This window comes from Bacteroides sp. B1-V-101, assembly GCF_023656585.1.
Lineage (GTDB): Bacteria > Bacteroidota > Bacteroidia > Bacteroidales > Bacteroidaceae > Bacteroides > Bacteroides thetaiotaomicron.
Window position 1 is genome coordinate 1 of sequence record NZ_JAMOKH010000030.1, and the last position, 57,671, is coordinate 57,671.

31 protein-coding genes (1 of these 31 running past the window's edge) are annotated in these 57,671 nt (G+C 45.0%); 7 read left to right on the forward strand and 24 right to left on the reverse strand.

Features of this window, described 5'->3' with window-relative positions:
• Positions 1 to 672 precede the first annotated feature (672 nt).
• The 4 genes from NBH01_RS18975 (at position 673) to NBH01_RS18990 (ending at position 7,940) form a co-directional block, all read left to right on the forward strand.
• Positions 673 to 4,998 (forward strand): CusA/CzcA family heavy metal efflux RND transporter, encoded by a 4,326-nt coding sequence (locus NBH01_RS18975; protein WP_234141225.1) that lies wholly within the window; start codon positions 673 to 675, stop codon positions 4,996 to 4,998.
• Between the two features lie 82 nt (positions 4,999 to 5,080).
• A complete protein-coding gene (locus NBH01_RS18980; protein ID WP_070751102.1) occupies positions 5,081 to 6,010 on the forward strand; it encodes an efflux RND transporter periplasmic adaptor subunit in 930 nt (309 codons plus the stop codon).
• A 62-nt stretch (positions 6,011 to 6,072) separates the two neighbouring features.
• Positions 6,073 to 7,131 carry a sensor histidine kinase gene (locus NBH01_RS18985; protein ID WP_008760884.1) on the forward strand — a complete coding sequence of 353 codons (1,059 nt, stop codon included), beginning with the start codon at positions 6,073 to 6,075 and terminating at the stop codon, positions 7,129 to 7,131.
• A gap of 17 nt (positions 7,132 to 7,148) precedes the next feature.
• Positions 7,149 to 7,940 (forward strand): LytR/AlgR family response regulator transcription factor, encoded by a 792-nt coding sequence (locus NBH01_RS18990; RefSeq protein WP_032840577.1) that lies wholly within the window; start codon positions 7,149 to 7,151, stop codon positions 7,938 to 7,940.
• 126 nt (positions 7,941 to 8,066) lie between these two features.
• Here NBH01_RS18990 and NBH01_RS18995 read toward each other — a convergent pair whose 3' ends face one another.
• The 23 genes from NBH01_RS18995 to NBH01_RS19105 form a co-directional block, all read right to left on the reverse strand.
• Entirely contained in the window at positions 8,067 to 10,406 is a 2,340-nt protein-coding gene (locus NBH01_RS18995; protein ID WP_032840490.1) for a GH92 family glycosyl hydrolase, read from the reverse strand.
• Between the two features lie 13 nt (positions 10,407 to 10,419).
• Positions 10,420 to 11,214 carry a basic secretory family protein gene (locus NBH01_RS19000; protein ID WP_008764203.1) on the reverse strand — a complete coding sequence of 265 codons (795 nt, stop codon included), beginning with the start codon at positions 11,212 to 11,214 and terminating at the stop codon, positions 10,420 to 10,422.
• A gap of 29 nt (positions 11,215 to 11,243) precedes the next feature.
• The gene (locus NBH01_RS19005) at positions 11,244 to 13,583 is read right to left on the reverse strand and encodes a GH92 family glycosyl hydrolase (RefSeq protein ID WP_250700224.1); all 2,340 of its coding nucleotides are present in this window, start codon (positions 13,581 to 13,583) and stop codon (positions 11,244 to 11,246) included.
• Positions 13,584 to 13,589: 6 nt separating this feature from the next.
• Positions 13,590 to 15,875, reverse strand: coding sequence for a GH92 family glycosyl hydrolase (locus NBH01_RS19010; protein ID WP_008760881.1), 2,286 nt, complete (start codon positions 15,873 to 15,875; stop codon positions 13,590 to 13,592).
• A gap of 281 nt (positions 15,876 to 16,156) precedes the next feature.
• On the reverse strand, positions 16,157 to 17,392 hold the full coding sequence (locus NBH01_RS19015) for a DUF4302 domain-containing protein (RefSeq protein ID WP_008760880.1): 1,236 nt from the start codon (positions 17,390 to 17,392) through the stop codon (positions 16,157 to 16,159).
• A gap of 25 nt (positions 17,393 to 17,417) precedes the next feature.
• Positions 17,418 to 18,944: a C2 family cysteine protease gene (locus NBH01_RS19020; RefSeq protein ID WP_118307005.1), complete on the reverse strand. Its 1,527-nt coding sequence runs from the start codon at positions 18,942 to 18,944 to the stop codon at positions 17,418 to 17,420.
• Positions 18,945 to 19,001: 57 nt separating this feature from the next.
• Positions 19,002 to 20,966 carry a RagB/SusD family nutrient uptake outer membrane protein gene (locus NBH01_RS19025; protein WP_225679607.1) on the reverse strand — a complete coding sequence of 655 codons (1,965 nt, stop codon included), beginning with the start codon at positions 20,964 to 20,966 and terminating at the stop codon, positions 19,002 to 19,004.
• Between the two features lie 24 nt (positions 20,967 to 20,990).
• Entirely contained in the window at positions 20,991 to 24,143 is a 3,153-nt protein-coding gene (locus NBH01_RS19030; protein WP_008764197.1) for a SusC/RagA family TonB-linked outer membrane protein, read from the reverse strand.
• Between the two features lie 632 nt (positions 24,144 to 24,775).
• A complete protein-coding gene (locus NBH01_RS19035) occupies positions 24,776 to 28,723 on the reverse strand; it encodes a helix-turn-helix domain-containing protein (protein ID WP_234141216.1) in 3,948 nt (1,315 codons plus the stop codon).
• Positions 28,724 to 29,027: 304 nt separating this feature from the next.
• The gene (locus NBH01_RS19040; RefSeq protein WP_234141214.1) at positions 29,028 to 30,419 is read right to left on the reverse strand and encodes an alpha-L-fucosidase; all 1,392 of its coding nucleotides are present in this window, start codon (positions 30,417 to 30,419) and stop codon (positions 29,028 to 29,030) included.
• A gap of 74 nt (positions 30,420 to 30,493) precedes the next feature.
• Positions 30,494 to 31,849 (reverse strand): hypothetical protein, encoded by a 1,356-nt coding sequence (locus tag NBH01_RS19045; protein WP_225720733.1) that lies wholly within the window; start codon positions 31,847 to 31,849, stop codon positions 30,494 to 30,496.
• A 24-nt stretch (positions 31,850 to 31,873) separates the two neighbouring features.
• Positions 31,874 to 33,229, reverse strand: a complete 1,356-nt coding sequence (locus tag NBH01_RS19050) for a basic secretory protein-like protein (RefSeq protein ID WP_234141205.1) — start codon at positions 33,227 to 33,229, stop codon at positions 31,874 to 31,876.
• A gap of 37 nt (positions 33,230 to 33,266) precedes the next feature.
• Positions 33,267 to 35,201: a RagB/SusD family nutrient uptake outer membrane protein gene (locus NBH01_RS19055; protein ID WP_070102931.1), complete on the reverse strand. Its 1,935-nt coding sequence runs from the start codon at positions 35,199 to 35,201 to the stop codon at positions 33,267 to 33,269.
• Positions 35,202 to 35,222: 21 nt separating this feature from the next.
• On the reverse strand, positions 35,223 to 38,366 hold the full coding sequence (locus NBH01_RS19060; protein WP_250700225.1) for a SusC/RagA family TonB-linked outer membrane protein: 3,144 nt from the start codon (positions 38,364 to 38,366) through the stop codon (positions 35,223 to 35,225).
• A 300-nt stretch (positions 38,367 to 38,666) separates the two neighbouring features.
• Positions 38,667 to 42,641, reverse strand: coding sequence for a two-component regulator propeller domain-containing protein (locus NBH01_RS19065; protein WP_215709570.1), 3,975 nt, complete (start codon positions 42,639 to 42,641; stop codon positions 38,667 to 38,669).
• Positions 42,642 to 42,836: 195 nt separating this feature from the next.
• The gene (gene glmM / locus NBH01_RS19070; protein WP_008760870.1) at positions 42,837 to 44,225 is read right to left on the reverse strand and encodes a phosphoglucosamine mutase; all 1,389 of its coding nucleotides are present in this window, start codon (positions 44,223 to 44,225) and stop codon (positions 42,837 to 42,839) included.
• A 29-nt stretch (positions 44,226 to 44,254) separates the two neighbouring features.
• Positions 44,255 to 44,899: a BamK family beta-barrel-assembly machinery protein gene (bamK, locus tag NBH01_RS19075; RefSeq protein ID WP_011109033.1), complete on the reverse strand. Its 645-nt coding sequence runs from the start codon at positions 44,897 to 44,899 to the stop codon at positions 44,255 to 44,257.
• 118 nt (positions 44,900 to 45,017) lie between these two features.
• A complete protein-coding gene (locus tag NBH01_RS19080) occupies positions 45,018 to 46,055 on the reverse strand; it encodes a DHH family phosphoesterase (protein WP_008760868.1) in 1,038 nt (345 codons plus the stop codon).
• Between the two features lie 45 nt (positions 46,056 to 46,100).
• On the reverse strand, positions 46,101 to 48,203 hold the full coding sequence (locus NBH01_RS19085) for a ComEC/Rec2 family competence protein (protein ID WP_016269467.1): 2,103 nt from the start codon (positions 48,201 to 48,203) through the stop codon (positions 46,101 to 46,103).
• A gap of 8 nt (positions 48,204 to 48,211) precedes the next feature.
• Positions 48,212 to 48,862, reverse strand: coding sequence for a ribulose-phosphate 3-epimerase (gene rpe / locus NBH01_RS19090; RefSeq protein ID WP_011109031.1), 651 nt, complete (start codon positions 48,860 to 48,862; stop codon positions 48,212 to 48,214).
• A 52-nt stretch (positions 48,863 to 48,914) separates the two neighbouring features.
• Positions 48,915 to 49,883, reverse strand: coding sequence for a methionyl-tRNA formyltransferase (gene fmt, locus NBH01_RS19095; protein ID WP_151209172.1), 969 nt, complete (start codon positions 49,881 to 49,883; stop codon positions 48,915 to 48,917).
• Positions 49,884 to 49,945: 62 nt separating this feature from the next.
• Positions 49,946 to 51,742, reverse strand: a complete 1,797-nt coding sequence (locus NBH01_RS19100) for a chloride channel protein (protein WP_055216419.1) — start codon at positions 51,740 to 51,742, stop codon at positions 49,946 to 49,948.
• Positions 51,743 to 52,306, reverse strand: a complete 564-nt coding sequence (locus NBH01_RS19105) for an L-threonylcarbamoyladenylate synthase (RefSeq protein ID WP_055216416.1) — start codon at positions 52,304 to 52,306, stop codon at positions 51,743 to 51,745.
• A 78-nt stretch (positions 52,307 to 52,384) separates the two neighbouring features.
• Here NBH01_RS19105 and NBH01_RS19110 point away from each other — a divergent pair, with 78 nt between their 5' ends.
• Complete coding sequence (locus NBH01_RS19110) at positions 52,385 to 52,822, forward strand: acyl-CoA thioesterase (protein ID WP_008760862.1); 438 nt, start codon at positions 52,385 to 52,387, stop codon at positions 52,820 to 52,822.
• A 188-nt stretch (positions 52,823 to 53,010) separates the two neighbouring features.
• Here the strand turns inward: NBH01_RS19110 and NBH01_RS19115 are convergent, their stop codons facing one another.
• The gene (locus NBH01_RS19115; RefSeq protein WP_225679591.1) at positions 53,011 to 53,865 is read right to left on the reverse strand and encodes a phosphodiester glycosidase family protein; all 855 of its coding nucleotides are present in this window, start codon (positions 53,863 to 53,865) and stop codon (positions 53,011 to 53,013) included.
• Between the two features lie 537 nt (positions 53,866 to 54,402).
• On the opposite strand from NBH01_RS19115, the gene recJ reads away from it, so the two are divergent.
• Entirely contained in the window at positions 54,403 to 56,121 is a 1,719-nt protein-coding gene (gene recJ / locus NBH01_RS19120; protein ID WP_074856072.1) for a single-stranded-DNA-specific exonuclease RecJ, read from the forward strand.
• A protein-coding gene (locus tag NBH01_RS19125; RefSeq protein WP_211462131.1) for a RecQ family ATP-dependent DNA helicase crosses the window boundary here: on the forward strand, positions 56,114 to 57,671 show its 5' portion. Its footprint extends 347 nt past the window's final position; only the first 1,558 of its 1,905 coding nucleotides appear in the window; the start codon lies at positions 56,114 to 56,116; the stop codon falls past the right edge of the window. Before recJ ends, NBH01_RS19125 begins: the two co-directional genes overlap by 8 nt.

The following is a 57,671-nucleotide window of genomic DNA, read 5'->3' on the forward strand; positions in this document are numbered from 1 at the left end:
TCGAACGATAGAAATCGCCAAGAAGTTCAAGCTGATAAGGACTAAAGGTCATGTCACTCTTTTTCATCTTTTATTCATTTTAGTTGATACTTATAGTAGTCAACCAAATCCAGGGTAAGACACCACATAGAGTTCTATCGATAATGTTATAGAGTTTATGTTCATGTCCAAACATGTTTTGAGTCAAATGATAGTCAATAGTATCTTAAATCTCCTCCTTCGGGAAGGAGGAGAATAGAGATAGAATCGACTTTTTAGTCTCCCCCCCAATGGAGATACTGCTGTTTGATTCATTTTTCATTCGATTTAGTAATGCTCAATGTTTCGTCTCACCTGACGTAGCGCCCGGCTTCAACTCTTTGCGGTGACAATAAAAAACTAAGTTCCGCCTATTATCACCCTATTGTCACCTCTTATTATCACCCTTACCATTCTAATTTGCAACGTATTAAGTCGTAAAAGTGACAAGTGACAATAAAAACGCTGCATAAAACGTTGTGACGAATAGCCAAAGGACGTTCAAACTCCTTGATTCGACAGACAGCAGCCCTTCACGTTCAGACCTTGATTTCGTCATTTCACCCGTCAATCTTTCCGCTTCATCTTTTCCCGATAATCACGGATAAGGATAGTCCGTAACTTTGTAACATGAAACAATAACACTGTAAAATCATGTTTAAAGCTATCGTACGTTTTTCGATCAGGAAAAAACTATTCGTAGGGTTAACCACCCTCTTCCTGTTTATCGGGGGAATCTATGCCATGCTGACGCTCCCCATTGACGCCGTGCCAGACATAACCAACAATCAGGTGCAGATTGTAACCGTATCTCCTACGCTTGCGCCGCAGGAAGTGGAGCAGCTCATCACCATGCCCATCGAAATAGCGATGAGCAACATCATGAATGTAGAAGATATCCGTTCCGTCAGTCGCTTCGGGCTATCAGTGGTAACGGTCGTCTTCAAGGAAGACGTGCCCACACTCGATGCCCGCCAGCTGATCAACGAGCAGATACAAACCGTATCCGGCGAAATCTCCACCGAACTGGGAACACCGGAAATGATGCCGATCACCACCGGACTGGGCGAAATCTACCAATACATATTGAAAGTAGCTCCGGGATACGAAGAGAAATATGACGCTATGGAACTCCGTACCATTCAGGACTGGATGGTGAAACGCCAGTTATCGGGCATACCGGGCATCGTGGAAATAAATAGTTTCGGAGGTTATCTGAAACAATACGAAGTGGCGGTAGACCCCGACGCCCTGTTTTCACTGAACATCACCATCGGCGAAGTGTTCGAAGCACTGAGCAGCAACAACCAGAACACGGGCGGAAGCTACATCGAGAAAGCAAAGAATGCCTATTACATCCGTTCGGAAGGGATGATCACCCGCATCAAAGACATCGAGCAGATCGTGGTAGCCAACCGGAACGGGATTCCCGTACACATCAGTGACGTAGGCGCTGTCCGCTTCGGCGCCCCCAAACGTTTCGGTGCGATGACGATGGACGGAAAGGGCGAATGCGTAGGCGGAATTGCCATGATGCTGAAAGGCGCCAACGCCAATGTAGTGACGCAGGAACTGGAAAAGCGGGTGGAAAAGATACAGCACTTATTGCCCGAAGGCATCAGTATCGAACCGTATCTGAACCGTTCGGAACTGGTCAACCGGAACATCTCCACCGTCGTCAACAACCTTATTGAAGGAGCCATCATCGTCTTCCTCGTACTTATTATCTTTCTGGGCAACGTCCGTGCCGGGCTGATTGTAGCTTCGGTCATCCCGCTGGCTATGCTTTTCGCATTCATCATGATGCGTCTTTTCAACGTGACCGCCAATCTGATGAGCCTCGGCGCCATCGACTTCGGTATTGTGGTAGATGGTTCCATTGTCATACTGGAAGGTATCCTGGCACATATCTACAGCAAGCAGTTCCGCGGACGGACACTAACCCGCAAAGAGATGGACGAAGAAGTGGAAAAAGGCGCTTCCGGTGTAGTCCGCTCGGCTACATTCGCCGTACTGATTATTCTCATCGTGTTCTTCCCGATACTGACTCTGAACGGAATCGAAGGAAAATACTTCACTCCAATGGCCAAAACCCTGGTGTTCTGCATCATCGGTGCCTTGATCCTGTCACTGACATACGTCCCTATGATGGCGTCGCTCTTCCTGAAACATACCATCGTAGTGAAGCCGACACTTGCCGACCGATTCTTCGAACAGCTGAACAAACTCTACCAGCGTTGCCTGCATGCCTGCCTGCATCACAAAGCACGCACCGTAGTCATTGCTTTTGCCGCACTGATCGGGTCCCTCTTCCTCTTCACCCGTCTGGGTGCCGAGTTCATCCCGACACTGGACGAAGGCGACTTCGCCATGCAGATGACCTTACCCGCCGGAAGTTCACTTTCGGAAAGTATCAAACTCTCCGAAGAAGCGGAAAAGACATTGATGGATCAGTTTCCCGAAATCAAGCACGTAGTGGCGAAGATCGGTACGGCAGAAGTCCCCACCGACCCGATGGCAGTGGAAGACGCCGACGTGATGATCATCATGAAACCTTTCAAGGAATGGACCAGTGCAACGAGCCGTGCGGAAATGGTAGAGAAGATGAAAGAAGCGCTCGAACCCCTCTCGGAACGTGCCGAGTTTAACTTCTCGCAGCCGATACAGCTCCGGTTCAACGAACTGATGACAGGTGCGAAAGCCGATATTGCAGTCAAGTTATACGGCGAAGACACGCACGAACTTTATCAGAGGGCAAAGGAAGCCGCCACGTATGTAGAGAAAGTGCCGGGGGCAGCAGACGTCATCGTAGAGCAGACGATGGGATTGCCTCAGCTGGTTGTCAAATACAACCGCGGCAAGATAGCCCGTTACGGCATAAATATCGAAGAACTCAACACGATTATCCGGACAGCCTATGCCGGAGAAGCCAGCGGTGTGGTTTTCGAAAACGAACGGAAGTTCGACCTTGTCGTACGTCTGGATCAGGAGAAAGTGGCAGACTTAAATCTGGACAAGCTCTTTGTGCGTACTTCCGAAGGCATTCAGATTCCGGTCGGCGAGGTGGCAAGCATCGAACTTGTCAGCGGTCCGTTGCAGATCAACCGCGACGCTACCAAACGCCGCATCGTGATTGGTGTGAACGTACGCGACGCGGACATTCAGCAAGTAGTGGCCAACATCCAGAAGACACTGGACAAGAACATCAAACTGCAACCGGGCTACTACTTCGAATACGGCGGTCAGTTTGAGAACCTGCAAAACGCCATCAATACGCTGATGATCGTCATTCCGGTAGCACTGATGCTGATTCTGCTGATCTTGTTTTTCGCTTTCAAGAACATTACTTATACATTGATGGTATTCTCCACCGTCCCGCTGTCACTTATCGGAGGTATCGTAGCCCTCTGGCTGCGCGGACTCCCGTTCAGCATCTCGGCAGGAGTCGGTTTCATCGCCTTGTTCGGTGTGGCTGTACTGAACGGTATCCTGATGGTGAACCATTTCAACGAACTTCGTAAACGAAATAAATATGCTATGACTACCAACCGAATCCTCACTCTGGGCACCCCGCATCTGCTGCGTCCCGTATTCCTCACCGGACTGGTCGCCTCGCTGGGATTTGTCCCGATGGCAATCGCCACTTCCGCCGGTTCCGAGGTACAACGCCCGCTGGCTACGGTCGTCATCGGCGGACTGATTATCTCTACCGTGCTGACTTTGCTTATCATTCCGGTATTCTACAAGATTGTCAACTCATTTGCTGTATGGAGACGTCCCGGAAGCAAGTTTTATCTGCCGTTCTTCGTCATCCTGCCGTTGTTGCTGCTGATTCCTTCTTTCGCCTCAGCGCAGCAACCGGAAGCGGTCAGTCTGGAACAGGCCATCGAGATAGCCAAACAAAATCATCCGAGACTGAAAATAGCCGCCAACGCCATCCGTCAGGCAAAAGCCACTCGCGGAGAGATTGTCGAGGCAGCTCCCACCTCATTCAGTTACTCATGGGGACAACTCAACGGAGAAAACAAGCAAGACAAGGAACTTGCCTTCGAACAGAGCCTCGGTTCGCTGCTGACTCCGTTTTACAAGAATGCACTGGTCAGCCGACAGGTAAAGACAAGTACTTATTATCGCCGGATGGTGGAAAAAGAAGTGATAGCGGAAGTAAAACGGGCATGGGCTTACTATCAATATGCCGCTAACCTCTGCTCCATGTACCGTGATCAGGACAAGATGGCGGAAGAGTTGAAACGTATCGGCGAAATACGTTATCAACAAGGAGAAATCACCCTGCTCGAAAAGAACATGATGACGACTACCGCCGCCGACCTGCACAACCGCTGGTATCAGGCACAAGAAGAGGAAAAGACGGCACTGGCACGTTTCCAGTGGTGCTGTTATGCCGACAGCCCGATCGTGCCGGCAGATTCGACCTTATCTCTCTTTTATACCACCCTTTCGGACGGTAATCTGTCCGAAGCGCATACCGGATACTTCCGGAGTCAGGCGGAAGAAGCGAAAGCAATGCTTCATGTAGAACGCAGCCACTTCTTTCCGGAGATCAGCATAGGATATACCCGTCAGGACATTCTTCCCTTGAAGAATCTGAATGCATGGATGGTGGGAGTCTCCTTCCCCGTTTACTTCCTGCCCCAGAAAAGCAAGGTGAAGCAAGCCAGACTGGCTGCTGCTTCGGCACAGATTCAGGCGGATGCCAACATCCGCGAACTTCGCAACAAGGTGATGGAGCTGGAAGCCTCTCTCCGGAGATACAACGAGAGCCTGCGCTATTATACTACTTCAGCTCTCAAAGAAGCGGAAGAACTAACCAAAGCCGCCAACCTGCAACTGCAACAGAGCGAAACGGGCATTGCCGAATACATACAGTCCGTGACGACGGCACGGGACATCCGGCGAGGGTATATCGAAACCGTTTATCAGTATAACATTGCCGCTCTGGAACATGAATTGTTTGAATAAGTGGAGAGTGGAGAGTTTTAATGAACAGTTTTCCTGTTAATATAGAAGATTATTTTGCAAGAGTACTTAATATAAAAAAGTTATGAGAAAGATATTTTACCCCATCCTTCTGCTCGCCTTAGTAGCTTGCAAGGGACAACAACAAACGGCGGAATCAGAGTCTGTGGCGGACCCTGCAACAGAAAGCGTGAATCCGGAAATGGGAAAAAACAATGGTCAAAGCGACGCCGATGCCACTGCACAGCCCGAAGTGGATGCAATCACTTCCGCTACTTCCCGCCCCAATCAGGTTTCGTTCAACGGCCGGATCGTCCTTCCGCCCCAACGGCAGGCAACCGTCGCACTGACTATCGGCGGAGTGATCAAAAACACTTCCTTACTCCCCGGACAACACGTTACCAAGAACTCTGTAATCGCCACTTTGGAGAATCCGGAGTTTATCACCCTCCAACAGACTTATCTGGACAGCCACGCACAAACAGAATATCTGCGTATGGAATACGAACGGCAAAAGAATCTCTCTGCCGAACAAGCGGCTTCGCAGAAGAAGTTCCAGCAAAGCAAAGCAGACTATCTTTCGATGAAAAGCCGTCAGGATGCCGCCGCCGCACAACTTTCGCTTTTGGGTGTGAATCCGGAAACATTGCTTCGGGATGGCATCCAGCCGCTTCTGGAAGTAAAAGCTCCTATCAGCGGATATGTGGTCAATGTAGCTATGAACATGGGAAAGTACATCAATCCGGGAGAAGCTCTCTGCGAAGTGATTGATAAAAGCGCACCGATGCTCTGCCTGACTACTTACGAGAAAGACCTTGCAGATATGCAAACAGGCAGTCCCGTACAATTCCGTGTCAACGGCATGGGCACACAGACGTTCAACGGCACGGTCATCTCCATCGGACAAAAAGTGGACGAAGTGAACCGCTCACTCGAAGTATACGCTTCCATCAAGGAGACGAATCCGCAGTTCCGACCGGGGATGTACGTCACGGCACATATCCAAAAACAATAATCTGCCGTGCACCGACAGCCATTCATCATGCATAATTCGTAATTAACCATTATCTTTGCAACATGGTACTGAAAGCTATCAATAAAGATAAGTATTTCCTGTCCACGGTCATCATCTCGCTGATGGTGGCTGTGCTCATTCATTTTCCGGAATCGGTCTCTCTCTTCGACCGTTTCGAAAGCCATTCGCTTTTCCCGGGAATGAAGTTTATGGATGTGGCAAATGAGATTCTGTTTACCTTCGTTTCGTTACTCATACTTTTCGCCATCAATACGCGCTTGTTCCATTTCAACCAGGCGTCCATTAAAATAACGGCTGCAAAGATTCTGCTTTCCTTCATCCTGACATGGATACTCAGCAATCTGCTGGGACAAGTGTTCGTCTTCCTGCACCGGACATTCGACATTCCCGCCATCGATGCGATGGTGCACCACTATCTCCATCCGTTGCGCGACTTCATCATGGCTTGCCTCGTCACCAGCAGTTGCTGCATCATCTACCTTGTCCGCCGCCAGCAACTGGTATTGATTGAGAACGAACAGTTACAGGCGGAAAACATCCGCAACCAGTATGAAGTATTGAAGAATCAGCTCAATCCGCACATGTTGTTCAACTCACTGAATACGCTGCGTTCACTGGTACGGGAGAATCAGGATAAGGCACAGGATTATATTCAGGAACTCTCGCGGGTACTGAGGTATACGCTACAAAGCAACGAATCGCAAAGCGTCAGCCTCCGGGAAGAGATGGAGTTCGCTTCTGCTTACATCTTCCTGCTGAAGATGCGTTTTGAGAACAACTTGCAGTTTGATATACAGATAGCCAAGTCTTTCGAAGACTACCGCCTCCCTCCGATGGCGGTACAGGTGTTGATAGAGAATGCCGTGAAGCACAATGAAATCAGCGACCGCAAACCGCTGACTATCCATATCGTCACCAACAACGAAGGATATCTGTCCGTAAGCAACGACATTCAGCCCAAACGGACCGCTGCCTCCGGCACCGGCATCGGTCTTGTCAATCTCGCCAAACGCTACCGGCTATTATTCAAACAGGACATACAAATCACAGAGGACAAAGAGTTTTCCGTTTGCATTCCTCTTATTGATGAAGTACAATGAACGACAAGCCAAGTGTTATGAAAACAGTTATTATTGAAGATGAAAAAGCTGCTGTACGCAATCTGACTTCCCTGCTCAACGAAGTGAAACCGGAAGCTGAAATTATTGCCATACTGGACAGCATCAATTCCACCATCGAATGGTTCGGCATCCACCCGATGCCGGAACTCGTTTTTATGGATATTCACCTGGCGGATGGTTCTGCTTTCGAAATATTCGATCATATCAGCATCACCTGCCCCATTATCTTCACCACGGCTTACGACGAATATGCCCTGCGTGCCTTCAAAGTGAACAGTATCGACTACCTGCTGAAACCTATCGGCAAAGAGGACATCGAACATGCGTTTGAAAAATTGGACAACTTGCAGGATACCATCCCCGAAAACGGAAGCAGACGGGAAAATAAGGAAGAGGAACTACTTCACCTCATTCACTCGCTGAAAAAACAGGAGAATTACAAGACGCATTTCCTCATACCGATAAAAGGCGATAAGCTACTTCCTGTCTCGATCGACATGATTCAACTGTTCTATATCAAAGATTGTCAGGTAAAAGCTGTCTTAACGGACGGGATGGAATACAATTTTTCTCTTACGCTGGATGAGTTGGTCGATTGTTTGAATCCTAGTCTCTTCTTCAGAGTCAACCGACAGTTTCTGATTTCAAGGGAGGCGATCAAGGATATCGATTTGTGGTTCAACAGCCGGTTGTCCATTAATCTGCGTCACTCCAGAATGACAGAGAAGATATTGGTAAGCAAAGCACGGGTAGCGGAATTTAAGGAATGGTTTTCGAGCAAAAAGTAAAACAAGCGGGACTATATTGAAATCCCACTATATGCATTCGTTCTTTATAAGTATCGGATATCAGTTCTAAAAAAAGGATGAAGCCCAGCCTCATCCTTTCCATTTTTATCTTAATACCTAACCTTATTAAAACCCAATTGATGATTTATACTTCATCGTCTTCTCCGGTAAAGAAATCGAAGGAGGTACAGCCTCATCGGACACCGCCCGTTTGTAATTCGGCTTACCACTCATCACAAAACGGAGTTTCACTCCATCACGGATATCATCATACGTCAGGTAGGACTTATCGTACTTTTTACCGTTGACATAAAGCTCCTTCACATACAGGTTCTTTGGCGACCAGTTGTCCGCTGTCATTTCGATGTTTTTTCCATTACTCATCCGGACCGTAATAGCCTCTGCGCATGGCGAACCGATATTATAAATATTGCTGGACGGAGCCACCGGATAGAAACCGATGCAGTTGAACATATACCACGCAGACATCTGTCCGCAATCGTCGTTACCACTCAATGCATCCGGTGTATTTCCGTAGAAACGATCGACAATGGTACGTATCCACTTCTGACATTTCCACGGTTCTTTCAGGTAGTTGTAGAGGTAAGCGACATGATGGCAAGGTTCATTTCCATGCCAATAGGCTCCGATACGTCCCTGTATATCATGTGCTCCGGGGATATCATCCGGCAGTTCTACCGTAAAAAGCTCATCCAGGCGTTTGCGGAACAGTTCCTTACCGGCCTCGTTGATATATCCCTGCACATCTTGCGGCACATACCAGGTATATTGCATCGTGAATCCTTCCGTGATATCACCCCAGCCATGTACCGATCCCGGACCCTGATAGGCAACCGGAGTAAACGGAGTGCGCCAGTCACCTTTGCTGTCGCGTCCGCGCATATATTTCGTTTCGGGATCAATCAAGGTCTGATAAGACAAAGCACGGTTGAGGAAATAATGATAATCGTCTTCTTTGCCTAATTTCTTGGCTGCCTGTGCGATGCAATAATCATCATAAGCATATTCCAGTGTCTTTGACACTGACTCCGCTTCCTTATCGAATGGTACATAGCCCATTTCACGATATTCCGGAAGGCAATCGTAGTTCGGATTCATCGCTGTGGTTTTCATCGCTTCGTATGCACGCTCGTAATCAAAGCCTTTCACTTCTTTCACGATCATATCCGCCAATACGGATACGGCGTGATAACCAATCATACACCAGGTTTCGTTGCCGTAGAAGGACCAGATAGGAAGCATCTTCTCCACACTCTTGTCGTAATGAGCCAACATAGAATTTGCAATGTCCGCATTCACCTCCTGCTGAACCAAGTTAAACCAGGGATGCAAAGCCCGATAGGTATCCCAAAGAGAGAACACCGTATAGTTCGTGAATCCTTCCGCTTTTTCTATGTTCTTGTCTAGTCCGCGGAACTGCCCGTCCGAATCCTGAAAGATAAACGGATGCAGAGCGGCATGATAGGCGGAAGTATAAAACGTTTCCTTTGTCTTTCGGTCAGCAGTCAACGTATATTTTCCAAGTTCCTTTTCCCAAAGGGCTTCCCCTTTCGCCCTTAACTCGTTGAAAGTTAATCCGTCGAGTTCCTTCATATTATTCCGGGCACCGTCTGTGCTGACTGCGGAGATGGCTGTTTTCACCGTCACTTCCTCCCCTGCTTTTGTATCAAAGGAGATACAAGCCATCAGATTCTTTCCCCAGGCTTCGTAAGAGCTGCGGAATCGGGAAGTGTTATAAATAACCGGCTTTTTGTCTTGTACAAAGCGCAGTCCGGTCAACTTCTTTGAGAAAGTAGCCGTGAAGTACACATGACGTTCCGGCCCCCAACCTTTCACCAGTTTGTATCCGGTGATAGTCGAATCGTTTATCATTCGCAGATTCGACCATTCACAGGATTGCCAGAGCGTATGGTTCATATCAATCATGATGAACGCATTGTCCGACTCCGGATAAGTAAAACGGAACATACCGCTACGCACACCGGAAGTCATTTCGGCTTTGACTCCATAGTCTGCCAGTTCCACAGCATAATAATTGGGGGACGCCCACTCCTTATCATGTGAGTAACGCGAACGATAGCCTTGATCGGGATCTTCATGAGTACCGGGTTCCAGTTTCATTTCTCCCGTTCCGGGGATAAACAGAAAGTCGCCCAAGTCCGGAATACCTGTTCCGCTCAAGTGCGTCAAACTGAATCCCATCAATGTCAGATGATTGTATTTGTATCCGGAAGCTGCATCATAGAAGCGGCTGTCCGTATCGGGGCTTATCTGGATTCCCCCGAAAGGAATCTGTGCACCGGGATAAACATTTCCATAACCATCCGTACCGACAAACGGGTTCACGTAGTCCGTCAGCTTTTCAGTTTGAGCCATGCCCGGCAAGATACTCACCAGACACGACCAAACCAAAAACAACCTTTTTCTACCAACTTTATTAACCATATCCAATCGTATATTACACCTGTATATCACCTACGGCAACCTGATATTCATGCCATAGTTCATCTATGCTATATTCCGTTCCCAAGATATGCTTGATAGCTCCGTCAAACGACCAGGGAATCACCTCCAGTGTGCTGCGGTTAAACTTACGCAGGAATTCAGGATCTTTATTGTCGCGCAACCAGACGAAGAAATAACCTGCCGTCCGATAACCGTCCATGTAGTTTCCTCCTTTCGGACGGGCATTCGGTCCGTCGAATCCGCCGTTGGCTACACGTACGGCATCTGCCATTCCTTCAATAAATGCCCAGAATACACGATTGGTTCCGTAAGAGCCGATGCCTTGCGGTTCCAGCTGATAGGCGTGTGTCAGTTCGTGCAACAGTACCCCACGCGTTTCGAAGAACAGCTTTGCCGTATCGTTTTCCGCAAATGATTTCTCGATATGCCGTGTGCTGTAGAAGATAGTAACGTCTCCATTACCACCGCCTTTGGCAGAAATTCCTTCGATGTCTTCCAGTGTATAATGTATCTTGTTCACCGGAGTTATGCTGTCTTCCGGTGAGTTATAAAGAGTAGCCAATACAGTGCGTGCCTGCTCTTTGATATAAGACTCCGCATCCGGAATGATCCGGTGATAAATGTCCGAACCTTTTGTTTCCGAAGCTTTATCTTCGAACAAGACAGTTCCTACATTGTAGCTTTTCCATACGTCCGGTTTTGCTTCGGCTTGCTTCTTCGCACTTGCCGCACAAGCTCCCATGCCCACAATCAGGGCAATTGCATATACCAAATGTCTCTTTTTCATATTCTTTTCTTGATTATTTATTGATGCTGTTAATTGATTCCATTAGTTAATGAATAAGGTTTGTCCTGCACCGATACTCCACGACGTTTGTTGGGCGATGCCGACATTTTAAATTCCAATACGCCTCCTTTCAGGATATCCTCGTGTGTGATGTACATTTTATCATAAGACTCACCGTTCAGTTTCAGTGACTGTACATAACGCTTCTTGTCGCTGACGCCCGGCGCTTTGATTTCCAGTGTCTTTCCGTTGGGAAGTGTCAGCTTCAGATAGGGCAGATAGGGAGCACCAAGGACATACTGGTCTGTACCCGGACAAACCGGATAGAAGCCCATCACAGAGAAAAGATACCATGCCGACATCTGTCCGCAATCATCATTTCCACCCAGTCCGTTGATGTCATTCTTATACATCTTGTTCAGGATTTCACGCAGCCAGTACTGTGTTTTCCACGGTTGGGAGGTCCATGCGTACAAATAAGGTACATGATGGCTCGGTTCATTGCCATGTATGTATCCACCTACCAGGCATTCTTCCGTAATATCCTCATTATGTTCATAGTACTTCTCCGGCAGATGCATGGAGAAGAGTTCGTCCAGTTTCTGTACGAATGTCTTTTCTCCTCCCATCAGGTCGATCATACCAAACACATCATGCGGTACATGAAAGGAGAAGTTCCATGAATTACCTTCGATAAAGCCTTCGCCGTAAGTTTGCAACACATCGAACTCTTTTTTGAATGTGCCGTCACTGTAGCGGGGACGGGCAAAACCGATGCTTGTATCATAGATGTTACGATAGTTGAGAGCACGTTTGCGGTAAGTATCCGCTATCTCTTTATTACCGGCTTTCAAGGCTGTCTGATAAATAGTCCAGTCGTCGTATGCATATTCCAACGTAGAGGAAGCTGCCGTACCACTCTTGTCCAGCGGGATATATCCCAGCTTCATATAATCGGCTACACCTTCATAGTAAGGTACCGTAGATGTGCTAACCATCGCCGATAATGCCTCATCCACATTTGAAAAAACTCCTTTGGTTATTGCATCCGCCAGCACAGACACAGCATGATAACCGCTCATACACCAGTTCTCATTTCCCATCAGGCTCCATATCGGCAACATGCCATGCACGCTCTGCTGTTCATGTTTGATCATTGATTCCACCATATCCGCATTGCGTTCCGGTTTCACCAGGTTAAGGAACGGATGTTCCGCGCGATATGTATCCCAAAGTGAGAATATAGTATAGTTAGTGAATCCTTTCGCCTGATGTATGTTATGATCCAGACCGCGATAGGAACCGTCTACGTCCATATACACGGACGGATTAATCATGGTATGATAAAGCGAAGTGTAGAACATCGCCTTCTGATCCGGTGTACCTTCTATTTCGAAATGATCCAGTTCATTGTTCCAGTCTGTCCGTGCAGCTTCCGCCAACTGTTCGAAGCTCTTTCCGGAAGCCTCGGCACGCAGGTTCTTTACAGCGCCTTCCGTGCTGACTGCCGACAAGGCTACCTTTACAACCAGTTCGGGATCTTTGGCCGTTTCGAAGTTAAAGTAAGCCACGATCTTTCGACCAGTGATTTCCGGGAAATTCTTCTCCAGCTTGAAACGACGCCAAAAGCCATTGTACAATACCTTTTCCTTATCCTTATATCCGTAATCCTTGATCGGCTGTGACAAGGAAATGGCAAAATAGGTATAATTCATACGTGCCCATCCGTTGGTGATGCGGTATCCTGTCAGCAATGTATCGTTTTCCACCCGCAGGTTTGCCCACAATACTTTGCCGTCATAATTATAGATACCATGCACCAGGTCCAGGATCAGATGACCGTCTTTTCCTTTCGGGAAGGTATATTTATGTACACCCGTCCGTTGAGTAGCTGTCAGTTGCGCTTTAATGCCATAGTCGTCCAGCATCACTTCGTAGTATCCGGGTGTCGCTTTCTCTGTGGCATGATCGAAGCGCGAACGGTAACCCTCTTCCGGATGGTCCGCCCGTCCGGGATTCAATTTTACATCGCCGACAGCAGGCATCAGCAATATATCTCCCAGGTCGGAATGTCCCGTGCCGCTGAGGTGGGTGTGACTGAAACCTACGATGGTTTTATCCCGATACTGGTAACCGGCACAATATTCATACGCATTCTTCTGATAAGCTCCATTCACATTATGTGGAATTGTGTCTGTGTCCGGACTCAGCTGTACCCATCCGAAAGGGGTGCAAGCACCGGGAAAAGTATGCCCCATACCATTGGTTCCGATAATCGGATTAACGTAATCTACCGGTTGCTGAGCTACGGCGGACAAGGTTACCGCCGCCATAGTCATCATCAATACTTTCTTTTTCATCTTATTCATACCTGCTTACTTGTTATCACGAGAGAAGGAATAGGGGAAGTCGGATTCGTTAATACCTCTTCCTTTATTCGGTTTATTATCCATATCAAATACCAGACGTCCGCCTTTCAGCAAGTCGAAATGATTCAGATAATTCTTTGTATAGTTCTTACCGTTATAGTTCAGCGAACGGATGTAACGATTGGCATCACTATTTTTAGGAGCGGAGATTTCCAGTTTCTTGCCGTTCTCCAGTGTGATCGTCGCTTTCTTGAAATAAGGAGCACCCATCACATATTCATTGCTGCCCGGACATACCGGATAGAAGCCTAAAGCGGTAAACACATACCAGGCAGAAGTCTGTCCGTTATCCTCATCACCACAATAACCGTCGGGAGTGGCAAAGTAGAGGCGGTTCATCACTTCACGCAGCCAGTACTGTGCTTTCCAGGGCTCGCCTGCATAGTTATACAAGTAAATCATGTGCTGGATAGGCTGGTTGCCGTGCGCATAGTTACCCATATTGGCAATTTCCATTTCACGGATTTCATGAATCACACCTCCGTAGTAGCTATCATCAAATATCGGTGGAAGGTTGAACACAGAATCGAGCATACTGACAAACATCTTTCTGCCGCCCATCAAATCGGCCAGTCCCTGTACATCATGAAATACAGACCACGTATAGTGCCAGCTGTTTCCTTCGGTAAAGGCATCCCCCCACTTGAACGGATTAAAAGGAGTCTGGAAGGTGCCATCGGCGTTCTTGCCACGCATCAGTTTTGTTTCAGGGTCGAACAGGTTGCGGTAGTTCTGGCTTCTGCTCTTATAGAGTTCCAGTTCTTCTGCCGGACGCCCTAGCTTTTCACCCATTCGGTAGATGCACCAGTCATCGTATGCATACTCTAATGTACGCGCCGCATTCTCGTTAATCTTTACATCGTAAGGCACATAACCCAGTTTATTATAATATTCGTATCCACGGCGCCCTGTTGTAGAAACTCTCGGATGTACACTGTTGGCTCCTTTGAGCAAACCTTCATACATTTTCTCCGCATCCGCTTTGGTCACATTCTTCATAAAAGCATCTGCCACTACGGAAGCCGAATTGTTTCCGACCATACAGCCACGATGTCCCGGACTCGCCCATTCGGGGAAGAATCCGCTTTCAAGATATGTATTCAACAGTCCTTCCTGCATCTTCTCTCCCATTGAAGGATATATCAAATTGACAAACGGGAACAGGCAACGGAACGTATCCCAGAAACCGGTATCGGTAAACATATATCCCGGACGGATTTCACCGTTATAAGGGCTGTAATGTACCGTTTCACCCTTCGCATTCACTTCGTGGAACATACGGGGGAATAATACCGAACGATACAGACAAGAATAGAAGGTACGCATCCGGTTCTCATCATCGTCTTCGACTTTGATACGTCCCAGTACGTCATTCCAAGCTTTACGTCCGGCTTCCTTGGTCTGTTCGAATGTCTTGTTTCCGATTTCTTTCAGATTCAGTTCCGCCTGTTCGGGGCTGATGAATGAGGAAGCCACTTTGGCATGCACCTGTTCTCCTTTCTTTGTCGAAAAACCGATGGCAGCACCTACGTGATTGGATTGCAGTTCAAGATGCGTCTCTACCAGATGGTAGTCCGCCCATACTTTATTAAATGTAAAAGGCTTGTCGAACTCTATCACAAAGTAGTTCCTGAAATTCTGCGGAACACCGCCACTGTTACGTGTCGTATAACCTACAATCTTATTTTCTTCGGGAATCACCTTCACATACGAACCACGGTCGAAAGCATCTACTACCACATAAGCATCGGACGCTTCGGGGAAAGTAAAACGGAAATACGCACAACGCTCCGTCGGGGCAATCTCCGTTGTCATGTTATACTCTGACAGATAAACACTGTAATAATAAGGAGTTGCTTTCTCTGCCTTATGCGAAAACCAGGAAGCACGGCTATCCTGATCAATCTTCAGCTGTTTGGTCATCGGCATAATGGAGAACTGTCCGTAGTCATTGATCCAGGGACTGGGCTGGTGGGTCTGCTTGAAACCTCTGATTTTGTCAGAAGCATACGTGTAAGCCCAACCGTCCCCCATCTTTCCGGTCTGCGGCATCCAAAAGTTCATCCCCCAAGGCAGTGCAATGGCAGGATAGGTGTTTCCGTTGGAGAGCGAAATCTTGGAGTCGGTTCCCATCAGGGGATTCACGTAATCCACCGGCTGCTTTTGCGCAAAGATAGAGGAGACTCCCAACAATAGAGTCATTGTGATAGACAGTAGTTTCTGTTTATTCATGATATAAGAGTTAAACTATTAATATTAGATTAGCGAGTGTTATTATTCACGTTACAAATTAACGCAATAGAAAATTAATAACTATACTCTAACGTGACAAAAAGCACGTCCGGACGAGAATGTCAGAGTAGAGAACTAGGAGTCAAACAGAGCACAAATTAAATTACTAATAATCAAATAATTGCCCATAAGAAAATACAAATAGAGTACAAACAAAAACAAAAGCAAGAAAGTAATCGAGATTATGTTCTGTTTACTTTCTTGCTTTTTTCAAAGACTGGTTACTTCTTCATTCTAAACCAACGCTCGCCTGTAGCACTTAACACATACACCATACTGTCATTGTCATCATAACTCCAATAGAAGCCGTCTTCCGAAACACAGAAAGAGAGGAATTTACTGTAATCCTGCTGTACACGGTTATAATCAGCCGGATTATTATTCCATCCGAATAAATCATATGGTTCGCCCAAGCTGATGAATATACGACCAGTAGCATTATCTGCTGTCATAGTAACCGCAAAGCCAATATAAGATCCCATACCACTCCACGGACAAGCAATCAAATTTCTCGGATTACGATCATCAAACTCCACACCAGAGTGGAAGATTCCCTTAAAGTCTGCATGAATCTCATCCTGATCTACTATATGGGTCTTCCAACCATCTGCATACCATGCTGCAATATCAGAGGCCTTCCGAGTATCACATACAACATTAGCATTGTCAGTTTCAATTTCACCATTCAAATAGTTGTAATAGAGTTTATTTAAACTTATTCCATCTACCGTCACATTGCTACCCAAAGTCAACACTGCATTTTCATCATTCGTTGTATCAATTATCATCGGATACTCTGTGTGTTTTACCACACCGTTATCTATTGCAGAAATCTTCACTTTCCAATTATTGCTCTCGTCGCAAATAATCAAATAGTGTGCAAGGAAAGAAGAGGATGACCTACGAAATACACCATTATTCAACTCTCCCTTAAGCAAATCCATGGCCTGTGCTTTATTATAAGCAATAATGGCCAATCGTTTTCTCTCCTTAGCTTGTTGCAAAGCTGCAGTTGAGACCGGAGTCAAGATCATTTCTTTGCCATGCGTCTGTCCTACAGCTGTAATTTGTGAATCAGAATACCCCGTAATGACAAATGTCGTCTCCGAGTTTTCGTTCAAATATTGTAGCATTCCTCCATTCAGCAAGGTAAGCAACACCGCTTTTTCCCCCTGGAAATCCAGAGAATAATCTGTTCCAACCTCATTCTTCAACAACGTTTCGTCTGAATCCGATGCTACATTTCCTTCTTCATCAAACTGAAAGTAGAACGTTACTCCTTGATAAATCATTTTCCATCCGTCTGCCGCACACAGTAGTTCTTTTACCTCTGAAGGACGCAAGCGGTCTGCACTCATGTCACCTTCATGTTCCCAGTCTTTCCAAGGTTCCGTCATGCCACAACTATAAAAAACCAGGCAACACAACGACAACATTATATAAATAAGTTTCTTCATGATGTTTTTCTTTTAAGATTTGAAATTAGAAATTAGGTATATATCCTCCCAAGTCCGGTCCCACTCCATAATTCTTGGCTGCTCCCGGCGCACAAATACGTAAGTCAATCATCGGCGGAATCCGTCCGTCATCCTTCACTTTCATCACACCGTCGGTAGTACCTCCCCAAGGATTCCTCATCTTGAAAAGATGAGTATTATCATCCGGCAAGATAAACGTAAACGCATGCCCACTGGTCGTCTGCCAATTTTGATCTACCTGTTCACCGCTTCTTGTAAAACCACCGATCACCAGTCTACCCTGTTTGAGCGACACTTCCACCGCGCGTTGCAAGTCTTCGGCAATCAATGCATTTGCACCGAAACCTACACTTTCCCCGTCGCCGGTAAAGATAGCAGAAACATATTCAGTACCAATACCACCGACATTAGAACTACCTTGATAGATCTGATTCCACTTAATCATAGCCTTTTCGAGAATCGTAGCCCAAGTGACTTCTTTATTTCTGCCGCCTAAGGCACCTAAATCGCCACTATTACCGATAAAATAGTCGCCACCTACACCAACTGATATTTGTTTTCCTTTCGGGTCATACATAGTAACTGTGTATGTTTTGTCCATATTATCCTTGATAATGTGTTTTACGAAACGGGGATAGAGGTATGCCATCGAAGCAATCACCGCACAAGCACAGCAGTCACCTACCCAACGCTGATTTACATCAGACATCACAGGATTTCCATTTGGATAAATGGATACAACATTGAATGTATTCCAAGCCATCTTCGTCCCACCATCTCCAAATGGTTCAGGTTCTTCAGCAGGATCGGCAAGCCATTTCAAGTCTGCTGCCGTAGCTTCTCTGTCATTCTCATGCTGTCTGCCCATCGGAGTTATCGCACTAAACGTACTGGAACCTTTACTAGCAATCAAGTCGTTGATATTCTCCGTATATGAACGCATGGCCACCAGTTTCCATTCAGCTATCTGCGTGGCAGCACCACCATTGTTCGCTTCAACAGAAAGTCTGTAGTAACGATAGGAAGTTGCATTATCCACTTCATAGCTTTTCTCTTCTTTTCTCGCTGCAAAAAGTTGGTTTGTCTGCGCATCCAGTTCTGTCCACGTAGTATTATCATTAGAACCATAGAGTGTCCAATCTTTCGGATCCATTTCGGGAGTATCGGCAGCCGAGGTCAACGAATAGGCAGTGACAGCCTTACTACTATTTCCATTCCAAGTGATGTTGAAACTACTATGATAAGTAACATACTTCGTGTCAGCATTATCGTCTACCAAACGTCTGATTTCCGAATCGACAGGAGCATCAGCATATTGCGCTATAATTGTACCACTGGAGGGCATATTCGTGTTACCCGAACCAAGTACATAAGAAACCGGAGCATCTTCGTTCGGACCTTCTCCTCCATTATCTCCTTCATCATCGTCGGACGAACATCCTGCCAGACAAAAGGGAATTAGCAGCACCAAAAGAAAAATGATTCTCTTCACTGCATTCACATCGCTACATCTTATTTGAGGTATCTTCATTGTTTTTCTTTTCATTAATTTCTTTCATTCATTCGCAAATCGGACATCCGGAGTATATTACTCCGTTGTCCATCCCAGATTTTGTACCATCTTCGGATTACGACGTACATCTTCGTCAGGAATCGGGAAGAGGTAATGTTTAGGCAAAAATGTACGTGTTTCTACTACTACCTTCTCAAAAAATGCAGGAGCATCCGAACGGAAAGCCATACCATGAATAGGTCCGCCTTCTCCACCTCTATGATATTTAGGATAAATCCAATCATCGCCTACAGCCATATCGGCTACTTTCCAACGACGTACATCAAAGAAATGATTCCATTCGAACATCAGCTCAACCAAACGTTCACGATGAATACGTTTGTCCACTCCGTCACGTGTATCTTCATAAGGAATGCATGCAAATCCATTATCGTCCTTAGTACCTACCGCACCATATCCAGGAATACCGGCACGGGCGCGTATCTTATTTACATACTTAATCGCTTCATTACGTTGGTCACAAGCGCTCAACGTTTCAGCATACCCCAAGTACATGTCTGCCAAACGAAGCAAAGTTGCACAATGCCTGTTAGCCCCGCTACGTCCTTCTTTTGAAGCCATTTTACGCATACCATAACCCGTGTAAGGGGCATCCCAATTGGCATTAGCATAACCGGAATTACCGTTATAAGTCAGTTCTGTGGTTATTTCTCCACGCGGAGTATCTGTCTTCAACCAAGTAGAACCATGGAATGTAATGTTCGTATAAAAACGCGGTTCGCGATTAGCCCATTGTTTCAATGTTTGATTCGAATTGCTCTTGAAATAGGTTCTGGAAGGAACTACTTCGTCAGTATAGTCACTCGACCATCCCAAATATTCATTAGAAGGTACCCCCTCATATTCCTTATAGTTCGTATCGTCAACAATCCGGCGACCGTCTTTCATAAAGTACAAGTCCACCATCTCCTGAGGTACACCAAATCCCAGACCACCTCTCAAAGCACCATTATTATCATCGTACCCCTTGTGATAAGGCGTGGTTTCGTAAGCCCGGTAATCATGGTCTGCCAAGCGAATGAAAATCTGTTCTTTATTCTCTGTACCGTACAAAACTCCCGATGTCACTTTTCTATAAGATTCATAGAAATCAATCTTTCCATCAGCTGTCTTCTCCGTATATAAAGAGAAAGTATTACCGTATTCATCAAAGAATTCTTTGTAAGCATCACGTGCAGCCTCCCATTTCGCTTTTTCCTGCGATTTATCTTGCGGGAAGAGTTGCTTGCCACTTTCCGGATTAACGATGGCGGCATAATCGGGATTACAATTGAATAGCGGACTTGCCGCATACAACAACATTTTCGCTTTGAAAGCTTTACATGCAGCTCTGTCTATACGTCCCAAGTTGGATCCGTCATATCTATCAGGAAGCTCATTTGCCGCATCATCAAATTCCTTCGCCATAAAATCCACACATTCATCTACCGTATTACGTTCTTTCAGCAGTTCAGCAGTAGAAATATCCAATGGAATTGGTTCTTCCCCCAAAATCACAAATGGGCCGTAGGAACGGAAAATCATGAAGTAATAGAAAGCACGTAAAGCTCTGGCTTGCGCTTTCCACTGTTTGCGTTGTGCGGCCGAAGCTTCCAAACAACGGTCTACATTCATGATAAATGTACTGGCACGAGAAATTCCTTTATAGTACTCGATGTACCAGAAGTTTATCCATGAGGAACCTGCATAGGTGGCTCCGGAAGCCCATTCGCTACCATTATTTCCGTCCCATGAAAGCTTGCATTCCAACGAACCGGTTGTCCAGATCCCCGACATCGTATTCCTTGCAGAACGTTCTAATGTTTCATCGGGCACATAATTATACACATTATTCAAAAACTGTTCTGTCTTCGAGCGATTAGTAAACGTATCCTCCAAGTCATATTGTTCACCGGGGATTGCATCGAAGAAATCATTGCACGAACTAAGTCCGACCGCCAAACACAGCGCCAAAGTTCCTATTTTAAATATATTTTTCATATCCTTCTTGCTAACTGATTATTATTAAAAACTTACATTCACACCTACTGAATAAGTACGTACATTAGGATAAGCAGTACCATTATTGGTATTCAACTCCGGATCCCATAATTTGAACTTAGAGAATGTCAATAAGTTGGTGCCCATCACATAAATACGCGCACTCTTCAGGAATGTTTGATTAATCAACTTCTTCGGGAGTTGGTAAGCAATAGTCAACTGTTTCAGACGCAGGAAACTGACATCTTTCTGCCACCATGTGCTGGTTTTCATATTATTTTGATTCGCATTGTTTCCATGATGCAAACGAGGATAGAATACATCCTGATTAGTCGGATTGTCAGCAGACCATCTGTCAGTAATGTTTGCAAACAAGTTCGTAATACCTGAACCATCATTAAAAGGATACATGGCATTTCCTCCCAAACAACGGTCTGCCTTGGCATTTCCGGCAAAGAGCGCACCGACAGAGAAATCACCTAATTGTAAATCTGCACCGAAACCATAATAAATCTTAGGTACGTCACCCTGACCTATCAGACATTTATCATAATCGTCAATTACTCCGTCACCATTTAAATCCTTATATTTGATATCACCCACTTTCGAAATCTGTCCCGGATGCCCTTCACCAAACTGCTTGGCATGGTCCATGATCTCTTCTTCACTAGTGAATAACCCTTCGGCGATCCATCCCCAACGTCCGTTCACGTTCGTTCCTCTTTTTTCCATCCACGGATACTGTACCCGGGGATCATCGTTCTCTATAATTTTATCTTCATTCCATGAGAAGTTACCACGGACAGTCAGGAAACATTTCTTACCGAGTTGCTGTGTATATTCCAATGTAGCTTCAAAACCCTTATTGTCTACCACTCCCAAATTAGCATAAGGCATTTCTACGAACCCGGAATAATCAGGAATAACGCGTCGGGTAATAAAGATGTCTTTACGATGTTCTTTAAAGATATCTAATGTCAGCGAAAGATTGTCTTTGAAAAATTTTAAGTCAACACCTAAGTCTTGCTTGCGGGAAGTAGACCAACCGACATTGGCTCCGTACTTGCTGAACCCCCAACCACCAACACCGTTATTCTGGTCGCCAAAACGATAACCATCTACGCTCGCCATCTGGTCTAGGTACATAAAACGCCGTCCTGTTACAGCATCCGTACCAACTAAGCCATCTGTATAACGCACTTTAAAGTAAGAAACAGTTTCTTGCAAAGATTCCCACCAAGCCTCATTAGAGATAGCCCAGCCAAGACCAAATGCAGGGAAGAAACCGAAACGTTTTTCTGGACTGAAGTTCTCGGAACCATTATACCCAAGGTTTGCCTCGAAAAAATAACGGTCGTTCCATGAGTAAGTAGCACGGGCGGCCAAGCCTTGTTGCTTATAGGGCAAAGAACCGATCAGATTATCAGAACTCGAACGGTAAATCTTTTGGTTATAAAGCAAAAGACCACCTATCCGATGCAAACCGAACGAACGGTCGTAATTTAAAGAAGCTTCAAAGTAAGTACTTCTAGAGTCGGAAGCGCCCTGGTCAAATGCAAGATCTTTATGTCCTGTATAGGTCAGTGCATACCGATAATTGCCATCTGCATCAAATACATCATCATTCCACAATCCGTTTTCGTCTTTAGTTCCGGCAAAATTGTAAGTATCTTCACGCTTGTTATACTTCAGGTCACGACTGTTATGCACGTCGAAAGCCAACATGGCAGAGGCGGTAAGCCCTTTACTCCACTTCCAGAAACCAAGGTCTTGCGTCAAACGAATGTTGGAGTTCAACTGATTTCTTGCTTCATTTTTGTAACCACGACGAGTCAAATCGGCATACGGGTTACGGAGGTCACCATTGGTAGAGATACCTGGTACAGAACCATCAGGCATCATTAACGGCAAATAGACCGGATTAATCTCCATAGCTGACGCAAACAAGTCACTGGTAGATTGCTGCGGATAGTTACCCATAGAAAGGAAACCATTGAAGCCCAAATCAATAGTAGTCGTTTCTGTTGGCTTCAAGTTCAAATTAGCGGTATAATTGTAGCGGTCGTAACGGATGTTAGCATCATAGTTCTCCATTTCAGCGGTACGTGTCAGACCTTTTTCATTATAATAACTCAATGAAACGTAGTAAGTGGCATTAGGTACACCACCACGCACACTTACATTTACACGACGATTATGTCCCCAGTCATTGAATAATTCGTTCATCCAATCAACGTTCGGATACAAATAAGGGTTGAACATCAGTGGATTATCATTCGGTAGTAATCCATGGGCTTTCTTCGTAGCCTCAATATATTGAGGAGAATATAACATACTGCCTCTAGTATCCATATACGCTTCATTGGCAGCATCCATATACGTAAAGGCATCCGCCATTTCAGGTTTCTTTGTCAATGTCACAAAACCTTCATAGTAGTCTACTGAGAATTGCGGCTTGCCCACCTTACCCGGTTTGGTTTTAATCAGAATTACACCATTAGCACCGCGTACTCCATATACAGCTGTGGCAGAAGCATCTTTCAGCACCGTAAACGACTCAATGTCTTCAGGGTCGATATTATTGAAACTACGTTCCACACCATCCACCAATACCAGTGGTTTAGAGTTCTGACCCGCCAGTGTAGAAATACCACGGATCCAAAGATCGGAATCATCATGCCCCGGTTCTCCTGAACGTTGCACAGCTACTACACCCGGCAAACGTCCAGCAATAGCAGAAGATAAATTAGCCGTCGGCATCTTTATATCTTCTATTTTCATAGATGACTGCGCACCTACTACCGATACTTTACGTTGATGTCCGTAAGCCACAACTACCACTTCGTCCAGTGACGATACATCTTCTGCAAGAATTACGTCCAGCACTTTCTGTTTGCCTACTTTTACCTCTTGTGATTTATATCCTATATAGGATACGATAAGAATGGGATTGTTACTCGTCAGTTTCAGATTATACTGACCATTGGTGTCTGTTATGGTACCATTCGTAGTACCTTTTTCCTGAACGCTCACTCCAATGAGCAATTCGCCTTTTTCATCAGACACACGCCCTGTTACAGGAGTACCTTGTGCCCACACTACTGTACTAAATGTTAGCAGTAATGCCAATAGCCACAATGTCTTTGTGTGATGTTTTTCCATTTCAAACAAATTCATGTTACTTTGTTTTTTTTTAATTAATACTAAGGTTATCAATCGCCTATATAATTCTTATAAGCGGAGGCAAATTAAAAACTTTTAATATTAAGAATATTCCGCAGAAGTGACAAAATTATGTCAAAATAAAAATGCTCATTAATAGAACAGAAAGGAGAAATAAAGCACATTATAAACATCTATATATCAACACATAGCATTCATTTGCGCACAAACAGAGCACAAGTTTGCGCACATTGTATCAAGTTATAATAGCCGCCTTTTCATCACTTTTATTAAAAAGTTTATTCGTAAGTAGTAATAAATAAAATCTATACAGACATGAATTCAAATATATCTGTCACCCCAAACGACCAAAGAACAGAAGGAATGAAGGAATCCCGAATCATTAACCGAAAGACTTTGAAAAACTAATTTCTTATCAGTCCAAATTCATTCGTTCTACTGTAGTTTCCCTTTCGTTCCACTATAGTTGGACGCAAGAAGCACTATAGTTCCTCTTGCGCCCAACTATAGTGAAACGAATAAATAAGGGCCTCGAAAGAGTTAATTATCCGGAACTACTGATCTAAGGATTCGGGTAATACATCCAAAAACTCAATTAGTAAAGAATAAGATAGTGGGGGATGGCATTATCGGAGTTGCTCCCGATAATCTTTCGGCGTCATTCCGAATCGGCGGGTAAACTCTTTATAAAAATAGGAACGGCTGGAAATACCAACTTCAGCGATAACATCCTGAATAGAAAGTTCTTCATTCTGCAACAATCGTGCAGCCTTCTCCATCCGATAACTCTTTATCAGGTCACTGGGAGCCGCATTGGATATTTCTTTAAACTTGCGATAGAATTGACGCGGACTCATCGCCATGCGGTCGGCAATTAAGGTTGATCCCAATTCTTCCTGATCAAGATTTTGTTCTATCACTTGCAACAGTTTCCGGATAAAGTCCGCCTGTTCTTCTGTAGTACAAACAATGCGTCCGGCCCAGTCACCAAGCTCTTCCATATAAATCTGCTTTGCCTCTCGAGTACCGTAAATAGCTTTATTGACGGCTTCTTTCAAAAATATAATATCATAAGGAAGTACAATATATGAATCAGCCCACATAATCAATTCACGCTGAATGGACGAACTTACTTTCCAACTTAACATTGGAATAAATGCCGTTTTCGAAAGTTGAGTACGATTCTTATTCACATATTCCAGGAAGTCACTCTCTGCTTTTGCATACATCAACATATCAACTAGTAACAAAGCAGGAGCTGATCTACGTATTTCTTCAAATGCAAGTTGTACACTTTTCACCGGACAAACAACAAATTCATCTGCTAAGAGATCACTTATCAGCCATACCATTTCATCCCTATCCTCCAGCAGAAGAACCGTTTTCTTCCCATGCTCTTCAGTCTCCTTGATGATAGCCGGTTCAAAGGCTAACGTCAATAAATGATCCTTTTCTCTGTCGGCATAGTGAAGCGTAACATTTAGCTGTCTCAAAGCCGCTTGCACAGAAAACAGTAATTGGCGGGTAGTTATCGCCTCTTCTGTTTCCTTACTATCTCTTCTTCCCTCTTCTTCCGAACCGGAAAGTTGCTTATATAATCCCTTCAGAGTATCATCTACAGCAGAGAACTGCAGTAACATCCGTCCTTCCTCTTCCTTTACATCCACTACAATATCCGACTTATGTTTTACTCCGCCAATATAAAGGTAACACCAATAGAGCATACAGCGTAAAGCATTCTTATAAACAGGATAAACAAAGTGTTCTGGTATAGCAAGTTTTACAGAAGATATATCAACGCCCTGTCCTTCCAACACATGCAAGACTTCTATAGAGAGCTCTTTCATGCACATACAACCAGTAATCGCATATTCCGTAGGGAAAAATGACTTAAGTTCCTCTACAGCCAAAGTTCCCGGACGGAAAAGAGTTGCAATAACCGTCTCGTGTACCTGCTCCATAATTCTGAGACGCTGTTCATAAGGGAGATTTTCCGCACGCAACTGATCACAAGAGCGATAAATGGACGTAAAACGATTCAGTAACTCACGATTAAGACTGGCGGACTCCGGTAGAGCTTCATTGCTTTCTGCTGTCAACAGCCGTTGCATCATACGCTTCTGGAGAAAATATTTTCTTAATAAATGAATCAGATAACCGGCTATTAATATGAAAAACAGCAAGTAAATGACATAGGCTACCGTAGAAAGATACCAAGGTGGAAGAATGTACAAAGGGATAGAAAATACCTTATATTCCGTATTAAATACATCTTTCTTATAACGGACCTTTAAAACATAGCTACCCGAAGGTATTTCTAGATACGATGCTTCATTTATACTACTAAACGAGGTCCAGTCTTTATCAAATCCGTCCAGCATATAGGAGTACTCCACATCCCCTCCAGTAAGAAAGTCTGGAACAACAAAAGAAAGGGAAAAAGAAGCCTTCGCTCCTTTAAAACTTAACGCTTTGCCACCATCGGTATAATAATCCCCCAGATTAACCTCTTTACGTCCAATCATTAGCTTACGCAATAATATGTTCGGATAGAATTCCGGAGCTGTCGCCACTTCCTTATCCAGATAAAGCAAACCGTCAATGCCTCCAAAGAAAAGACGTCCGGTATAAGAACATTGATAATAGGCATCATCACTAAACTCGCCCACCTGCACACCGGCGGCATAATAATAAGCATGCGAAGAAGTGTTTTTGGGATTATATTTAATAAGTCCACGATTAGTGCCAAGCCATAAAAAACCATTTGCATCCTCCAATATGCCATGAATCATATCATTAAGCAACCCTTGTTCTCTACCGATATAGGAGGCACTGATTTGTTCCTTATTAAAGGTCAAACACACTAGTCCCGATGTTGTTCCTACATACATCCTACCATCTTTAGCACGATGCAGGCTAAGTACATCATCAACAGATTTATGCAATATTTCTTTCAAAGAAATGACTTTATATTCTTCTGTCTGTTTATCAAATCGAATTAACCCTTTTTCCCGGCTTCCCAACCAAAGAATGGAATCTCCTTCAGCTAACATAGGATAAAACATGGTTATCTCTTTTTGTTCATAAAAGAAATGATAACGCTTTTGCGATTTGAGGTGAATTTCCCCTTGTTTCCTCTCCAATATCAATTTACGAAATCCGACCCCAGCCGTAACCGCATAGAGTACGCTGTCATTCTCTTCATAGATATCATGTATTTCGATAACAGGATCTGCAGACTTATCCTCAACACAATGCAGGGCTTTATCTGCAAAAGAATAGTAAAACAGTCCGGGATTACCCGATCCTACCCAAAAGCCATCCATATAACGGCTTTGTTTTAATGAGTATGCTTGAAACTCTCTATTCCAACGGGTATAAGATGAGGCATCCTGCCTGCCTACTGGAGAGTAAACTGTAGTAGCAGAAGCATCCATACCACCTTCATAGTCATGTACATGCAAAAGTCCATCTCCTTTCGTGCCAAACCATAATCCGCCATATTTATCTGTCATGACAGAACGTACCTGCCGACTTAGATTGGATGATAGTTTGCTAAGCATCAGATTAGTGGCTATCGAGTACTTCTTAGCGTACATGACAGCTCCCTGCCCATCAGAAGCTACCCAAAGAATATTCTGATGAGGATCGCGGAAAATATCATATATACGTACATTACGGTCCACCACTTCTTCTTCATATTTTTTCGAGGTGCGCAAACGTACTAAACCATTGGTTTGAAAAGCAATTATAATGTCTTCATAAAAAGGAACAATTCCCACAACTTTCCCATATCGTTGCACCAACGAAGAAAGGTTACGAATATAGATTTTAGACCTTCTGGAAATATCATATACATAAAGATCCCGCTCTGCATCCACAAAACAGAGAATGCCATTCTGATAAAATACATTATCGATAGGTTTTGCATGAAAATCAGAAGATGAAACAGTAGGATGGACAGACAATGTATCCCGGTCAAAGCCATCTAATGAACATTGAATCAGACTACCTGTATTCCGTGGAAAAGTCCATAAGACACCATCATCCGTGACAAAAGCACGCTGATCCATATTCTCGACAGGAGTCTCTATATTTTTGAGATGGACAAACTTTTTATGATAAGTATTATAATAAAAGATTCCTTCATCGCTTACTACCCAAGTATCTCCTTTCGGATTGGAATGCAGATAATAATCACCTGTAAAATCATAATATCCCACTACCTGACGCGAATCTTGCGAAAAACGATTAACTCCCAAATGTGTAGTAATCCACAAACAACTACTATCTGCCTGCTGAATAGAATGAATGACATTGTTACTCAACGTCTTTTTCATTGAGAAATCAGAACGAAAGACCTCGATACCTTTCCCATCATAACAATTCACGCCATCATAAGTGCCAAACCACATCAGCCCTGCTTTATCCTGATAGAGGCAAAGCACAGCACTATTAGAAAGCCCTTGTTGATAATCGACTTTCCGAAAAAGATAAGCATCTTTACCCGCATCAGCCCAACAGACCAACGAACCAATAAATGTAAAAAGGCATAATATCAGACATCTTCTCATTATATTAATAGCAAGTGTTATTGTTCATGTCTTATTAGATAAAGCGGGAACAAATATACTAAATATAATATAAATGAGACATTAATAAGTAAGAAAAGTAACAAAAGCCATCGGATAGACCATTAGAAAGCTGATACAAATGTTTGGCCTAAATCCAAATATTATTCTACACGCAATTCCCACAAAAAGGGAAGTACGGACGTACGATAAAGAGTTGGATGAAATAGAATCACCATCAAAAAACACGACTTTACCTGATGGTGATTCTATATAAAATCAATGATTTAACTCTAAGATAAATTCATCATCTTCTCTCACAATATACCCCGAACTCTGCAATGGAGGTAGTACCATTAGAGTTTAAGGCAGTCATTCGTACCGCATCTCCCCAAACCGTATCGAAACGGTGGATTTTCACACGCAGACCGGTAGGAGCCTTACCTTCGTAAAGGGGTTTCCATGTACCACCCGCACGGTATTCCAGACGGTATTCCTGCAAACGGTCATTGTTACGATCCGTAATAACCACCATATTGAAAGATTTCTCGCGCTCAAAAGTAACCGAATACCAGGGCACTTTCACTTCAGGATTAGAATTCCAGCAGGTCCCGAAATCATCGTCATTGGCAAAGTCCATGATAGCATAGTCACTGCTCCATGTACCTTCGGCAGGCTGATATTTGGCAATGTTGGAAGATATAATAGGAGCATCCGCTTCGGGAACCGTTGCTACACGACCGTCGTTCTTCCACAGTTTACCTATTTCCTTCAGAGCTTTCAAGGCGTTGGCATCCATCAAGCCGTCTCTGTTGGGAGCTACGTTCAGGATAAAGTTACAGTAGGATTTGCCCATCGGGATGATATTATCATTGACCATTTGTGCCGGAGACTTCACAGGGGTAGTCGGGAAACTTTCTTTCCAGAACCAGTTCTGCTGTAACGGCAGGCAAGACAAGGCAGGCAGACGGTTGGTATCTTTCGAGATATGCTGTCCGGCTCCTTGTTCGTAAGACTTGATGTCCGTGTAAAACAAAGCCTCGGCAGGATATTTCGCTGCATTCAAATCCATCACCAGACAGTTGGGCTGGATTGATTTGACCAGACGATAAATATCTTCAAAAGGTACGTCATCGTAAGAGATACGTGACCACGGGGCATCCCAACCGTCAATGATCAAAGCTGTTATTTCACCATAGTTGGTCAACAGTTCGCGAAGTTGCTCCTTGATCATTTCGATATGCTGCGGAGTTATACACTTGGGACGCAGCCGGGCATGCGTATCGAGGATCGAATAATAGAGCATCACTTTCATCCCTTCGGCACGGAATGCGTCGGCATATTCTTTTACCACGTCACGTTTGAACGGGCTGCTCATTACACTATAATCGGTCGTTTTAGTATCCCATATACAGAAACCGCTATGATGTTTCGTTGTCAGACATCCGTAGGTCATGTTGGCTGATTTTGCCGCTTTTGCCCATTGTTTGCAGTCCATCCTGACAGGGTTGAAAAGCTCGGGAGCAGCATCCGGGTCCGGCCAGTCCTCATTAAAGAAGGTCGGCATGTTGAAATGAATGAACATACCACAGCGTAAATCAACGAATTCCTGTTGCAGCTGGTGCAACGACTTGGTTTGAGCATTCAGGCATAACACCGAAGTTATACCCAGGATCATCTGTAAAAACAGTCTTTTCATCATCTATTTATTTATTAATTATTAATTAAGTACATTAGTATCATTAGCTTATACTATCTTATTCACATTCATTCTCAGTCTCTCTGATACTTCATCCACATTCCACCTTTCGAAGTAGCTTCCGTATCGGGACACAAAAGATAGATGTAGAATTTATCTCCTGCACTCTGACGGTCGTGACGAACAACAAAAAGCCCTTTCTCATTGAACCAAGTATCTATCAGGTCTTTACAGTAGGCATTTATCTCGGCCACTTCCGTCGCATTAAGAGTACCGCCGCCACAGGTCTGTCCGCTGCCGGATATGTTCTTAAATAGGACACGGTCTTTATCGGAATTATTCATCAGGATGCTTACTCCTTCTTCACTGCTCGGGAAAGCGAGGTTTGCAAACCACCATGTCCAGATAACGAGCGGTCTTTGTTTTGGACTTCCACTCCATCCGTAGTCATAACTCATGGCATTTATATCGGCAATTGTTCCGCCGGAGCTTGTAGCCTGTCCGCCTGTTCCCGCCCATATTTCATCGCAAGCGGCACCGTGATCCTGCGCTTTTCCGAGTGTGAATTTTCCTCCGGAAGTCACATAGTCGAAGTCATTGACCGCTCCCTTGTTGGAGGTCAGGGTTACATTTGACATACCGTCTACCGCCACCGCATCACCGGTGCAATCAATGGCTTTGAAGGCATAAGTGGCTCCGTTCACCGATTTAATCTGTTCTACCGGCGTGTCCAGTTTGAAGATTTGCCCTTCTTTCGTCAGTTTAGATTCATAATATTGCGTATGACCGTTCGCATCGCTTCCATCCTTGTTTTCAATCGTTATTATCTTGACAGAAAGATCATTGACACCATTTAGTACCAAGCCATAATAACCGATAAAATTGCCGGAAGCGTCACAGATGGACTGATTATCCAATAAATTTTTCTCAAAGAGTTCGGTAAAGTCCGCTTTTGAAGCAACTTTACCATCGATGTATGCCTGTGTAGTCGGCTGCAGTTCAATGGTATTGCCGGTAGATTCACCGTATAAGTTCAGCTGCGGCGCCTCTCCTTCTGCCGGAATCTCTGATACGACAAACTTGGTATCTGCAAATTCACTTCCCAGATTTTGCAGATGCACATCGCAATTCTCAATATCCAGTGCCACTTCCTTGCCTTTGGCAGAGAATGATGTTTTTCCTTCTACAGCCATCTCCAGAAAGTCCGAATCCAATGTCACTGTTCCATCTTCATGAAACTGGAAGTAAAACTCGTGCCCCTGATAGTCAGCTTTCCAACAGCCATCGGCTGTGCCATACAATATTTCTTTAACGGAGGAAGCCTTCAGACGGTCACCATCTCCGTAGCCCACGTCATTCAAGTCTAAGGTATTGCAACTCCAGAAGCTCGTGCACAGCACAGCTAATGCAAATAATACTTTCTTCATCATAGTTGTTTTTTAAAGGTTGCTCTATTAGTTATTTTGCAGGAACACTTCCACCTCTGTCTTGTATTCGTTCCAGAGTTCTTCCATCGTAAGGTCCGGGTAGCTCTCCTTCAGGATATACTTCACCGCATCCTCCAGGCTCCACTGGTTGGTCAGTTCGTCCATCAGCACCGTCCATGGCAACATACGTACGAAGTCGCCATTATAGAGACGCAGCCAGCTCATAAAAGCACCGGAAGTATTATAGTCAACCTGCCAGACAAAGTATTTATCACTCTGCGGATTCCGGTAAGACTTGGCGATAGCGGCCTGATACTCTTCTTTTTGCGTAGCCAGAATATATCCTTTGCTCGCTACTTTCACAGCGTCCGGCCATCCTTCCTGATACCCCTGTCGGTCACAATCCTGCACACCGTCCATGATATATTTTCCTTGTTTGGGCATCCACTGCACGCAGTGTCCCATCTCGTGCATAAACACATGCTGCATGTCCGGCAATTTCCACCACGCATCGTTCGGATTGCTTTCCGAAGCCGGATAAACAATGCCTCTTCCTTCGTTATGGGTGGGGTAATCTATCGCATACGCTCCTCCGGTCTGGTCTTTCTTGATAAAGACACGCAGTTTGCTGTAAGGGTCAAAAGCCAGATTATAGGGATCGAATGACATAGCCGCACAATCCATATAATACCATTTCCGGAACTCTTCCTGAGTAGCAGCCTCATCTCCGTTACCTATCAGATTATACAATGCAGAAACGGGACGTATCTCCGAATCACTCTCAAAGGAAATCTGAACTTGTGTCGCCTGGCTGGTTTTAAAATACTGCCAGACAGCATAGTTCATATCCACTTGAAGTTCATACTTATCCGCCTGATCGCTCAGATTCGTCCAGTCACTTGTCTGCCGGGCACCGTCGGCATCTTTGTAGATAGAACGGAAACGAAGTTCCTCTACACCGTAACGGTCTGTAACCACTACTGTACGATATTTACTCAGACGCAGAGTGGTCGGCTCGTTGCCATAATCCCGCCTTTTCACAGTCAGGTTGCCAAAATCACCGACATTCGGTATCATGACGCGCTTTATCTTTTTGCCTGAGAGCAGGGAGTTGAATTCTACTTCCACTCCCACATATTCGTCTCTCTTTTCCCAGCCGGAGTTACTGCCGTCCCACGTGAGGTAAAGTTCATTCAGCACCTCATCATATTTCGCCTCTTTGAGAGGGGCAGTCGCATATCCGGCTACGGTATTCCCGTCTTTCAGTACAGGCTGATAATCTTTATAGATGTCAGGAGTTGCAAAGCTGTCTTCCTCACCGTAGCAGGCAGCCAGCGTCAGCGAGACAAACAACCCGAAAGCTATATCTTTCCAATGTTTCATAATCTTCTTGTTTAAGCGTTATTGTTCGAATATTGTATTACCATCCTAAGTTTTGTACCAGCGACGGGATACGACGGAGGTCATCATAAGGTATCGGCATGAAATATTGCTTTTTCGTAAATGCTACACGAGTCTCAAAAGAGGTCCTTTCGAAGAATGCCGGATAATCCTTATCCATATTCATACCGTATACTTTGCCTCCTTCGCCTCCGGTGTGATATGCCGGATAGATCCAATGTTCGGGATCATTCTGTCCTTCCGCCACTTTCCAGCGACGCACATCGAAATAGCGGTTCCATTCGAAGACAAGTTCAACCAGACGTTCGCGGCGGATACGGTTCAGCAGATCGGTCTGTGTCTTTGGACAGGTTATCTTGCCGGCTGTTGCGGTAAACGTATATTCGGGAATGCCTGCACGGACACGGATTTTATTCAGATAAGTCAGGGCATTGTCGAGATCGCTGCACATACAAAGCGCCTCAGCATATCCCAAATACATATCTGCCAGCCGAAGTACCGGAGAGAAGTGTTTCGAGCCGTTGTTGTTAGAAGCTTTCGCACCCCGACGGATCAAGTATCCCGAATCCGGACAGTCGCCGGAGGCTTTGGACTTGCCGCAGGTTCCGTTTGCACCGTTGGTGAAGTCTGTGCGCATTTCCTCATTGTACTTACCTTCGTTCAGCCAGATAGAGCCGCTATAGGTAATATTCACATAAAAGCGCGGTTCACGGTCTTTCCACTGTTTCAGCACTTTGGACTTATCGGCGTCAAAGTAAAGACGGGAAGGGTTGTTGGGGTCATAATATCTTCCGGATGTGAAGTTGTTGGCGCCCGGTATACCCTCGAATTTGTCATAGCCGGGGTCTTCTTCGATGGTCAGTCCGTCTTTCGTAAAGAACAGGTCTACCGTTTCCTGGGTTGTATAATAGCCACCGCCGCCAGTCACGTCGGTATCCTGGAAGTCGGTAAACTTAGGACATACCCAGTAGGTATAGTCGTACAAATCTCTCAGCTTCACAAAAATCAGTTCATCAACAGCTTCCCAGGTTGTGGTGAAAAACTCGCCCGCAGCCCTGCACGAAGCATAAGGGTCTAGTTTTCCATTCGTATAGACCTCGGTCAGCTTATATCCCTGTCCGGTTGCGAAGGTCATAAACCGTTCATACGCATCACGTGCCTGAGCCCATTTGGAGTTATCTTCAGTCTGAGGGAAAAGTTGTTTGCCGTCTTTATTCTTGACTGATGCCTGATCCGTATTTCCGTTGAAAAGCGGACTTGCCCAATAGAGGTACAGCTTTGCCTTGAGTGCCATACAAGTGGCGACATCCATACGTCCCAGGTTTGCCTTCCCGGCTCTCTGGAGCAAATCGCCGGAATCAATGGCGCTCTGCAATTCCGTAGCGATGAAGTTTACGCATTCGTCTACTGAATTACGTTCTTTAATCAGTTCTTCCAAGGAAGCGTCCAAAGGAATGGGATCTTCGCCAATCAACGGAATGGGACCGTAAAGGCGCAGCAATTCAAAATAATAGTATGCCCGCAATGCACGTGCTTCCGATTTCCACTTTCCACGTGTAGAGGCGGCGGCTTCTGTACATTTATCTACGTTCTGGATGAACGTACTTGCTTTAGCTATTGCCTGATAGTACTTTGAGAAGTACTCACTTGCCTGTGCAGAAGCGGAGTTAAAGGAACCGTTGGTCCATTCCGCATACGTTTTGTTCCAGCGGTTTGCTCCGTCCAACGATGCTTCTGTAAAGATACCTCCGTAGGTGTTCGGATGAATGGCATCTGTCACTTCACGCACGTAGCTGTATACATTGTTCAGATATTCTTCCGTCCTTTGCTTGGAGGCAAACGTTTCGTCCAGTCCAAACTGCACACCGGGAATCGGTTCAAAGAAATCACTGCAAGCAGTCAGTCCGACACACATCGATGCAGCCAACAGGTATTGTTTTATTCTATTCTTCATAACGATTATTTGACTTTAGGGTTAAAAACTAAACTTGACTCCGACCGAATAGCTGGATACATTCGGATAAGCTGTTCCGTTGCTCGTATTCAGTTCCGGGTCCCACAGCTTGAAATTAGAGAAGGTAAGCAGATTCGTACCCATAAGGTAGACGCTTGCACTTTTGAGGAAACATCTGTCCAGCAGTTTTTTCGGTATATTATAGGATATGTTCAGTTGTTTCAGACGCAGGAAGCTGACGTCTTTCACCCACCACGAACTTTTCTGAACATTGTTCGTGTTGGCGTCACTGCCGACATACATGCGTGGATAGAACACATCCTGATTGGTCGGATCGTCGGGACTCCAGCGGTCGTGGATGTTGGCAAAGACATTGTCACGGCCTTCGTCATCCCAGAAAGGCTTGATACAAATGCCGTCCAGATAGCGGTCAGCCTGTCCGGTTCCCTGAAACAGGGCACTGATAGAAAAGTCTCCGATCTGTAGGTCGGCACCGAATCCGTAATAGATTCTAGGGACATCACCGCGTCCGATGACGGTCTTGTCATAGTTGTCGATCACACCGTCTCCGTTCAAGTCACGGTATTTGATATCGCCTACATGTACTGTTCCGAACTGGGTAGCATGGTCTTCAATCTCCGCCTGACTGGTAAAGAGCCCATCGGCTATGAATCCCCAAGTCGCATTTACATTCGTACCGCGTGTCTCCATCCAAGGATAGTCTACCGGCGGTTCGTCATTCTCTATAATCTTGTCTTTATTGAAAGTCAGATTGCCACGTACCGTAAGGAATGTCTTCTTACCCAGCCGTTGTGTATAGTCCATCGCCAGCTCTATACCTTTGTTTTCTACGACACCCAGATTAGCATAAGGGTTTTCGATCCATCCTGCGTAGCTGGGGATTGTACTGCGTTGCAGGAAGATGTTGTCGCGACGTTCCTTGAAAAAGTCGACTACAAAGGACAGATTATCATTCAGAAACTTGATATCGATACCCAAATCTTGCTTTCTGGATTTAGACCAAGTGACATTTACACCGTACTTTTCTTCTCCATACCCGTTGGCACTTGTATAATTGGTTCCGAACATGGTTCCTGTCAGACCGGTGAACACCCCCTGATACATGAAGCGTCTGCCTGTTGCGGTATCACTGCCGACCCATCCGTCCGTATAGCGGAATTTGAGGAAGGAAATGTATTTGCGAACCGGATTCCAGAAAGATTCATTGGAGACTGCCCATCCCAGACCAAAAGCAGGGAAAACACCATAACGCTTGCCCGGACTGAAGTTCTCCGAACCATTGATACCGAGATTGAATTCTGCGAAGTAACGGTCGTTCCATGAATAAGTAGCACGTCCGGCAAAACCGCGTTGCTTGTAAGGCATACCGCCAATGACATCCGTCGCATTCAAATCCCAATATACTTTCTGATTGTAAAGCAACAGACCTCCTACCCGATGAGCACCGAAACTACGATCATAGTTCAAGGATGCTTCTGTATACACCGTGCGGCTGCTCCATTGCTCCGGTGTCTGAAGTGACAGGCTACCGTCTGCTTCTTTCAGCACCGAGTAGAGGTAATCGCCTGTTTCTTCATCAAACAAGGTGTCTTCTATCCAGATTCCGTTTTCGTCCGTTTTACCGGCAAAGGTGTACATCGGTTCGTTCCGGTTATATTTTCTCTTACGTGAATTGTAAGTATCGAAAGCCACCATGGCAGAAACGGAAAGTCCTTTGCTCCACTTCCAGAAATCCAAGTCCTGCTTCACGCGGATATTAGAATTTAACTGGCTGGAAAATTCATCATAATAACCTCCGCGAGCCAGCAGACCGTAAGGGTTGAACTTTTGCTGTGAGTTAATACCGGACACGGTACCATTAGGCAGCAACAAAGGATAAATAACCGGATTCACATCCATACAGGCTGCATACAGTGAACTGGTGCTGCTCTGCGGATAATGTCCCTGTCCCAGATAACCGGAAAAACCCAGATCAACCGTCGTCTTGGAAGTCGGCTTCAGATTCAGGTTGGAGGTAAAGTTATAACGGTCATACTTCATCTGAGTATTGTAGTTCTCCAGCTTGAAGTTGCGGGTCATACCGGTTTCTCCGTAGTAACTCAATGAGGCATAATAGTTTGCATTAGGTACACCACCACGGATATTAATATTCCCGCGACGGTTGTGTCCCCAGTCATTGAACAGGTTATCAGCCCAGTCGATGGCCGGATACAGGTAAGGATTATACAATCGGGGATTGTCATTCGGCAATAAACCGTTGGCCTTCTTTGTCGCTTCGATATAAGCAGCCGAGTATTTAAGTGTACCGCTTGTATTCATCTGCGCCTCGTTGCGTGCATCCATGTAAGTGTAAGCATCTGCCATATCTACTTTCTTGGTCAGGCGGGTAAAACTTTCGTAATAGTCCACACTAAACTGCGGTTTGCCTACTTTACCGGGTTTGGTTTTCACGATTACGACTCCGTTGGCACCACGTACACCATATACTGCAGTTGCGGAAGCATCTTTCAGCACTGTAAACGATTCGATATCTTCAGGGTCGATATTGTTGAAACTACGTTCCACCCCATCAACGAGTACAAGAGGACTGGAACTCTGTCCGAGCAAGGAAGATAAACCACGAATCCAGATATCCGATTCATCGTGACCGGGTTCGCCGCTACGCTGAACGGCAACCACCCCGGCAATGCGTCCGGAAATAGCAGAAGACAGACTTGCAGCAGGCATCTTAATGTCTTTCACATCCATCGTAGACTGAGCGCCTACCACGGATACTTTACGCTGATTGCCGTAACCCACTACTACCACTTCATCCAGTGACGACACATCTTCCCCCAAAACGACATCTACGATTTTTTGCTTTGCTACCTTTACCTCTTGCGGCTTATATCCTATATAAGATATGAGCAGAATAGGATTCCCTGTTGAAAGCTTCAAGGTATACTGACCGTTCATATCGGTAATGGTACCATTCGTTGTACCTTTTTCCTGAACACTCACCCCTATGAGCAGTTCTCCTTTTTCATCAGAGACACGGCCTGTGACGGAGCTTCCTTGCGCCCATACTGTTACACTACACGTAAGTAACAATAGCAGTAGCCATAATGACCTGATGCGATGTTTTTTCATTTCAAACAAATTCATACTACTTGTTTTTAATTAATAATAATAAGGTTACCAAATACGTTTAATACGTTGACGCAAATTAAAGGAATAACCAAAGAAACGGGATACTCCTGTGCGCCAAAAAACAGAGAAGAGAAAAAATGTCTGTTTAAAGTACAGATGGTAAAATAGAGTACTGGATAACACCCTATATCTCAGAATAATAAACAATGGAAAACAAAAGAGAGTACAAAGGAGACCAACCTTAAAAAGCAGCACAGATCAGCATGGAAATTTGTTTCTTGGCAACTAATACCAGACCGCTTCCTGACTGTTCGTTCACTCCTGATTTTTATGAGTGTCATTCCCTAAAAGCTTCTCTCTATATACCTTAGGAGTTACGCCAAACTTACGAGTAAACTCTTTGTAGAAGTAAGCACGACTGGATATGCCCACATCGGAAATTACATCCTGAATAGACAGTTCCTCGTTCTGCAACAAACGGGCGGCCTTCTCCATCCGGTAATCTTTAATCAAATCGCTGGGTGACATACCCGAAATCTCCTTAAACTTCCGGTAGAACTGACGGGAACTCATCAACATTTGTTCTGCCACAAACGTGGAGCCCAAATCTTCACGATCCAGATTCTGCTCCACGACCTGCAAGAACTTCCTGACAAAATCCGCCTGCTCCGTAGTGGTACAAACAATAGAATCTGCCCAGCCTTCCAGGTCTTCCATATAAATCTGTCTGGCTTCCCGCTTGCCATAAATCACTTTATGAATCGTTTCTTTCAAGAATGGTATATCATAAGGAAGAACAATATAAGAATCTGCCCATAGAATCAACTCCCGCTGCATAGACGCACTGACTTTCCATGTCAACATCGGAATAAACGCTGTCTTCGACAACATGGAACGATTCTTATTGACATACTTTATAAAAGTACTTTCCGCATCGGCATACATAAGCATATCCACCAGAAATAAAGTCGGTGCGGACTTATGCATCTCGTCAAATGCCAACTGCACACTCCGCACTGAACGGACTTCATACTCATCGGAAAGTAACGCACTGATCAACCAGACGATCTCTTCCCTGTCTTCCAACAACAAAACAGTTTTTCTCACTTCATTCTGCTCTGCCACAACAACCGGATCGAATGTGATAGTCAACTGATTATCCTGCCCTACAGGGGTTATATAGCGCATCACACTATTCTGCTGCTTCAATGCAGAAAACACGAAACGTTGCATGGTCCGTATCCTGAACATATCATCCGAATCTTTCGCCCTGATAGACAAGAGTTCTTCTCCGGACAATACATCATTCAATCCTTTCACTGTTTCATCCGGAGAAACAAATGTCAGCATCATACAACCTGCTTCTTCTGTCACCGTCACTGATACCTTCTCTGTCTTACAACTGGAAATATAAAGGTAACTGAAATAAAGGATACAACGTAACGCATTTTTATAGGCGGGATAAGTGAAATTTTCCGGAATGTCTAACTGTATCGAAGAGACATCATGGCCTTCTTTTTCAAGTACTTGAAGCACCTCTTCCGCCAACTTCAAAAGAGACAAACGCCCCGAAACCGAAAAATGCAGCGACGACAACAAACGAAAACATTCATCACCCAACCCACACCCAAAGAGCAAGGACATCACAGATTCACGAATCTGACCTATTTTCTCTGCATGTCCTTCAGAGGAGATATTCTTGTCGTTTAGCTGATCACAAGCCTGATAAATGAGAGTACAAGTATTGAGCACCTCACGCGCCTGATAACTATCCGCCGCCAGAGATATATTTCGATTTTCCGACTCCAGTAGTTTCTTCATCATCCGTTCATGACGAAAATACTTGCGGAAAAGATGAATCACATACATTGCCAATACGATACCCAATAGTATATAAATAATGTACGCATACACTGTGCGATACCAAGGGGGCAGAATGTGCACGGGAATCGTGAAGGTCTTGTATTCCGTAGCAAACACATCTTTCTTATAGCGAACCTTAAACAGATAATCTCCGGACGGGACGCTGAAATAGGATGCTTCATTCACACTGCTGAAAGCTCCCCAGTCCTTATCATAACCTTCGAGCATATACGAGTATTCCACATCGCCACCACTGGCATAATCAGGTACTACAAAGAATAAAGAAAACGAAAGATTGGCTCCCTGCATCCGCAGCCCTTTCCTGTCCGGCAAATAATGGTCTTGCAAATTGACAAATGTCTTTTCTATGATCAGCTTACGCAATAATATTTCCGGATAATATTCCGGTGCTGCCGACACCTTCTTATCAAGGTAGAGCAATCCGTCGATTCCTCCGAAGAAAAGACAACCAGTATATGGACAACGGTAATATGCATCATCGCTAAACTCTCCTATCTGAATGCCTCCACTGTAATAATAGGCATGAGAAAATGAATTTTCCGGATTGAATTTGATCAGTCCGCGATTCGTCCCCAGCCACAGCAGCCCGTTGGCATCTTCCAGAATACTATGAATCATATCATTAAGCAACCCTTGTTCACGACCGATATAATCCGCTTCCAGTTTGCGTTCTTTAAAAGTAACGCACACCAAGCCGGAGGTAGTGCCCACATACAATTGCTCTCCATGCCAGTGCAAACAGAGAATATCGTCTACAGATTTATGCAGAATCTCATTCAGGGAATAGATCTGATACTCTTCCGTTTTCCGGTCAAAACGTATCAATCCCTTTTGCCTGCTTCCCAGCCACAACAGGGAATCTCCTTGTGGCACCATACTATAAAAAAGGTTAAGCTCTTGTTGCTCATGGTAAAAACGATAATTCTTCCACGATTTGATTTGAACGTCCTGCTTACTGTTATCTACTATTACTTTATAAAAACCTTTACCCGAAGTCGCCAGATAAAGGACACTGTCGCTTTCCTCAAAGATGGAATGCACTTCTGCCACTTCTCCTCCAGTTCCTGTTTCCCTATTTGAAAGTTCATGCAACTTTCCATTATCAAAAGAATAATAGCATAAGCCCGAAGAGCCGGTTCCAACCCAGAATCCATTCCTATAGCGGCTCTCCAACATGGAATATACCTGAAATTCCCTGTTCTGCTTGACATACGACATCGCATTCTGCTTTTTATCCAATGAGTAAACCTCTGTGTTGGAATCTTTTACCCCATCCCGATAGTTTTTCACATGCAGCAATCCGTCTCCCTTTGTTCCAAACCAAAGTCCCCCGTATTTATCGGTCATTATCGATCTTACCTGACGGGTCAAATTGGGAGAGAAGCTGTTTAACATCAGATTAGTGGCAATAGAATACTTCTTGGAATACATAATGGCTCCTTGCCCGTCGGTTCCTACCCACAGTACCCCTTGCCGGGAGTCATTATAAATACCATAGATACGCATATTCTGATCGATAATCTCCTCTGCATACTTTTGAGAAAGACGCAAGCGAATCAGACCATTCGTCTGGAATGCGATAACAATATCCTCATAGAAAGGTACGATTCCCGTTATTTGCCCATATTTATGAACCATCTCACCAATGTTACGGATGTAAATCTTAGACTTTCTTGATATATCATACACAAAAAGATCATAATCCGAATCATAGAAACAGAATACACCATTCTGATAGCAGACATACTGTATCTGCTTGGAGTGAAAATGTGAGGGAGTAGTAGTGAGACGAGTAGACAAGGTATCCTGATCGAAAGAGTTTAAAGAGAAACGATACAGGTCACCGCTTTCATAAGGGAAAAGGTATAATTCACCTTCGTCGGTAACAAACGCGCGAACATCTACTTTCAGCATTTTAATATCGGGCATCGGAATCCGCACAAAACGGCGATGGTGGGTATTGTAATAGGCAATCCAGTCATAACTCAACGCCCATGTATTACCTGCATGGTTGGAATGAATCACGAAATCAGTGTCAAATTCGTAATTGCAGATTACCTGCCGTGAATCCTTCGAAAAACGATTGGCTCCCAAATGTGTAGTTATCCACAAGCAACTGCTGTCTGCCTGCTGAATAGAATGAATAATGTTATTGCTCAGCGTCTTTTGTTCCGAAAAGTCGGAACGAAACACTTCCATACTTTTCCCATCGTAACAGTTTACCCCATCATAGGTACCAAACCACATCAATCCCTCATTATCCTGAAAAAGACAAAGTACGGCGCTATTGGACAATCCCTGCTGATAGTCTACCTTTTGGAAAAGATAGGCATCCTTTACATTGTCAGCTATGCTAATCAATGGACAAATCAATGTGATAAAAACTAGAATCAGGCGTATTCTCATAGCATTTTGGAAAGTAATCAGATAATAATATGCACAAAGGTATATTTTCGGTAGCAAATTACCAAAAGTTTTTTTCGCCTTCAGCGGTTACAAACCTCACATTAACAAATAGGTATCTCAGAAAGGTATGAAAAAAGGGAGGACTCATTTATTAGTCCTCCCTCTCTTATTATGCTCAAAGCTAGTTGATTGCTGTTACTTGGCTAGTTCATTGATTACATCCATAATTTTCTGACCGATCTCTTCAGCAGCTTCCATGGTCGAAGCCTCGCTGTACACACGAATAATCGGTTCCGTATTGCTCTTGCGCAGGTGCACCCACTTATCAGCGAAGTCAATCTTCACACCGTCGATGTCATTGATTTCCTCGTTCTTATAGATTTCCTTTACTTTAGCCAGGATAGCATCCACATCGATTTCCGGTGTCAGGTCTACCCGGTTCTTGGCAATGAAATAAGGAGGATAAGTAGCACGAAGCTCGCTCACCTTCTTTCCTTCGTGAGCCAGATGGCTGAGGAATAAAGCGATACCTACCAAGGCGTCACGTCCGTAATGGCTGGCAGGATAGATCACTCCACCGTTTCCTTCACCGCCAATGACAGCATTCGTTGCTTTCATCTTGGTGACTACATTTACTTCTCCTACAGCAGAGGCGCTATATTCCATACCGTATTTGCGGGTTACATCACGCAAAGCACGGGTAGAGCTCAGATTAGAAACCGTATTGCCCGGAGTATGCTTCAATACATAATCGGCTACAGTAACCAATGTATATTCTTCACCGTACATGACACCGTTCTCGCAGATCATAGCCAGACGGTCAACATCCGGGTCTACAACGAATGCAACATCCGCTTTTCCACCTTTCATCAGGTTCATGATGTCACCCAGGTTTTTTTCAAGTGGTTCGGGGTTATGCTGGAAGTTTCCGGTAGGTTCACAATAGAGTTTCTCTACATGTTTCACACCCAGACGTTCCAGGAGTTCCGGAAGGATAATACCTCCTACAGAGTTTACACAGTCGATAGCTACACGGAAATTCGCTTTCTTGATAGCTTCCACATCTACCAGGTCGAGAGCCAGTACGCTGTCGATATGTTTTTGATTGTAAGTCAGGTCTTTGCGATAAGAGCCCAAGTGGTCTACATCGGCATAGTCGAATTCCTCAGCCTCAGCAATACGAAGTACTTCATTGCCTTCTTCCGCATTCAGGAATTCTCCATGTTCATTGAGTAGTTTCAGTGCGTTCCACTGTTTGGGGTTGTGAGAAGCTGTCAGGATGATACCGCCACAGGCGCCTTCCATCGTCACAGCCAGCTCGGTAGTCGGGGTAGAAGCCAGATCGATGTCTACAACATCCCAGCCCATTCCCATCAGTGTGCCGACAACTACGTTTTTTACCATTTCACCTGAGATGCGGGCGTCGCGTCCCACTACAATTTTGTTGCTTTGTGCCTTACAGGTCTTACGAATCAAAGTAGCATAAGCCGAGGTGAATTTTACAATGTCAAGCGGATTTAGTCCCTCACCCGCTCCTCCGCCAATAGTTCCGCGGATTCCAGAGATAGATTTGATTAGAGTCATAGGTCTTTTAACTAAGATTTATATGGGGGTTAATTCAGTGCTTTGCTGAATGTCCAAATATCATAATAGTATGGATTGACGTATTGTTGTGCTGATGAATGTCCTACCTTGGAAGGAACGATCAAACGTACATGGGCATAGTTGCGCACAAAAGGTAGTGCAAGCAGCCAGCCTGCAGGTACTGCTGTTGATTGATAATAACTTGCCCAATAATAGTCCATTTGTATGAAAGTACCGTACACATAGCTGCCTTCGGCTACATAACGGAATACAGCAGGATTCGTGTAAAGCTGATTTGCATCTCCCCACTCTTCGAGGAAAACATTGAAACAGGTAGTGTCGCGTGTCATTATATCTTCTTCGATATAACGGACGCAGATTTCATTGTTGTTAGCGAAAGTATCCGTTTTGTTCTCAGCACTTCCACGATCTACAATCTGCATATATACACCATCGGAGAGGGCAACGTATTCATTCCGTTCCAAATTGGTGACAGTATCATTCTTCTCAAATTCGTCCTGTGAAATGATCCGGATTCCTTTATCTTTGATAAATTTATTCACCGCATTCTTTTCGTCCTCCAACATTTCAGCATAAGTCTTTGAATCGTCGCACGCCTGGAATATACCTCCGGCTGCCAACAAAGAGAGAAATAAAAATACAAGTTTCTTCATTATCTGTTATTTAGCTATATTCTGCACAAATGTATCTCAAATTCATTGAAAGATGAAAGGGGAAAGTTGAAAGTTGGTAACTTTTAACCTTTCTCTGTCTACTTTTAACCTTCCATTCTTAGCTTTTGGCTGTCAACAAAGGTTTATATTTCTCCAGTGCCTGTTCGAAAACGGCTTTCGCCTCCTCTATCGTTCCGAAAAATTCACCGCCCGAAGCATTCAGATGACCGCCTCCGTTAAAGAATTCAGCTGCAAGCTGATTGCATGGGAAAGTACCGACCGAACGGAGCGAAATCTTAATCATCGGCTTTTCCGTATCTTCCCGCAAGAAACAGGAGAAACATACGTTCTTAATGGTAAGGGGAATATTCACAAACCCTTCGCTGTCACCTTTTATATAGTCAAACTTACTTTGTTCTTCCTTTGTCAGCGATATCAATGCGGCATTGTAATCTGAGTAAACCACCATATTTGACAACACATACCCCATCAGACGCAGGCGGCTCTCTGAATATGTATTGTATACTTTACGGTAGATATCATCTTTATCAATCCCTTTGGAAAGGAGTTCGCTGATGATAAAATAAATCTCGCGATTGTTGGAATTGTAGGTAAAGCCACCTGTATCCGTCATCATACCGGTATAGATACATTCTGCTCCTTCCTTTGAGATATCACTAAAGTACCCCATACGGCAAATCAGACGAAATATCAATTCTGAAGTGGAAGATATCTTAGGATAAGACATGGTAATCTTACAGAATTCTTCGGGATAAAGATGATGGTCGATCATCACTTTGCGTGCCGGAGAAGCTGCCACGGCATCCGCCATCTCATCAATACGCTTTAAGGCATTAAAGTCCAGACAGCAAATCACATCAGCTTCGGCAATCAATTTGTCCGCAAAGTCCTTATAGCGGTCATACAAAAGGATATCCTTGCTGCCCGGCATCCAGCGGAGGAAATCGGGGAAAGCGTTAGGAACAATTACATTTACTGTCTTCTCCTGTGAATCCAGGAAGTGATAAAGCCCCAGTGAAGAGCCGATAGCATCGCCGTCGGGCGACACATGAGAAACGATTACTATTTTGTCAGCGCGCTCAAACCACTTGGTAAAGTGGTCGATTTTTGCCTGTTCTATTACTTTAGTCAACATACCATATTCTTTTTCGAGTTGCAAATGTACGATAATTCTTCGTACTTAGAGCAAAAACCGCACAGAACCTTCTTCAGACAGAGTGATAAAATGCAGATGCAGTCTCTTACATTCCTCCCGGAAGAACTGTTTGCGATCATCGGAAAGGGAAGCATCCAACAGGATACAAGATGGAGAAAAGAGTCCGGTAAGTTCTTCCAGACGACCGTTATAGCCTTTGCATAAGTACATATAATTAATAAATAACGGCGAAGCGGCAGATTTGTTCCGCCATCGATTATCGGTCACCATACAAATACGGCAGCCATGATAAAATACAATCTGCTGATGACGACAGAAGTCAACGTTCTGACAATCAGCCGTTACTTCTATTGGAGGCAGAAGTTGATGACGTCTCCAATAATTAGCCGCTACAGCCTGCAAACGGCGCTTATCAGAAAGGGTATCGGCATAGTTCAGCCAAGAAGTCCCATCCTCAGCAATACAATGAATCGCCGGACAACCACGGACATTGTAAAATACAAGGCTCGGACAAGGACGGTCATACCAGCGCATGACCGTGTGATAAATGCCCAGACACAACAGGCAGGAAAAGCAAACAACAAGATTCCTGAACCTTCGGGTCTTCAAATAATAAAGGAAAAGCAACAAGAAAATGTAGATGCCCAACACCTCCAGACGATAAAGCCAGATACCATCCAAGGAAGCATAAGGAAGTTGCTCAACCCACCGGACAAAATCATTCAGCACTTTCAACAGGAATCTGACTGCTCCCGCCATAACAAACTGAACGGCAGGCAGTGGAGTCAGAAGAAGCATAAGAACGGCAGCATACAAAGTTACAGTCACCAAAGGTATGACTACTAAATTAGTCAGCAGAAAATGAGTGGAGAAACGGGAGAAATACAGCATTACAAGCGGAGCAGTTCCTATTTGCGCAGCTATCGATACACTCATCAATCCCCAAACATATTTTCCTATCCTGCTCTTCACAGGCAACAACTGATAGACCGGTTTCTGAATCATCAAAATAGAAAGTACAGCTAGAAAAGATAATTGAAAACCAACATCGAACAACCAAGCCGGATTGACAAACAGCATTACCCATGCGGTAGCAGCCAGTGTATTCAGAGTCAATGATTGGCGTCCGAACAGTTCCGCTATTGCCAAAACCGAGAACATACTTACCGAACGGACTACAGACGGCGACAGACCAGTAAAAAAGGCAAAAGACCATAATAAAACAAGGAGCAGAACGGAACGGAAATATCGCCCTGCCTGCCACTTCCTTGTTAGAGGTTTCAAAAGGAGGAAAAGCAAAGCATACAAAAGCCCTATATGCAGGCCGGATAGAGCCAAGACATGACTGGCACCGGATACTGAATAACTTTCACGGATAGAGTCACTTAAATCGGTCTTCTCACCCACGGTCAACGCTGAAAGCACAGCCAGTTCATCTCCTTCAAATCCCAGCTTCCGATAAAGGTTTATCACCTTTTCCTGACAAAACATCGCAGTATACCTGATAGATGGTGACCATAACGCCCATTTCCCGGATGCTACGTACCCCGTTCCACTAATGCCATGACGCATCAAATAGCGGGCATAATCAAACTCATCAAAGTTTCCTCCGTTAGCGGGTGGAGCAATGCGGGCAGATACCAGCAGTTCATCTCCTATCTTTAATTGTTTATCCCCCAGTTTCAATAAAGTAAACAATGAATCTTTCTGCAAATAAAGAATAGCCTTTCGCCCTATCGGACATACCCCTGACGAATCTCGCAGCTCTTTAAGCAATACCCTACAGAGCAACGTCCGTTCTTTAGTCTCCGGAGTATCCGTTAGTCGTACCCGATAAACCGCTTCCTTCTCCGGAAAGTCATATACCGTTTGTTTTAATTGACAAGTAATGCCTAGCCACCCGCCTGCGAAACAAAGTGCAAAGACAGATATTCCAAAACACCACCGAAGTGAACGCCGTTTCAGAAAATAGAGGGCAATGCACAGTCCGGCAAAGAGACCAAAGTTCAGAATACTCCAAAACAGTTCCGTCGATTGATCAAAGAACCAATCTCCACAAAAAACGCCTGCTATCCACGGGATAATCAGGCGTATATAAGGATACTGATGTAAAGAGGCAGTATTCAATGTGTCCGTTACAACTTGTGTAACTGGCGGATCATCTCTTCCGGGTCCGGTGCTCCGAAGACAGCATTGCCGGCTACCAGCACATCCGCTCCTGCTTCCACCAGTCGGGCACCCGTTTCCAAATTCACACCTCCATCCACTTCAATCAATGCTTTTGAACCGGCCCGTTCTATTAAAGCACGCAATTCACGGACTTTCTCTACAGAATGCTCAATGAACTTCTGACCGCCAAAACCCGGATTCACACTCATGATAAGTACCATATACACATCCTGAATGATATCCTGCAATAAAGCAACAGGAGTTGCCGGATTGATTGTCACTGCCGGCTGCATTCCAGCTTCTTTGATTTGCTGAATCACCCGATGAAGATGCGTACAAGCCTCATAGTGAACATTCATCGTATGTGCGCCCAACGCTTTCACTTCAGGGATAAACTTCTCTGGATTGACTATCATCAGATGTACATCCAACGGTTTGTCCGTCAACTTTGCTACATACTTCAGCACCGGGAAGCCGAATGAAATATTAGGAACAAATACTCCATCCATTATATCAATATGTACCCACTCCGCTTCGCTGCGGTTTATCATTTCAATATCTCTCGCCAGATAACCAAAGTCGGCAGAAAGGATGGAAGGAGAAATAATCGGTTTCATCATTCTATTGTTTTAAGTTCTAAGTTAGCTTGACCGTGGTCAGTTCATTCTATCAATTCATTTTATATCCATCCGACAAGCGGAATCCACGAAGCAATTCATCGGTCTTCAGACGTTTCTTGCCGGGAAGCTGCAAAGAGAGGACAGAAACAAATCCATCGGGCACAGCCACCTTTATATATTTCTTGCCATCCGTCATAACTGTTCCGACAGGCAACTGATGTGCCTCATAAATCTTCTCGCTCTCAAAAATCTTCATCACCACCGCTTCTCCTTCCGGACTGACCAACTCACTCCATGCAGCAGGATAAGGCGACAGACCACGAATGAAATCATACACCTTTTTCACCGGAGAATTCCAGTCAATCCGGCAAGTCTCCTTAAATATCTTCGGAGCGGGACGTAGTTCGCCCACCACTGCCATATCTTCCTGAGCAATTGGTTTCACCGTGTCATTCAAGATCGCATCCACGGTTTCGAGCACCAGCTTACCACCGAGGATCATCAGTTTATCGTGCACCACTTCCACATTATCCGTGTCGGCAATGGGGACACGTACTTGCTGAATCACTTTTCCGGTATCAATCTCGTGTTGCAGGAAGAAGGTAGTGATACCAGTCTCCGTATCGCCGTTGATAACCGCCCAATTGATAGGAGCAGCACCCCGATACTGAGGAAGCAACGAAGCGTGCAGGTTGAAAGTACCCAACCGCGGCATATTCCAGACCACCTCCGGCAACATACGAAAAGCAACCACAATCTGAAGATCAGCTTTCCACTCACGAAGTGCCTGCACAAAAGCCTCATCCTTCAGTTTCTCCGGTTGCAGCAACGGCAAGTTCTGTTCGAGTGCATATTGCTTGACAGGAGAATATTGAATTTTGTGTCCGCGTCCGGCCGGTTTATCGGGCATCGTTATCACGCCTACCACGTTATAACCACCCTCTACCAACTGACGCAGGGCCTCCACCGCAAAATCGGGAGTACCCATATAAACGATCCTTAAATCTTCTTTCTTCATAATCTTCTTATTATCTTCGTAGAAGTTATCTGCATAGTAACCTGGCTCCGGCACCTTGCCGGTTAATCTTCAGAAAAATGTACCAGTACTTGGCGGTATGAGTTAAATATCTTTGATTTGGAGACAAATCCCTGATATCGTCCTTCTTCGTCCACTACCGGCAGATTCCATGCTTTGGTATCATCAAACGTCTGCATCACTTGTTCCATTCCATCCGTATCGAATATCTTGGCAGGAGCAGATGTCATTAATTTATTAACAGTAAAACGGTGATAAAGTTCTTGCCGGAACATGATGTTGCGGATATCGTCGAGCAGGACAATTCCCAACAATTCGCCGGTCTTTTTATCCGTCACCGGAAACATATTACGGTGGGAAGCGGCAATGGCTTTTACCAACTCTCCCAAGTCCATTTCCGGATGCACGGCTACAAAATCTTTCTCCACCACATTCTCCATCTTCATCAAGGTCAGCACTGCCTTATCCTTATGATGTGTGAGGAGTTGACCGCGCTTGGCAAGACGCATGGAATAGATACTGTGAGGCTCGAAAGCGATAATCGTCAGATAGGAACTGACAGACACAATCATCAACGGCAGGAACAAATCGTATCCTCCGGTCAGCTCGGCTATCAGGAACACTCCTGTCAACGGAGCGTGCATAACCCCACTCATGACACCCGCCATTCCCATCAAGGCGAAATTCTTTTCGGGCAGATAGGCGGAAAAGGCAAAGTCATTGCTGAAATGAGAAAACACGAATCCGGCAATACATCCCAGATAAAGCGAAGGAGCGAAAATACCACCACACCCGCCGCCACCATTCGTCGCACTGGAAGCAAACACTTTCAACAAGATAATCAACATCAGATAAACCTGCAACAGATTACTATAGCCGTAGAACATGGAGTTGTTCATAACCGTGTCCCATTCCGCTGCCGAAGTTCCGTTCAACAGAAGTTCGATTGTATCATAGCCTTCACCGTAGAGCGGAGGGAAAAGGAAGATCAGCACACTCAGCATCACACCGCCAAAAGCAAGTTTCTGATAAGGGTTCTTGAGTTTTCCGAATACCCCTTCTATGGAGTTCATCGCCCGTGTGAAGTAGAGAGAAATCAGTCCGCAGAAGATTCCCAGCAAGATCACGTAAGGGATACGTTCCAGTTCGAAAGCCTGATCGAGATTGAACTTGAACATAGCCTCCGTACCGGTTGTGATATAGGAAACGGTCGCCGCAGTCACGGCGGAAATCAGCAATGGAAGCAGAGAAGACATCGTAAGATCGATCATCAGCACTTCCAGTGTGAATACGAGCCCGGCTATCGGAGCTTTAAAGATACCTGCAATCGCACCTGCCGCACCACAGCCGACAAGCAACATCAGCGTGCGGTGTTCCATCTTGAAAACACTTCCCAGGTTGGAACCGATGGCCGACCCCGTCAGTACAATCGGCGCCTCCGCTCCAACCGATCCACCGAAGCCGATCGTGATGGCACTGGCAATCGTAGACGACCAGATATTATGTCGTTTGATACGTCCCTGACGACGCGAAATCGCATACAGAATCTTGGTAACACCATGACTGATGTCATCCTTCACAATATTACGCACGAACCATCCCGCCAGGAAAATACCTATCACCGGATATACCAGATACAGGTAGTTGGCCGATGTCGCATTAAAGTTGTTTGTCAGGAAATTCTGTATCTGATGAATAAGGAACTTCAAAAATAAAGCGGCAATCGCAGTGAAGATCCCGACCAGAAAACTCAATATCAGGATAAACTGCTTTTCCTTAATATTAGCTTCCCGCCATTTGATGCAACGCTGTAGTAAACTCTGTCTCTCCTCTCTTTTCATCTATTCACGAATTATCTTGATCACTCCGCCTTTGTCTAACTTTATAATACTTGAGGGCTTGGGACGGCTCATATCATCCTGCCGGAAGCCGACGATATAGTCCACTGCCGACTTGACTTCTTCGCTGATTTCAGTAAAGTTGGCCGCTCCCGGCTGTCCGCTGATATTGGCGGAAGTGGAAACAATGGCTTTACGAAATTGCTGACAAAGTCTTCTGGAGAATTCTTCATTGGTCACCCGGATACCCACGCTGCCATCTTCCGCCAGCAGGTTCGGGGCCAGATTCCGTGCACCGGAATAAATAATAGTCAATGGTTTGTCGGCTACTTCTATCAGGTCCCATGCCACATCGGGGACATCCTGTACATAAAAATCCACCTTCACAGGAGAGTCTACCAGTACCAGCATAGCCTTGCTATCGGCACGTTTTTTTATCTCATACACCCGGCGTACAGCCTCTTCGTTAGTAGCGTCGCAGCCTATGCCCCATACGGTATCGGTGGGATAAAGGATGACACCTCCTTCATTCATCACCTGACAGGCTTTTTTAATATCTTCTATCATTTCTTGAACTATTTCTGTTGAGAATAACACGCAAAAGTAGTACTTTTGCGTCGAAATAAAAAAGATTAAGGGAAAACAATGGAAGAAATCGTATTTCATCATGCACTGCCTATCCAGTTGCGCTTCAACGACGTAGATAAATTCGGTCACGTCAATAATACCGTCTACTTTTCTTTCTATGACTTGGGGAAGACTGAATATTTCGCCTCCGTATGTCCGGGAGTGGACTGGGAAAAGATCGGCATAGTGGTCGTTCATATCGAAGCCAATTTTGTAAAGCAGATTTTCGCATCCGATCATATTGCCGTACAAACCGCCGTTTCTGAAATTGGAACCAAAAGCTTTCATCTCATCCAACGGGTGATCGACACGGAAACCCAAGAGGTGAAATGTATCTGTAAATCGATCATGGTCACTTTCGACCTAGAAAAACATGAGTCGATGCCGCTAACCGAAGACTGGATAGAGGCGATCTGCAAATTCGAAGGGAAAGACGTACGCAAGAAGAAAAACTGAAAGAAATAAGTTCCCCGTTGCCGGGGATATTCCTTATCGGTGCCGGACTTCGGATAGCCAAAACCTGAGCAATAAGAAAAGTTTTATATGGAATCATGTCCGCTATATAATAGAAATTACTTGCTTATACATTATATTATATATAATTCCTCTCTTCAATAGTGAACGGCAACCATGTGGATAGTCTCTTAATGCACATAAAGGAAGTTTGCCACTTTACGTTCTCCTTGATGATCATAGTTTCTGTTATCACAGGGAAAGTTCACAATTCCCTCTTCCGGTGCACCGGACAGCCATAAGACGGTAGAGCCTCCCCCATCCAGATTCAGCGCATCTTTTCCACCCAATACATGAAGCAGATGTGCCAATTCCGGAATGTTGATTCCGACAGCATTTTCCGGAGATCGCCCGTCGACAGTAACAAACAGAATCTTTCCTTCTTCAGTCAGACAAATAGCACTACGCGGATGTTTGGTTTCTATAAAATTAGCATTGCACTGACTCCAGTCATAGTATTCCCCGTCTTTCAGCATCAACGGGCCGGAAGCTAACACAGAACCTTTATTTTTCTTGTAGTTCTTCTCGATCTGCCTGTCCCAAGGAATGAGCTTCACTTTTCCTTTCTTCTCATAAACCGCTCCTGTCACCCGCAACTTCAATTCATCCAACGAAGTAGTGTCCACAACCTGACTTCCCACCTTCAAAAAACAGACGGAGTTTCCTTTCGTCATATCAAAATAGGAACCGTTGATGGCTCCGGTCGCCTGATGTTTCGGGGCAATCCGGCTTATTTTCTCTAATTGTCCGGTAAAGGCAATACCGACCTTTTTGCCAGTCTTCGGATTTATCTCCAATATATTAATGGACTGAGTGCCTTGATAAAGAGAAGGGATGGAAGCCCGCTTATGTACAATTCCTTTTTCTACGGTCACCACTTCCCAAGGAGCTGTCACTATTGCTATAGAATCAGCAACAGTCTGTGCATTTACAACCTTAACGGCCAACAAGATTAGAACAATGATACCAACAAGATTTCTTCTCATAAACAGTCTATAAGTTTTGGGTCCATATTTCATGTAATAACTAATCATACAAAGATATACTTCTCCTGTCATATAACTAATATATTCGGATATAAATAAATTAATTCATTTACGTACGGACATGAACATAAACTCTATAACATTACCGATATTACTCTATATATTTAGATCTCAACGACTTATAGTTTCCTATCATTTCTTGTAATGGAAACTGTCGTTTCCCGGTGAGGGAACGAGCGTTCCTTTTAATGGAAACGACCGTTCCTTTTAAAGGGAACTGGCGTTTCCTCCAAGGAAACCAACGCTTACCCCACATGATACGGATGCTTGATTTATATGAACTGACAATTTAGCGTATTACTGATTCGAGTTTACTCCATTTGAATACCAAGCCCGTAAGGAGCTAATTCCACAGGTTTTGAAATATTTTCGTCATATCTACTATACCCTTCCGCTTTTTTTCGTACTTTTACCCCTTGTTGGAAAGTAGCGCCTTTCTGACCCCTGAGAACAGAAAAAGAAAAAACAATATATAAAATGAATCACAAATGGAATTATCAACCCATTACACCCGAACAGGCAGAGACAAGCCAGACATTGGCCCAGGAATTAGGCATTAGCCCGATACTTGGACAACTTTTGGTGCAGCGGGGAATAACGAAGGCAGCAGATGCCAAGAAGTTCTTCCGCCCGCAATTGCCCGACCTGCACGATCCGTTCCTGATGAAGGACATGGACATTGCAGTAGAACGTCTGAACAAGGCGATGGGAAAGAAAGAGCGTATTCTGATTTATGGAGATTATGATGTAGACGGTACTACTGCCGTAGCACTGGTCTACAAGTTTATTCAACAGTTCTATTCGAACATTGACTATTACATACCCGACCGCTACAACGAAGGGTATGGCATTTCTAAAAAAGGAGTTGACTATGCCTCAGAGACCGGCGTAGGATTGATCATCGTACTCGACTGCGGAATCAAAGCAGTGGAGGAAATAACGTATGCGAAAGAAAAGGGAATCGACTTTATCATCTGCGACCATCATGTGCCGGACGATATCCTCCCCCCTGCCGTCGCAATCCTGAACGCCAAACGTCTGGACAACACTTATCCATACACCCACCTTTCCGGTTGCGGAGTCGGTTTTAAGTTTATGCAGGCATTTGCGATCAACAATGGTATCGAATTTCATCATCTGATTCCATTGCTCGACCTCGTAGCGGTGAGCATTGCATCGGACATCGTCCCGATCATGGGCGAAAACCGTATTCTCGCCTATCACGGTCTGAAGCAGCTGAACAGTAACCCCAGCGTCGGCATGAAAGCCATCATCGATGTATGCGGACTCTCCGAAAAGGAGATCACTGTCAGCGACATCGTGTTCAAAATCGGACCACGCATCAACGCATCGGGACGCATCCAGAACGGTAAGGAAGCGGTGGACCTCCTCACAGAGAAGGACTTTTCTGCCGCACTGGAGAAAGCGGGACAGATCAATCAGTACAACGAAACCCGGAAGGACCTCGACAAGAGCATGACAGAAGAAGCTAACAATATTGTGGCCAATCTGGAAGGGCTGTCCGAACGCCGTTCCATCGTGCTTTATAATGAGGAATGGCATAAGGGTGTCATCGGTATCGTAGCTTCCCGTCTGACAGAAGTTTACTACCGCCCGGCAGTAGTACTCACACGGACAGATGATATGGCGACCGGTTCCGCACGTTCCGTCTCCGGATTTGATGTGTACAAGGCGATTGAACATTGCCGCGACCTGTTGGAGAACTTCGGCGGACATACCTATGCAGCGGGGTTATCCATGAAAGTGGAGAATGTGGAAGCCTTTACCCGACGATTCGAGGAATACGTGTCACAACATATTCTGCCGGAACAAACCAGCGCCGTCATCAATATAGATGCGGAGATCGACTTCCGAGACATCACATCGAAATTCTTCAATGATCTGAAGAAATTCAATCCTTTCGGTCCGGACAATATCAAACCGATCTTCTGTACGCATCACGTCTATGACTACGGAACCAGCAAAGTAGTGGGACGCGATCAGGAACATATCAAGCTGGAACTGGTTGACAACAAGTCGAATAACGTCATGAACGGTATCGCATTCGGACAGAGTTCTCATGTGCGCTATATCAAGACGAAGCGTTCATTCGACATCTGCTATACGATCGAGGAGAACACGCACAAGCGTGGCGAAGTCCAACTTCAAATCGAGGATATAAAGCCGATTGAATAAGTATCAGGAGATATTAAAACAATACTGGGGTTATGACTCCTTCCGCGACTTGCAGGAGGAGATCATCACCAGTATCGGCGAAGGCAAAGACACACTGGGACTGATGCCTACCGGAGGCGGTAAGTCTATTACATTTCAAGTGCCCGCTCTCGCCCAGGAGGGCATTTGTATCGTCATCACCCCGCTTATCGCCCTGATGAAAGATCAGGTGCAAAATCTGCGGAAGCGGGAAATCAAAGCTCTTGCCATCTATTCGGGCATGACGCGGCAGGAAATACTTACCGCACTCGAAAACTGTATCTTCGGCAATTACAAATTCCTTTATATTTCTCCGGAACGGCTGGATACGGAAATATTCCGCACCAAGTTGCGTTCGATGAAAGTTTCCATGATTACGGTAGACGAAAGCCACTGTATCTCACAATGGGGATACGACTTCCGCCCGGCCTATCTGAAAATTGCAGAGATACGGGAGCTATTGCCGGAAGTTCCGGTACTGGCACTGACAGCTACGGCCACTCCGGAAGTCGTAACAGATATTCAGGCCCGTCTGAAATTCCGGGAAGGAAATGTCTTCCGCATGAGCTTTGAGCGGAAGAATCTGGCATATATCGTGCGCAAAACCGACAACAAAACGAAAGAAATCCTGTATATCCTGCAACGAATATCGGGCAGTGCCATCATCTATGTCCGCAACAGACGCCGTACCAAAGAAATCACCGAACTGCTGATGAACGAAGGCATAACCGCCGACTTCTATCATGCCGGACTGGACAATGCCGTCAAAGACCTCCGGCAGAAACGCTGGCAAAGCGGAGAAGTCCGCGTCATGGTGGCAACCAATGCCTTCGGCATGGGTATCGACAAGCCGGATGTCCGCATCGTGCTGCATCTCGACCTGCCCGACTCTCCCGAAGCCTACTTTCAGGAAGCCGGACGTGCCGGAAGAGACGGAGAGAAAGCCTATGCCGTCATCCTGTACTCCAAATCGGACAAGACAACACTCCATAAACGAATGGTCGACACCTTCCCCGACAAGGAGTACATTCTGAATGTCTACGAACATCTCCAGTACTATTACCAAATGGCGATGGGCGACGGTTTTCAATGTATCCGTGAATTCAATCTGGAAGAGTTCTGCCGGAAGTTCAAATACTTTCCGGTGCCGGTAGACAGTGCTTTGAAAATACTGACTCAGGCAGGCTATCTGGAATACACGGACGAACAGGATAATTCATCACGGATTCTCTTTACCATCCGTCGGGACGAACTGTACAAGTTGCGGGAGATGGGAAAGGAAGCGGAAGCTCTGATACAGAGTATTCTTCGCTCATACACAGGAGTTTTCACCGATTATGCCTACATCAGCGAAGAGTCTCTTGCCATCCGCACCGGACTGACACGCCAGCAAATCTATAATATATTGGTGACGTTAACCAAACGCCGCATCGTGGACTACATTCCCCGCAAAAAGACACCTTATATTATATATACGCGCGAACGGCTGGAATTACGCTTCCTGCATATTCCCCCCAGCGTCTACGAAGAGC

Excerpts from the sequence above, each read along its gene's own strand:
- NBH01_RS18975 (WP_234141225.1), top strand. The coding sequence starts at position 673 with ATGTTTAAAGCTATCGTACGTTTTTCGATCAGGAAAAAACTATTCGTA.
- NBH01_RS18980 (WP_070751102.1), top strand. The coding sequence starts at position 5,081 with ATGAGAAAGATATTTTACCCCATCCTTCTGCTCGCCTTAGTAGCTTGC.
- NBH01_RS18985 (WP_008760884.1), top strand. The coding sequence starts at position 6,073 with ATGGTACTGAAAGCTATCAATAAAGATAAGTATTTCCTGTCCACGGTC.
- NBH01_RS18990 (WP_032840577.1), top strand. The coding sequence starts at position 7,149 with ATGAAAACAGTTATTATTGAAGATGAAAAAGCTGCTGTACGCAATCTG.
- NBH01_RS18995 (WP_032840490.1), bottom strand. The coding sequence starts at position 10,406 with ATGGTTAATAAAGTTGGTAGAAAAAGGTTGTTTTTGGTTTGGTCGTGT.
- NBH01_RS19000 (WP_008764203.1), bottom strand. The coding sequence starts at position 11,214 with ATGAAAAAGAGACATTTGGTATATGCAATTGCCCTGATTGTGGGCATG.
- NBH01_RS19005 (WP_250700224.1), bottom strand. The coding sequence starts at position 13,583 with ATGAATAAGATGAAAAAGAAAGTATTGATGATGACTATGGCGGCGGTA.
- NBH01_RS19010 (WP_008760881.1), bottom strand. The coding sequence starts at position 15,875 with ATGAATAAACAGAAACTACTGTCTATCACAATGACTCTATTGTTGGGA.
- NBH01_RS19015 (WP_008760880.1), bottom strand. The coding sequence starts at position 17,392 with ATGAAGAAACTTATTTATATAATGTTGTCGTTGTGTTGCCTGGTTTTT.
- NBH01_RS19020 (WP_118307005.1), bottom strand. The coding sequence starts at position 18,944 with ATGAAGATACCTCAAATAAGATGTAGCGATGTGAATGCAGTGAAGAGA.
- NBH01_RS19025 (WP_225679607.1), bottom strand. The coding sequence starts at position 20,966 with ATGAAAAATATATTTAAAATAGGAACTTTGGCGCTGTGTTTGGCGGTC.
- NBH01_RS19030 (WP_008764197.1), bottom strand. The coding sequence starts at position 24,143 with ATGAATTTGTTTGAAATGGAAAAACATCACACAAAGACATTGTGGCTA.
- NBH01_RS19035 (WP_234141216.1), bottom strand. The coding sequence starts at position 28,723 with ATGAGAAGATGTCTGATATTATGCCTTTTTACATTTATTGGTTCGTTG.
- NBH01_RS19040 (WP_234141214.1), bottom strand. The coding sequence starts at position 30,419 with ATGAAAAGACTGTTTTTACAGATGATCCTGGGTATAACTTCGGTGTTA.
- NBH01_RS19045 (WP_225720733.1), bottom strand. The coding sequence starts at position 31,849 with ATGATGAAGAAAGTATTATTTGCATTAGCTGTGCTGTGCACGAGCTTC.
- NBH01_RS19050 (WP_234141205.1), bottom strand. The coding sequence starts at position 33,229 with ATGAAACATTGGAAAGATATAGCTTTCGGGTTGTTTGTCTCGCTGACG.
- NBH01_RS19055 (WP_070102931.1), bottom strand. The coding sequence starts at position 35,201 with ATGAAGAATAGAATAAAACAATACCTGTTGGCTGCATCGATGTGTGTC.
- NBH01_RS19060 (WP_250700225.1), bottom strand. The coding sequence starts at position 38,366 with ATGAATTTGTTTGAAATGAAAAAACATCGCATCAGGTCATTATGGCTA.
- NBH01_RS19065 (WP_215709570.1), bottom strand. The coding sequence starts at position 42,641 with ATGAGAATACGCCTGATTCTAGTTTTTATCACATTGATTTGTCCATTG.
- glmM (WP_008760870.1), bottom strand. The coding sequence starts at position 44,225 with ATGACTCTAATCAAATCTATCTCTGGAATCCGCGGAACTATTGGCGGA.
- bamK (WP_011109033.1), bottom strand. The coding sequence starts at position 44,899 with ATGAAGAAACTTGTATTTTTATTTCTCTCTTTGTTGGCAGCCGGAGGT.
- NBH01_RS19080 (WP_008760868.1), bottom strand. The coding sequence starts at position 46,055 with ATGTTGACTAAAGTAATAGAACAGGCAAAAATCGACCACTTTACCAAG.
- rpe (WP_011109031.1), bottom strand. The coding sequence starts at position 48,862 with ATGAAACCGATTATTTCTCCTTCCATCCTTTCTGCCGACTTTGGTTAT.
- fmt (WP_151209172.1), bottom strand. The coding sequence starts at position 49,883 with ATGAAGAAAGAAGATTTAAGGATCGTTTATATGGGTACTCCCGATTTT.
- NBH01_RS19100 (WP_055216419.1), bottom strand. The coding sequence starts at position 51,742 with ATGAAAAGAGAGGAGAGACAGAGTTTACTACAGCGTTGCATCAAATGG.
- NBH01_RS19105 (WP_055216416.1), bottom strand. The coding sequence starts at position 52,306 with ATGATAGAAGATATTAAAAAAGCCTGTCAGGTGATGAATGAAGGAGGT.
- NBH01_RS19110 (WP_008760862.1), top strand. The coding sequence starts at position 52,385 with ATGGAAGAAATCGTATTTCATCATGCACTGCCTATCCAGTTGCGCTTC.
- NBH01_RS19115 (WP_225679591.1), bottom strand. The coding sequence starts at position 53,865 with ATGAGAAGAAATCTTGTTGGTATCATTGTTCTAATCTTGTTGGCCGTT.
- recJ (WP_074856072.1), top strand. The coding sequence starts at position 54,403 with ATGAATCACAAATGGAATTATCAACCCATTACACCCGAACAGGCAGAG.